This window comes from Bacteriovorax sp. HI3, assembly GCF_059738875.1.
In genome coordinates this window covers 576,218-633,888 of record NZ_AP026946.1, presented here as the reverse complement: position 1 = coordinate 633,888, position 57,671 = coordinate 576,218, and the positions used below count along the sequence as shown (strand labels likewise).

Annotated in this window: 51 protein-coding genes (2 of these 51 running past the window's edge); 26 read left to right on the top strand and 25 right to left on the bottom strand. The window is 41.7% G+C overall.

Translation table 11 applies throughout. The features are described 5' to 3' along the window. Positions 1-310, bottom strand: partial view of an NAD(P)H-dependent oxidoreductase gene (locus AC6JA8_RS02960; protein WP_102242378.1) — the 5' portion only. The gene continues 266 nt to the left of window position 1, outside the view; 310 of the gene's 576 nt are visible here — the first part of the coding sequence; the start codon lies at positions 308-310; its stop codon lies off the left edge, out of view. Then, the gene (gene coaD, locus AC6JA8_RS02955; RefSeq protein ID WP_491634018.1) at positions 307-813 is read right to left on the bottom strand and encodes a pantetheine-phosphate adenylyltransferase; all 507 of its coding nucleotides are present in this window, start codon (positions 811-813) and stop codon (positions 307-309) included. Before coaD ends, AC6JA8_RS02960 begins: the two co-directional genes overlap by 4 nt. A gap of 116 nt (positions 814-929) precedes the next feature. Here coaD and leuS point away from each other — a divergent pair, with 116 nt between their 5' ends. The 4 genes from leuS (at position 930) to AC6JA8_RS02935 (ending at position 5,904) form a co-directional block, all read left to right on the top strand. After that, entirely contained in the window at positions 930-3,362 is a 2,433-nt protein-coding gene (leuS, locus tag AC6JA8_RS02950; RefSeq protein WP_497975693.1) for a leucine--tRNA ligase, read from the top strand. 9 nt (positions 3,363-3,371) lie between these two features. Beyond that, positions 3,372-4,925: a methionine--tRNA ligase gene (gene metG / locus AC6JA8_RS02945; RefSeq protein WP_497975692.1), complete on the top strand. Its 1,554-nt coding sequence runs from the start codon at positions 3,372-3,374 to the stop codon at positions 4,923-4,925. Positions 4,926-5,178: 253 nt separating this feature from the next. After that, positions 5,179-5,433 carry a hypothetical protein gene (locus AC6JA8_RS02940; protein ID WP_102242374.1) on the top strand — a complete coding sequence of 85 codons (255 nt, stop codon included), beginning with the start codon at positions 5,179-5,181 and terminating at the stop codon, positions 5,431-5,433. A gap of 60 nt (positions 5,434-5,493) precedes the next feature. After that, positions 5,494-5,904, top strand: coding sequence for a GatB/YqeY domain-containing protein (locus tag AC6JA8_RS02935; RefSeq protein ID WP_497975691.1), 411 nt, complete (start codon positions 5,494-5,496; stop codon positions 5,902-5,904). Positions 5,905-5,942: 38 nt separating this feature from the next. Here the strand turns inward: AC6JA8_RS02935 and AC6JA8_RS02930 are convergent, their stop codons facing one another. Further along, the gene (locus tag AC6JA8_RS02930; protein ID WP_497975690.1) at positions 5,943-7,667 is read right to left on the bottom strand and encodes an exonuclease/endonuclease/phosphatase family protein; all 1,725 of its coding nucleotides are present in this window, start codon (positions 7,665-7,667) and stop codon (positions 5,943-5,945) included. A 222-nt stretch (positions 7,668-7,889) separates the two neighbouring features. On the opposite strand from AC6JA8_RS02930, the gene AC6JA8_RS02925 reads away from it, so the two are divergent. Continuing rightward, the gene (locus AC6JA8_RS02925; RefSeq protein ID WP_491634012.1) at positions 7,890-8,825 is read left to right on the top strand and encodes a hypothetical protein; all 936 of its coding nucleotides are present in this window, start codon (positions 7,890-7,892) and stop codon (positions 8,823-8,825) included. A gap of 55 nt (positions 8,826-8,880) precedes the next feature. Here AC6JA8_RS02925 and AC6JA8_RS02920 read toward each other — a convergent pair whose 3' ends face one another. From AC6JA8_RS02920 to AC6JA8_RS02905, 4 genes are read right to left on the bottom strand one after another with little or no spacing between them, the layout of a single operon-like run. Continuing rightward, positions 8,881-9,255 (bottom strand): cytochrome c, encoded by a 375-nt coding sequence (locus AC6JA8_RS02920; RefSeq protein ID WP_102242370.1) that lies wholly within the window; start codon positions 9,253-9,255, stop codon positions 8,881-8,883. Between the two features lie 2 nt (positions 9,256-9,257). Then, positions 9,258-9,737 carry a YceI family protein gene (locus tag AC6JA8_RS02915; RefSeq protein WP_497975689.1) on the bottom strand — a complete coding sequence of 160 codons (480 nt, stop codon included), beginning with the start codon at positions 9,735-9,737 and terminating at the stop codon, positions 9,258-9,260. Positions 9,738-9,746: 9 nt separating this feature from the next. Then, positions 9,747-10,802 (bottom strand): hypothetical protein, encoded by a 1,056-nt coding sequence (locus AC6JA8_RS02910; RefSeq protein ID WP_497975688.1) that lies wholly within the window; start codon positions 10,800-10,802, stop codon positions 9,747-9,749. Positions 10,803-10,810: 8 nt separating this feature from the next. Next, positions 10,811-11,974, bottom strand: a complete 1,164-nt coding sequence (locus AC6JA8_RS02905; RefSeq protein WP_497975687.1) for a hypothetical protein — start codon at positions 11,972-11,974, stop codon at positions 10,811-10,813. Between the two features lie 220 nt (positions 11,975-12,194). Between AC6JA8_RS02905 and AC6JA8_RS02900 the strand changes: the two genes are divergently transcribed. The 5 genes from AC6JA8_RS02900 to AC6JA8_RS02880 are packed head-to-tail and all read left to right on the top strand — an operon-like array spanning position 12,195 to position 18,110. Continuing rightward, a complete protein-coding gene (locus tag AC6JA8_RS02900; RefSeq protein WP_497975686.1) occupies positions 12,195-13,310 on the top strand; it encodes a hypothetical protein in 1,116 nt (371 codons plus the stop codon). Between the two features lie 3 nt (positions 13,311-13,313). After that, positions 13,314-14,072 (top strand): hypothetical protein, encoded by a 759-nt coding sequence (locus AC6JA8_RS02895; RefSeq protein WP_497975685.1) that lies wholly within the window; start codon positions 13,314-13,316, stop codon positions 14,070-14,072. A gap of 12 nt (positions 14,073-14,084) precedes the next feature. Then, positions 14,085-15,560 (top strand): hypothetical protein, encoded by a 1,476-nt coding sequence (locus AC6JA8_RS02890; RefSeq protein WP_497975684.1) that lies wholly within the window; start codon positions 14,085-14,087, stop codon positions 15,558-15,560. Positions 15,561-15,570: 10 nt separating this feature from the next. Then, entirely contained in the window at positions 15,571-17,268 is a 1,698-nt protein-coding gene (locus tag AC6JA8_RS02885; RefSeq protein ID WP_497975683.1) for a hypothetical protein, read from the top strand. Next, the gene (locus tag AC6JA8_RS02880; RefSeq protein WP_497975682.1) at positions 17,268-18,110 is read left to right on the top strand and encodes a signal peptidase II; all 843 of its coding nucleotides are present in this window, start codon (positions 17,268-17,270) and stop codon (positions 18,108-18,110) included. Before AC6JA8_RS02885 ends, AC6JA8_RS02880 begins: the two co-directional genes overlap by 1 nt. Here the strand turns inward: AC6JA8_RS02880 and AC6JA8_RS02875 are convergent, their stop codons facing one another. After that, complete coding sequence (locus tag AC6JA8_RS02875; protein ID WP_497975681.1) at positions 18,111-22,478, bottom strand: hypothetical protein; 4,368 nt, start codon at positions 22,476-22,478, stop codon at positions 18,111-18,113. It abuts the gene before it with no gap. Positions 22,479-22,613: 135 nt separating this feature from the next. Between AC6JA8_RS02875 and AC6JA8_RS02870 the strand changes: the two genes are divergently transcribed. Then, on the top strand, positions 22,614-24,011 hold the full coding sequence (locus tag AC6JA8_RS02870) for a hypothetical protein (protein ID WP_497975680.1): 1,398 nt from the start codon (positions 22,614-22,616) through the stop codon (positions 24,009-24,011). A gap of 31 nt (positions 24,012-24,042) precedes the next feature. Here the strand turns inward: AC6JA8_RS02870 and AC6JA8_RS02865 are convergent, their stop codons facing one another. Further along, positions 24,043-25,704 (bottom strand): AMP-binding protein, encoded by a 1,662-nt coding sequence (locus AC6JA8_RS02865; RefSeq protein ID WP_497975679.1) that lies wholly within the window; start codon positions 25,702-25,704, stop codon positions 24,043-24,045. Positions 25,705-25,891: 187 nt separating this feature from the next. On the opposite strand from AC6JA8_RS02865, the gene rbp reads away from it, so the two are divergent. The 3 genes from rbp (at position 25,892) to AC6JA8_RS02850 (ending at position 28,049) form a co-directional block, all read left to right on the top strand. Further along, positions 25,892-26,254 carry an RNA-binding regulator gene (gene rbp / locus AC6JA8_RS02860; RefSeq protein ID WP_497975678.1) on the top strand — a complete coding sequence of 121 codons (363 nt, stop codon included), beginning with the start codon at positions 25,892-25,894 and terminating at the stop codon, positions 26,252-26,254. Positions 26,255-26,316: 62 nt separating this feature from the next. Further along, a complete protein-coding gene (locus tag AC6JA8_RS02855; RefSeq protein WP_491633998.1) occupies positions 26,317-26,541 on the top strand; it encodes a C1orf53 family protein in 225 nt (74 codons plus the stop codon). Positions 26,542-26,600: 59 nt separating this feature from the next. Next, positions 26,601-28,049: a phytoene desaturase family protein gene (locus tag AC6JA8_RS02850; RefSeq protein WP_497975677.1), complete on the top strand. Its 1,449-nt coding sequence runs from the start codon at positions 26,601-26,603 to the stop codon at positions 28,047-28,049. Here AC6JA8_RS02850 and AC6JA8_RS02845 read toward each other — a convergent pair. The 6 genes from AC6JA8_RS02845 to dacB form a co-directional block, all read right to left on the bottom strand. Beyond that, positions 28,046-28,651: a carbonic anhydrase gene (locus tag AC6JA8_RS02845; protein WP_102242355.1), complete on the bottom strand. Its 606-nt coding sequence runs from the start codon at positions 28,649-28,651 to the stop codon at positions 28,046-28,048. The two genes, AC6JA8_RS02850 and AC6JA8_RS02845, sit on opposite strands and share 4 nt — an antisense overlap. 111 nt (positions 28,652-28,762) lie before the next feature. Continuing rightward, complete coding sequence (locus tag AC6JA8_RS02840; RefSeq protein WP_497975676.1) at positions 28,763-30,160, bottom strand: NAD-dependent epimerase/dehydratase family protein; 1,398 nt, start codon at positions 30,158-30,160, stop codon at positions 28,763-28,765. Between the two features lie 45 nt (positions 30,161-30,205). Further along, a complete protein-coding gene (locus AC6JA8_RS02835) occupies positions 30,206-30,838 on the bottom strand; it encodes an HD domain-containing protein (RefSeq protein WP_497975675.1) in 633 nt (210 codons plus the stop codon). After that, the gene (locus tag AC6JA8_RS02830; protein WP_497975674.1) at positions 30,825-31,091 is read right to left on the bottom strand and encodes a GIY-YIG nuclease family protein; all 267 of its coding nucleotides are present in this window, start codon (positions 31,089-31,091) and stop codon (positions 30,825-30,827) included. Before AC6JA8_RS02830 ends, AC6JA8_RS02835 begins: the two co-directional genes overlap by 14 nt. Further along, the gene (adeD, locus tag AC6JA8_RS02825) at positions 31,088-32,854 is read right to left on the bottom strand and encodes an adenine deaminase (protein WP_497975673.1); all 1,767 of its coding nucleotides are present in this window, start codon (positions 32,852-32,854) and stop codon (positions 31,088-31,090) included. The genes AC6JA8_RS02830 and adeD overlap by 4 nt, the downstream gene beginning before the upstream one ends. A gap of 8 nt (positions 32,855-32,862) precedes the next feature. Then, a complete protein-coding gene (gene dacB / locus AC6JA8_RS02820) occupies positions 32,863-34,281 on the bottom strand; it encodes a D-alanyl-D-alanine carboxypeptidase/D-alanyl-D-alanine endopeptidase (protein ID WP_497975672.1) in 1,419 nt (472 codons plus the stop codon). A gap of 75 nt (positions 34,282-34,356) precedes the next feature. Here dacB and AC6JA8_RS02815 point away from each other — a divergent pair, with 75 nt between their 5' ends. Together AC6JA8_RS02815 and AC6JA8_RS02810 are read left to right on the top strand one after the other, a co-directional pair. Next, a complete protein-coding gene (locus tag AC6JA8_RS02815) occupies positions 34,357-35,496 on the top strand; it encodes an esterase-like activity of phytase family protein (RefSeq protein ID WP_497975671.1) in 1,140 nt (379 codons plus the stop codon). Between the two features lie 155 nt (positions 35,497-35,651). Continuing rightward, positions 35,652-35,999, top strand: coding sequence for a hypothetical protein (locus tag AC6JA8_RS02810; protein WP_102242345.1), 348 nt, complete (start codon positions 35,652-35,654; stop codon positions 35,997-35,999). An 83-nt stretch (positions 36,000-36,082) separates the two neighbouring features. Here AC6JA8_RS02810 and AC6JA8_RS02805 read toward each other — a convergent pair whose 3' ends face one another. Continuing rightward, positions 36,083-36,994, bottom strand: coding sequence for a type I phosphomannose isomerase catalytic subunit (locus AC6JA8_RS02805; RefSeq protein WP_497975670.1), 912 nt, complete (start codon positions 36,992-36,994; stop codon positions 36,083-36,085). Positions 36,995-37,096: 102 nt separating this feature from the next. Here AC6JA8_RS02805 and AC6JA8_RS02800 point away from each other — a divergent pair, with 102 nt between their 5' ends. Beyond that, the gene (locus AC6JA8_RS02800) at positions 37,097-37,750 is read left to right on the top strand and encodes an LON peptidase substrate-binding domain-containing protein (RefSeq protein WP_497975669.1); all 654 of its coding nucleotides are present in this window, start codon (positions 37,097-37,099) and stop codon (positions 37,748-37,750) included. A 4-nt stretch (positions 37,751-37,754) separates the two neighbouring features. On the opposite strand, the gene AC6JA8_RS02795 is transcribed toward AC6JA8_RS02800, so the two are convergent. After that, a complete protein-coding gene (locus AC6JA8_RS02795; RefSeq protein ID WP_497975668.1) occupies positions 37,755-38,420 on the bottom strand; it encodes a diacylglycerol/polyprenol kinase family protein in 666 nt (221 codons plus the stop codon). 255 nt (positions 38,421-38,675) lie between these two features. Between AC6JA8_RS02795 and AC6JA8_RS02790 the strand changes: the two genes are divergently transcribed. The 5 genes from AC6JA8_RS02790 to AC6JA8_RS02770 are packed head-to-tail and all read left to right on the top strand — an operon-like array spanning position 38,676 to position 43,192. Continuing rightward, positions 38,676-39,632: a P-loop NTPase gene (locus AC6JA8_RS02790; protein ID WP_158649538.1), complete on the top strand. Its 957-nt coding sequence runs from the start codon at positions 38,676-38,678 to the stop codon at positions 39,630-39,632. A 35-nt stretch (positions 39,633-39,667) separates the two neighbouring features. Then, on the top strand, positions 39,668-40,423 hold the full coding sequence (locus AC6JA8_RS02785; protein ID WP_497975667.1) for a helix-turn-helix domain-containing protein: 756 nt from the start codon (positions 39,668-39,670) through the stop codon (positions 40,421-40,423). Beyond that, complete coding sequence (locus AC6JA8_RS02780; protein ID WP_497975666.1) at positions 40,423-41,463, top strand: RluA family pseudouridine synthase; 1,041 nt, start codon at positions 40,423-40,425, stop codon at positions 41,461-41,463. Before AC6JA8_RS02785 ends, AC6JA8_RS02780 begins: the two co-directional genes overlap by 1 nt. Next, the gene (locus AC6JA8_RS02775; protein WP_497975665.1) at positions 41,460-42,047 is read left to right on the top strand and encodes a purine nucleoside phosphorylase YfiH/LACC1 family protein; all 588 of its coding nucleotides are present in this window, start codon (positions 41,460-41,462) and stop codon (positions 42,045-42,047) included. The genes AC6JA8_RS02780 and AC6JA8_RS02775 overlap by 4 nt, the downstream gene beginning before the upstream one ends. Positions 42,048-42,061: 14 nt before the next feature. Then, positions 42,062-43,192 carry a vitamin K epoxide reductase/DsbA family protein gene (locus tag AC6JA8_RS02770; RefSeq protein ID WP_497975664.1) on the top strand — a complete coding sequence of 377 codons (1,131 nt, stop codon included), beginning with the start codon at positions 42,062-42,064 and terminating at the stop codon, positions 43,190-43,192. Between the two features lie 41 nt (positions 43,193-43,233). Here the strand turns inward: AC6JA8_RS02770 and AC6JA8_RS02765 are convergent, their stop codons facing one another. From AC6JA8_RS02765 to AC6JA8_RS02750, 4 genes are read right to left on the bottom strand one after another with little or no spacing between them, the layout of a single operon-like run. Beyond that, positions 43,234-43,644 (bottom strand): response regulator, encoded by a 411-nt coding sequence (locus AC6JA8_RS02765; RefSeq protein ID WP_497975663.1) that lies wholly within the window; start codon positions 43,642-43,644, stop codon positions 43,234-43,236. Then, the gene (locus AC6JA8_RS02760; RefSeq protein ID WP_497975662.1) at positions 43,637-45,148 is read right to left on the bottom strand and encodes a hybrid sensor histidine kinase/response regulator; all 1,512 of its coding nucleotides are present in this window, start codon (positions 45,146-45,148) and stop codon (positions 43,637-43,639) included. Before AC6JA8_RS02760 ends, AC6JA8_RS02765 begins: the two co-directional genes overlap by 8 nt. 1 nt (position 45,149) lies before the next feature. Further along, complete coding sequence (locus tag AC6JA8_RS02755; RefSeq protein ID WP_102242334.1) at positions 45,150-45,620, bottom strand: hypothetical protein; 471 nt, start codon at positions 45,618-45,620, stop codon at positions 45,150-45,152. Next, positions 45,617-48,169 carry a SpoIIE family protein phosphatase gene (locus AC6JA8_RS02750; RefSeq protein ID WP_497975661.1) on the bottom strand — a complete coding sequence of 851 codons (2,553 nt, stop codon included), beginning with the start codon at positions 48,167-48,169 and terminating at the stop codon, positions 45,617-45,619. The genes AC6JA8_RS02755 and AC6JA8_RS02750 overlap by 4 nt, the downstream gene beginning before the upstream one ends. Before the next feature lie 117 nt (positions 48,170-48,286). Here AC6JA8_RS02750 and AC6JA8_RS02745 point away from each other — a divergent pair, with 117 nt between their 5' ends. Beyond that, positions 48,287-51,250, top strand: a complete 2,964-nt coding sequence (locus AC6JA8_RS02745) for a hypothetical protein (RefSeq protein ID WP_497975660.1) — start codon at positions 48,287-48,289, stop codon at positions 51,248-51,250. Here AC6JA8_RS02745 and AC6JA8_RS02740 read toward each other — a convergent pair. Next, the gene (locus tag AC6JA8_RS02740; RefSeq protein ID WP_497975659.1) at positions 51,220-52,404 is read right to left on the bottom strand and encodes a hypothetical protein; all 1,185 of its coding nucleotides are present in this window, start codon (positions 52,402-52,404) and stop codon (positions 51,220-51,222) included. The genes AC6JA8_RS02745 and AC6JA8_RS02740 overlap by 31 nt on opposite strands. Positions 52,405-52,430: 26 nt before the next feature. Further along, on the bottom strand, positions 52,431-54,488 hold the full coding sequence (locus AC6JA8_RS02735) for a collagen-like domain-containing protein (RefSeq protein ID WP_497975658.1): 2,058 nt from the start codon (positions 54,486-54,488) through the stop codon (positions 52,431-52,433). A 317-nt stretch (positions 54,489-54,805) separates the two neighbouring features. Here AC6JA8_RS02735 and AC6JA8_RS02730 point away from each other — a divergent pair, with 317 nt between their 5' ends. Genes AC6JA8_RS02730 through AC6JA8_RS02720 form a run of 3 tightly spaced genes read left to right on the top strand, consistent with a single transcriptional unit; the run spans position 54,806 to position 56,573 of the window. Then, positions 54,806-55,240, top strand: a complete 435-nt coding sequence (locus AC6JA8_RS02730; RefSeq protein WP_497975657.1) for a response regulator — start codon at positions 54,806-54,808, stop codon at positions 55,238-55,240. A gap of 31 nt (positions 55,241-55,271) precedes the next feature. Beyond that, entirely contained in the window at positions 55,272-56,084 is an 813-nt protein-coding gene (locus AC6JA8_RS02725) for a TatD family hydrolase (protein WP_497975656.1), read from the top strand. A 42-nt stretch (positions 56,085-56,126) separates the two neighbouring features. Continuing rightward, positions 56,127-56,573 carry a hypothetical protein gene (locus AC6JA8_RS02720; RefSeq protein WP_497975655.1) on the top strand — a complete coding sequence of 149 codons (447 nt, stop codon included), beginning with the start codon at positions 56,127-56,129 and terminating at the stop codon, positions 56,571-56,573. On the opposite strand, the gene AC6JA8_RS02715 is transcribed toward AC6JA8_RS02720, so the two are convergent. After that, on the bottom strand, positions 56,570-56,950 hold the full coding sequence (locus AC6JA8_RS02715; protein WP_497975654.1) for a hypothetical protein: 381 nt from the start codon (positions 56,948-56,950) through the stop codon (positions 56,570-56,572). The two genes, AC6JA8_RS02720 and AC6JA8_RS02715, sit on opposite strands and share 4 nt — an antisense overlap. Before the next feature lie 67 nt (positions 56,951-57,017). Then, positions 57,018-57,671, bottom strand: the final stretch of a protein-coding gene (locus tag AC6JA8_RS02710) for a sodium-translocating pyrophosphatase (RefSeq protein ID WP_497975653.1). The gene runs 1,410 nt beyond the window's last position; 654 of the gene's 2,064 nt are visible here — the last part of the coding sequence; the start codon falls outside the window, past its right edge; it ends in the stop codon at positions 57,018-57,020.

Below are 57,671 nucleotides of genomic sequence, written 5' to 3'. Positions count from 1 at the left end.
AAGCAAATCCTGGCAGGAAAGCGCGGTCTAAAAAGCCTTTAAGAAGTGCTGGAACTCCACCCCACCAGACCGGAAAAACGATCACGATGTGTGTGGCCCACTTCACCTTTTTTTGAGCTTCGATAAGATCAGGTTCGAGGTTTTGAACAACTCGGTAACCATTTTTTAAATTGGGATTGAAATTTAAATCGGAGATATTGATTCGTTCGACTTCTCCGCCTTTTTCGCGCGCACCTTTTTCGTAATTATCGGCCAAGGCCGCGCAGAGAGATTTTTTATCAGGGTGACCTAAAATAATCAGCGTTCTCATTTGATCGCTTTGTCTCCGTGAAGTTTATGTAGGATTTTTTTAGCAATTGAAGGCATGACGTATTGGTCGATACGTTCATTTAACTGAGCAAGCTCTCTAATTAAACTTGAAGAGATCGTTGCAAAGTGAGGCTTAGCAAAGAGACAGATTGTTTCAATGTCTTTGCTAATCCCGCGGTTACCAACCGAGAGTTCAAGTTCCATTTGGTAGTCAGAAGAGTTTCTTAGTCCTCTGAGTAAAAACTGGGCCTTTTTGTCTTCTGCAAAACGAGCGATTGTCCCCTCGTGAGAGACGATAGTGACGTTTTTTAGTTTATAGTAATCTACGTAAGCCTGCATCATTTCCAATCGTTCTTCCACTGTGAACATGTAAGCTTTTTTAGGGTTCGTCGCAGCAACCCAGTAAAGGTGGTCGAAATGAGTGGCCGCCCTCATCATGATATCGGCGTGTCCCCATGTTGGCGGGTTAGCGCTAATTGGGTAAACGATAATTTTCTCATTCATAAAAGCTCCAGGGAATGTACAAACTTTCCCCTATTATACACTTTGATAAAAAGCATTCCTAGTGTTAAAATTTTGACTTCCAAAATAATCAGGTTCATTTACCAAGGATTTCATTCATGTCTGAAACTACCAATGCCCAACAAAACCAAAACGACTACGACTTCGCTAGTATCGAAGCCAAGTGGCAAAAGTTTTGGGAAACCAACAAAACATTTAAAGCGGAAAACAATTCGAAGAAGCCAAAATACTACGCTCTCGATATGTTCCCGTTCCCGTCAGGAGATGGACTTCACGTAGGTCACCCTGAAGGATATACAGCGACAGACATCATGTCTCGCTACAAGAGAATGCAAGGCTATAACGTGCTTCACCCAATGGGATGGGACTCTTTCGGGTTACCGGCAGAGAACTACGCGATGAAGACAAACACGCATCCAGACATCACAACCAAAAAGAACATTGCAACTTTCACTCGTCAGCTTAAGGCCCTTGGGTTTTCTTACGACTGGGACAGAGAGATCGCAACGTCTAACGTTGACTACTACAAGTGGACGCAGTGGATTTTCGTTCAGCTTTACAACAAAGGTCTAGCTTACGAATCTGAAATGAACGTTAACTGGTGTCCGGCGCTAGGAACAGTTCTAGCAAACGAAGAAGTTATCGACGGAAAATCTGAAGTTGGAGGCCACCCGGTTATCCAAACGAAGATGAAACAATGGGTACTAAGAATCACTGAGTACGCTGAAAGACTGCTAAACGACATCGAAGATGTTGACTGGCCGGAATCAATTAAAGAAATGCAAAGAAACTGGATTGGGAAGTCTGAAGGGGCGACAATTAAGTTTAAAGTTGAATCAGGTGAAGAGATTGAAGTCTTCACAACAAGACCAGACACTCTTTTTGGTGCGACTTACATGGTTATCGCTCCTGAGCACGCTCTTGTTTCAAAAATCACAACTCCAGCTCAAAAAGCAGCAGTTGAGGCCTACGTTGAAGCTTGTAAGCTAAAAAACGAACTTGAAAGAACTGAACTTAACAAAGATAAGACCGGAGTTCCAACGGGAGCTTTCGCGATTAACCCGGCAACTGGAAAACAAATCCCAGTGTGGATTGCTGACTACGTTCTTGCCACATATGGGACTGGTGCGGTTATGGCCGTTCCTGCTCACGATGAAAGAGACCATGAATTCGCTAAAAAATTCAACCTTCCAATGGTGAGAGTTATTGAAGGCGGAGACATCGACGAGGCAGCCTACACTGCTGACGGTAAACACATGAACTCTGACTTCATCAATGGATTAAACATTGCTGATTCTAAGAAAAAAGTCATTGAATGGCTTGAGTCTAAAAAATTAGGAACTGGAAAAATTAACTACAAACTTCGCGACTGGATTTTCTCTCGTCAAAGATATTGGGGTGAACCATTCCCTATCTTAAAGTTTGAAGATGGAACGATCAGATGCCTAGATGCAGATGAACTTCCACTTGCTCTTCCAGATCTAAAAGAATTCAAACCATCAGGTAATGGTGAGTCTCCACTTGCCAACGCAACTGACTGGCTTTGGATTACTGATCCAAAAACAGGGAAAAAAGCAAAACGCGAAACAAACACAATGCCTAACTGGGCCGGGTCTTGTTGGTACTACCTGCGCTTCTGTGACCCACAAAACGAAAAAGAGCCTTGGAACAAAGACGTAGAAAAATACTGGATGCCAGTTGACCTTTACATCGGTGGAGCTGAGCACGCGGTTCTTCACTTACTCTACGCTCGCTTCTGGCACAAAGTGCTTTTCGACCTTGGATTTGTTTCAACAAAAGAACCATTCCAAAAGTTAGTTAACCAAGGCCTGATCCTTGGAACTGACGGCGAAAAAATGTCGAAGTCTCGCGGTAACGTTGTTAACCCGGACGCAGTTGTAAAAGAATCAGGAGCTGACTCTCTTCGCCTTTATGAAATGTTCATGGGTCCACTTGAAAAAGTTAAGCCGTGGAACGAAAACGGAGTTAAAGGGGTTTTCAACTTCCTTTCTCGCGCTTATCGCTTCTTTGCTGATCCTGCACACATCACAACTGGCGCGGAATCAGATGAGACGTTAAAGGCGCTTCATAAAGCAATTAAAAAAGTGACAGAAGACTACGATCACCTTCGTTTCAATACAGCGATTTCTGCGCTGATGATTTTTGTTAACCACTGCTACAAAGCTGGCAAGGTAACAAATGAAACAGCTAAGACATTCACTCTCCTTCTTGCTCCAATGGCACCACACTTAGGTGAAGAACTTTGGGAAATGCTTGGTGGAAAGACTACGCTTACTTATGAAACATGGCCTAAGTTTGACGAAAACTTAGCTAAAGACGACACGATTACTGTTGCTGTTCAGGTTAACGGAAAGCTTCGTGCAACTCTTGAAGTTGAGCCAGGAATCACTCAGGCAGACGCGATTGCAATGGCAAAAGCGGATGAGAACGTTTCGAAACACCTTGCTGGAACAATTGTTAAAGAAATTTATGTTCCAGGAAAAATTGTTAACTTCGTAGTAAAAGCATAAGGATTATATATGTCGGAAAAATTTTATATCACAACCGCGATTGATTACCCGAACGGTAAACCCCACATGGGTCACGCTCTGGAAAAAATCGTCAGCGACGCCTACTCAAGATGGCACGCGTTTCTTGGTTACGAAACATACTTTCTAACAGGGACAGATGAAAACGGACAAAAACTTATTGAGTCTGCAAAGGCCAATGGACTTGAAACACAAAAATTCGTTGATGAAAACTCAGCGATCTTTAAAAAGCTTTGTGCTGATTTAAATGTTTCAAACAATGACTTCATCAGAACAACTGAAAAACGTCACCACGATGTGTGTGTTGACCTATGGAAGAAGCTTGAAGCTAAAGGCGACGTGTATTTCGGAGTCTACTCTGGAAACTACTGTCTTGCTTGTGAGTCTTTTTACACTGACACTCAGGCGCCGGACAATATCTGTCCAGCCCACAACACTCCTCTGACAAAAAAAGAAGAAGAAGGTTACTTCTTTAAAATGGGCGCTTATCAAGACTGGATTATCGCTTACATCAAGACCAACACAAACTTCATCGTACCAACATCTTCGTACAACGAAATGCTTTCACGCCTTGAAGGTGACAAATTAAGAGATCTTCCAATCTCTCGTCCAAACGAAGGATGGGGAATTCCAGTTCCAGGAAATCCAAAATTTGTAATGTACACTTGGTTTGATGCTTTAATTAACTATTACGCTGCAGTGGCAGGCACTCCGAATGAAAAATTCTGGCCAGCTTCTATGCACGTTATCGGTAAAGACATTACCTGGTTTCACACAGTCATCTGGCCAATCATGCTACATGCTGCTGGAATCGCTCTTCCAAAACAAGTCTACGTTCACGGGATGATCTTGGCCGAAGACGGTAAAAAAATGTCGAAGTCGCTTAACAACGTTATCGATCCAAATGATATGCTGGCAAAGTATCCTCTGGATAGTTTCCGTTATTATCTTCTTCGCGCTATTCCTGCTCAGAGTGACGGACGTTTCTCTGAAAAAGAATTAATTGAAAAGCACAACGCTGAACTAGGAAACTCTTTTGGGAACCTAATCATGCGTGTAATTAAGCTTTACCTAAAAGACAATGCTCCTACTGTTGATGGCGCTGGCATTACCCAAGAAGTTAACTTCGATGAAAACTTCAAGAAGATGAAAGAGTTCATGGAAAAACGCGAACACAACAAAGCGCTTGAAGCTCTTTGGGAAGGTGTCAACAACATGAACCAATACGTAAACACGAAAGAGCCTTGGAAACTTAAAGAAGATAAAGTGGCGCTTAAGCAAGTTGTTTACAACTGCCTATACTCGATCCATGCGATCTCTACACTTCTCTCTCCTTTCCTTCCAGACACTGCTAAAAAGGCGCTAGAGCCTCTTGGAGTCAAGCTAGGCAGTTACGCTGATGTGAAATTCGGAACAACAACGTATGAGCTTTCTGAGCCAATGCCACTGTTTCCGAAAATTGATCTTCCGGTTGAACCAAAACCAGAGCCTAAACCAAAGGCGCCTAAACAACCGAAAGCTCCGAAAGAACCAAAAGAATCTTAGTTCATTAAACAAATCTCAGTCACACAGGAGTCTTAACAAGGACTCCTGCTTTGGCCGCCTCAAAAAAGACACGCTTTTCCCCAGCTAAAAAAGTAAATTTAGTTTGATAACGATAATAACTCCTTTCCCAAAGGAGCTCTTTAAAGCCTTAAAAAGACTGCCATTTATTATTAAGAAATAAAGCTTTTCCTACCAAATCAGTAAAAGGGATTAGAATATTAGGATAGCGATTATTAACGGTAACGGTGAACGTATGGATGAAGAACAATTGGCACTCGTAGAGGAAGGATTAAACCTTCTTTTACAGAAGTACAAAAGAAATCAGCGCGATGGTGATTTGAAGAGAGTCCAGGCCGTCATGGATGCCAAAGTGGCCATCCGCAAAGTTATGTTATCCGTCGCTATTAAAGGCGACATCAAAGACATTACTCCCGTGATTGAAGGAGGAAAAGGTGCTGGCTGGGAAGTGACCGACTTTGACAACAAAGTTGTTCGCTATCACGCATAGCTTTCTCTATTGTATTCCTTCACTACTTAATCAATAATAGCCTCCTATAGGGAGGCTATTATGTTGGAACAAATCACTGAAGATATCAAAAAAGCAATGTTCGCTAAAGATAAAGAGCGTCTAGATGCTCTACGCTACTTTAAGGCGATGCTGATTGAAAATAAAACGTCTAAAGCGCCAATCGCTGAGATGGACGTTCTTATTAAGCACGTAAAAAAACTTAAAGACTCTCTGGAGAATTTCCCACCAGAAAATGAAATCAGAAAGAAAACTGAAGTTGAAATCAGTGTTCTTGCTGAGTACATGCCAAAACAATTAGATGAAGCGACTGTAAAAGGTTACATCAAAGACATTATCGCTGCGAATCCTGGCGTTAATGCTGGTCTGGTAATGAAAGAACTTAGTCCGAAAATTAAAGGGCAGTTTGATAGTAAGCTTGCCAATGAGCTGGTTAAAGCGGCTTTAGGATAAAATAAAAAAAGCAGCTCTAGGGCTGCTTTTTTTTTTGATTAAAATTTACAGCTTAAAACGACCGGAAAATGATCAGATAAAACTTCTTGAATAAACCTAAAATAATACGGATTCGTCAGCTGTCTTAAGAACACTCTTCTCTTCATCCCTTCAAGTCTTTCATTAATCTGGAAATCATCCGCTACAATTTCGTCTTTCTTAACAGTCTCAAGGCCCGTTAAGTACTTTCCGAATTGAGCAACAAACTTATCCATCTTACTTTGTCCTGCCGGTGTCAGCGGGTACTCAAGCTTGATTGTAGCAGGGTCATCCACTGGTGGGATATCGCCATCAAGGATTGGGTTTTCTTCTGTGTTAAGAACATCGATTTGATCTAAACCAAGATAAGCTTCTACGACTGGAGACTCAAAACTCTTGTTTGAAAGTCCTACAACTTCTTTTCTAATAACGTAACGAGACTCAACGTCTTTATAGATTTTCTCGTTGTAATAGTTATAAACCTTTCCTTCATCGCAGCTAGGGAAAGCTTTTTTATCTAAGATGAAATGGTCGTAGTCATTAGCAACACCATTAGTTTCTTCTTTTTTAGCATTGTAACGAGTTGGTGAAACTGTCGTTGCCTCACTAATAAGCAGTTCTCCACCTGGGAAGGCCTTAAGAACTTCCGGCCAGAAAGCGTTGTTAGACACAAGGTTCATATCGGCCATTAACATGATCTTTGTATCTTTATATTTCTTTCTATAACGATCCATAAAATCAAGTGTGTTTTTAACTTCAGCATAACGAGCGAAGTTTGCTGAGTTGATTCCTGTTCCAAGCTCTTTGTGGCTTTCAACACCAAATGTTTTTTTCATCAGGTCTTTTTCAGCGTCCTCATCACCCGAGTAAGTAAATACCATGTGTGAAGTCACTAGTGTAAAAGCCGTGTTCCCCGCTTTGAAGCTCGCCATAAAAGGGCGTCTTGCAAAGTGCTGAACCAGGTCTTTTCCCATGAAGTCTTCTGTTAATGTGATGAAACAAGCAACTGGCGAACCAGCTCCTTCTTGAGCGTATTCTTGACAGTGAGGATTAATCACTGGAGTTGCAGAGTTTGCACGGTAATAAAATCCAACTAATTCCTCAACCGATCCAATCAATGCCGAGTCTCCACGAGGAGAAAGTAACAGTGACCAGCTTGGGTCTAATTTTTTTAATTCTTGAAGAACTCTCAGGTAACCAGGAGCTCTATAAAGATCGTAAGCTCTGTATGTATCGCTTTTAAGCTTGGCGATTTTAGCGTCGAGTTCTTTAATCTTCGCAGCGTCTTTCAGCTTGCTTCTTTGGTCTTGGTATTTCTTTAAAATGTTTGGTGAATCTTGAAGAAAAGAAACAACTGCTTTATTGCTTTGTTCATCACGACCCACTGTCGCTAAAAGCTCCAGCCCTGAAACGATGTCGTATTGATTCATGATTTTTGCCACTAGAGCATAATCTTTAAACAAGGCCTTTGATGTTCCTGGGTGAAGAAGATTGTAGTTGGCAATTTTTAGAGAGCCGGTTGCTCTTTGTGCTTTTGATGATGGTCCGTATTGATTGTAGTTGGTGTAACACCCAACTTTATACTCTTCATTCACAATCAGCATCTTGATCGTTTCACAACGCTCTTGATACTCAGCGATTTTTTGAGCGTCATCTTCTAGTGACTTGGAAACCTTAGGCACAGCATCTTGGGCCTTCAGTGTGAAAGCGAAAAGGACTAGTATAGAAAGTAGTAATTCCTTCAAACAGGTCTCCAACTATAAAGATCAACTAATAGTGGCCATTAGATTACCAACTTAATCAACTGATCTTCAACTTTTGCCGTGGGAAGATTTCTTCCTAAGTAGCTGATACCCTGTTCTTAACAGAAAAAAAATGAAGGTGTGTAAAGATGACACGGCTAAAGTTTTTGACTCACAATGCCGATAATTAGCTCAAGTTGCTAAGACTAAAGCGAGGAAATATCTATGTATAAGTATTTATTGATTTTATGTTTAACAATTAACGTCTCATACGCGTCTGCGGTGAAGCTAGTTGATTACATGGTAAGTGGATCTGGAATTGCTGAAATCCTGGCAAAGCATGGAATTAAAGGAAACGATGCTAAGCAAGTACAAAGTTATGTCGCTTCATCGCTAGCTGCTCTAAGCTCGAAAGGCTCTACTCTTTCTAAGCAAGAACTTCTAGATGTTCTAAGTAAACTTCCAGTAACAGGACAAGACGCTAACGTAAGAAAGGGTCTGCAAATGTTACTAGACACTCCAGCTGATAAAATCCAAAAGAAAGACGTAGTAAACGCAATCAACAACATTATCTATCTGGCCAACCGTCATGGTAAGTCAGTTATCATTACATGTGCTGAGTGTGTAAACGAAAACCTTGCTCGCGACGGTTTCAAGTTTACAGTTGAAGCCATTAAAAACGCTTCTGCTTCAAAACTTCTTAATGACGTTATTCCAAAGAACCCAGCTCAACTTAATACATTCATCTCTGGACGTATGAAGAGACTTGGAATGGGAGACTACTCTAAAGTAACTCCTGACCTAGTTGCACCAGAAGACGAAAAGTCACTTGCTCTATTTCTTGGTCTTGCAGAGTCAGGATCGGCTGAGCAAAAGGCCCTTATTTCTTCAATCAAAAAACTTTCTACAAAGAATGGTAAAACAAACATCATCGATCCAAAGAACCCACACAAATTCTGGAAGGTTCTAGCTGACGATATGTCTGCTCAAGACATGGCAGGATGGACAAGAACTCTTGATGAAGTAGCAACACGTGCTCAAAAAGATAATATCTCTGCTGAAGAAGCTTTCTACCGTACACTAAAAGATAAAGCTTCTGGAAACGAGTACCTTACTAAGCAGTATGAGACTCTTAAAGCTAAGAGATGTTTCTTCAGATAATCATTTAAAAGACAGTTCAAATAAAAAAGGCCCTCGTAAGAGGGCCTTTTTGTTTTTACATATTGTCGATCCAGGTCTTGATAGCATCCAGCTCTTCTTGGGTTAGCTGGGCAATTGGGTCCGGAGGCATGTTTCCTCCGTTATTTTTTAAGATGGTCCACATTTCCGATCCATCAGAGCTTCCTTGCACTACCAACCCAGCACTCACCCACGCTGCCGACGTTTTATAAGACGACCACTGGTGACACTGAAAGCATTTCGTTTGCGCCACTTTGTAAGCGGCCAGAAGTCTTGCTCCATCAGCTGTTGATGAATCAATTCCTTCAATCGGTGAATACTGTCCACCGTCTCCAGAATTGCTGTTGTAATCCTGGCCACAGCCAGAGAGAACAAGCATCGTAAATGTGAGAGTCAGGATCTTTTTCATCATAATTAAACGTCGATAACCGCTACGACTTCTACTTCATCCGTTACACCAATGCCCATGTATTCAGCTGGCTTTAGTTTTAGTTCTGAAGGTTTAACTTTAAAAGTCGCTTCAATTTTATTTGGGTTCACTTGTTTATAAGTGAAATCTACCGGCTTTTTTACATCGTTTACTGTCAATGTACCAGTCCCCTTTCCATCAGCTGCGCTCACTTGAGAGAAAGTGATCTTTGGCGACTTTTCAAAGTTTAAATGCTTATGGAAGTGTTCATCGCGAAGAGAGATCCCTGTCTTTAGTTCTTCAACTTTTACCCAAAGATTCTCTGCTGTGAACTTGTTGCCATCTTTTTTTACGTCACCTTTTACTTTTGCTGATTTGGCTTCGAAACTTCCTGCAGGAGAAAGGGCAACTTTAACTGTTACTTCGTGGGCCATTACTGAACCCATCATTAAAACACCTGAACAAAGAGCGATCATTCTTTTCATATAAAACTCCTAAAAATCGTAAACTGCGCCTACTGACCACAGACTTCCCGGGTTAGGAAACACTTTTCCTAAGCGGGTTCTGAGAGATACATTTTTAATTTTAATTTTCGATTGAATAAAATAACCAGCTTCAAGCGCTGTATCTTTTTCAAAACGGTAAGTCGCTTCATCCGGATTCGTCCAATCCCCTGTGCGGTATTTAACTGGAATTTGAAACCCTAATAAAACGTTATCGGAAATTGTTTTAAAGTACATTCCCGGGCCAACAAAAAGACCTTTTACCGAGACAGATGACTGCTGGTAACTAATGGCCCTGTTTTCTGCACTAATCGTAGCCGATGCCACAGCAAAACATCCTTCCAGGTCAAACTCATACTTAATGTTTTCCCACTTCTTTCCTCCACCGACACAAGAGCCGATAGCAGTGCTTAGAAGATTGTTTTTAACATTCGTACTTTTATTCACCAGGATCACTCTATCCTGCCAACTTAAGATTTCCAGAGTCGCGTACCACCCTGGTTTGTATTCCAGGTTTTCATCGCGAGTGACTTTCTCCTGAAGAAGATCTTCTAAGAGTTTTAAGTCCGATTCTTCCACTTTTACTTTGCGGGCAAGACCGATAAAACCTTCTGCATTCTTTTTATACTTTCCACGCTCATTTTCTGGCGTGTAATCATTTGTATTGCTAAAAAGCTGAGTATTTAAGAAGGCCAGTTTGTAATAATAAAGCGGAAGCTTTGTTCTTTCATAGTAAGAGCTCTCCATCGCCGAAGGAGGAGTTGCCAGGATTTTTTCATGGGCTGCTTTATTGAAGTTAATGATGATCTTGCGATAGACTTCAATCGCTTCTTTAAACTTCTCTCTGCGCTCAAAGCTAATGGCTAAACGCTCAAGGGCCATCCAGCTTTTGACCAGACTGTCTTCCTGGTCATCGTATAAGTCTTCAACTTTTTCTGGCTGATTTTTATCCAAGTAAAGCTGCATCAGCTTTACGTTTTCAACCGTATTGTCAGCTCCCATGGCAAGTGATGAGAGTCCGAAAGCTAAGAATGTTAGTTTTGTCATCTTCATCGTTATAACCACAAGTGAATCTGGGCCATTAAATCCCATCTATCTTTTGTACTGATCTGCTGATTAAAGTTTCTAGTGTTGTATAAGTCAGCACGTAGCTCGACTTTTGACATTGGGAAGTATTGAATACTCGGCCCAAATCTTACGCGATAACTTTTATCTGCATCGTTTTTGTAATACTCAACAGAATTTAAAAGATAAACTCCACGAGTGGCCTTGATATGGTTTTGGAAATTAGCGTAGTATTCAGTCTTATCGCCACTGACTAGTTTTGGTTTCTTATCGACTTTACCGATTTCAAACATCAAGCTGCTTCCATTGCCAATCCCAGAACGGATGTGAGCGGCAAAGGCCGTCAGGTCCACATAGTCATTGCCTTCACTCATTGCCGAGAGACCAATGCGGTTTTTCTCAAGTAGCGTGTACTCAAACGTTCCAGCAAAACCTTTCATGCGAAGATCAGCATCTTGAGTGAGATTTCCAACGAAGACATTCACACCCGCTTCAAAAGCAGGATTGTTGTAGTGAAGAATCACCCCGTGAGATTGGTCATCCATCGTCACTTGTGGAGTCGTGCGGGCATAAGAAGTGTGTTCAACAATTCTTATCCCGTAAGTTTTATCCATTAGTCCCGCATACACTCCCCAACTTGGGCTTGGGCGGTAACCAACATAGTGCTCGCGCGTGCGGTACTCTTTTACACTGTCGGCTGCTTTTGTATTTTGTAGTGATCTTGGAATGGGAGCATAACCAAAACTGAAGCTTCCCATGTATTTGTCGTTTTCACCAAACTTCACCACCATATTCAGGTCGGCCTGCATATGGATGTACTCTGTCTTTTCGCTGTCTTCACCAAAATTTCTTTTTAATAAAAGACCGCGGTAGCTGGCAAAAGGTCTAAAATGTTTGTTCTCTGGTTGCTTAAAAAAGAACCCCGATTCCTGACCAATTAAATCTTCTGGTTTACTATCATTATAAAAGCCTCTGCTCCCAATGGCCGTGGCCGAAACAGCTCGACCGTAATCATTGATGGGTCCATTTCCAAAGGGGTTATAATGACAAGTAATACATGAGTTGTATCCATGTCCGATAAAGTTGGGATAGGCCTCGGCCTTTGAGATCATCAGAGCGCAAAGACCAAAAAATAATGAAATTGTTTTCAGCATGATTTCTCTAAATAAAACTAAAAATATCCCTTAATCCTAAACTAAAATTTCAACAATAACATTAACAATTTAACCCCTTTCTCAGAGCATTCTACTCGGGAATCGGAAGTATTTGCATGCCACAGTAATTGACCATCCTTATGTTACGATAATTTGAGTGAATTTATTTATAAGGGGGAGTTCCATTAAACTACATCATTTTTTAAAAAAAGAATTCATCGTGATTTCTTTCGTCTCCCTGTCATTAAATTCTGCCTTTGGTGCGGCCAGAGACCAGGCCTATCGTCTGCACAACCGCCTGGCCAGTGTGCCTCCTTCTGTAGAAGTTTTAAACCAAATGGAGACCTATATTAAGAACGGCAATGCTAAAGATGCTGCTCTTAAAGCAATGGACGATCAAAACTTCTATAACATCACTCTAAAAAACTGGGTGAAACGCTGGACGAATGTCGATAATTCTCCTCGCGTTCCTCTCAATGACTACGTAGCGACTGTTATCGGAATGGTTCGCGATAATATTCCCTTTGATCAGGTTCTATATGGAGACCACCTTTATATCGCGGCACCGACAACTCCGGTCACCATTCCTGCTTACAATAAAAAAGATAATAACCAGTACATTGAACTGGAAAATAAGTTCGTCTCGTTAAAAGACAACTTAATGAGAGTGAATCAATCCGAAGTGACAGGTGTAAAAGACACGGCGGGAGTTCTGACAACCAGAGCTGCGGCCAGCGCCTTCTTCTCTGCAGGAACAAACAGAAGAATGACTCGTTTTACTTTTATGAACTTTCTTTGCCGCGACTTTGAAGCGGTTCACGATATCAATATCACCGACTACCATGTTAGACGTGACGTTGAGAGAAACCCAGGTGGGGACAGCCGCACTTACCGCAACCAGTGTGTTGGTTGTCATGCTGGACAAGACGGGCTTGGTGGAGCATGGGCCTACTTTGATTTCGTTGATAATGAGATTAAACACACTCCCGGGACAGTTGCTGCCAAAATCAATAAAAACGTTCTTTATAAAGATGGATACGTCACGACAAATGATGAATGGGTCAACCTATGGGCCGATGGACAAAACGCCAGTTTAGGATGGCCGGATAAAACATCAGGAAAAGGGGCACGCGAATTAGGAATGATGATTTCAAGATCGCGCGCTTTTGCTGAGTGTATGTCGACACGAGTGTTTGAACTTGTTTGTGTCAGAAAGCCAAAAGTCGACAGTGAGAAAAAAGAAATTAAACGTCTCGCTGATCTTTTCCAGGCCAACGACAACTTTAGCATGAAAAATCTTTTTGCAGAGACATCGATTCTTTGCATGGGCGAATAACAAATGAATACAGAAAACAACGAAAAACAATCTACTCTACCTAACGGCGTCCGCATTGCCATTGCAATCGGAACTCTGGCTTCGGTGCTTATTGCCTTTAACCAGTGTACTTTTGAGCCGATGAAAGCAAACAAAAGAAGCACAGCTTCGAAATCCACTGCTCCGTCAACAGCAACAGGTGATGCCGGAGATATCGACAGCGATGCAGAACTTCCTGATGGATTAGTCATGCCGCCAATGAATAACCCTACGGCGGAGACAGAACTTGATCAAGTTGATGTTGGGGTTAAGAACTTTGAACAAGTTTTCCAGTCAATGGTTGCAGTGACAGGGGTTCCAGCGACGAATACCAGCGTTCAAAACTTATATAAGGAAATTATTGTCCAGCTTCCAGCAGACAACAATGTAAAGAGTTTCCTTCCAGCTAACCAGGTAGCGATTACAAAACTTGCTGCTGAATTCTGTGAGCAATTAGTTGAAAATGGAACACTCAGAGCAGCGATCTGGCCGACTATTAATTTTGGACAGACGCCAACTCAAGTCTTCTCTGCTGCCAATAAGCAATTAATCATCAACCAGGCCATCGATCGTTTTCTTCCACCACTAGATACACAAACAAGAACATCGACGGTGAATGAACTGACAAAACTTTTTGATGAGTTGTTGACAGGAGAAAACCTCTCTTCAAGTGTAACGACAAGAAAACTAGTTAAGGCGATGTGCATTTCCACTCTGGCAAGTGCGCACTCAACTCTACTTTAAAGGAACGATAAGATGACGAACAAAAACAAAGATCAAAATCCAAACGCTCCTTTAAAACATGAAAACCACACTCTTCAAAGTAGAAGGGATTTTCTTTCACAAGGTTTTCTAACCGGGATGAGTTTCACCATGCTTCCGGGTCTTCTTCCTCTTTTGAAGATGAACTCGGCCCATGCTCTTGAGTGTGGTTTTGGAACTCAAGAGGCCATTACCCGCATTCCAGTTATGATCTTCGATCTCTCTGGTGGAGCGAACTTAGTTGGATCAAACGTTATGGTTGGTAAGGCCGGAGGCCAGATGGACTTCATCACCAACTACGAGTCTCTTGGTCTTCCAACAGCGATGCACCCAAAAAATGCGGGGCAAACAAACAATGAACTGGGACTTGTTTTCCATAACGATTCAGCGATTCTTCGTGGGATCAGAAACACAACAGCAGTGACGACCAGAGCTAAAGTTGAAGGCGGTGTTTTCTGTGCGGCCTCTAACGACGATACACAAAATAACCCGCACAACCCAATGTACTGGCTGACAAAGGCCGGAGTTGTCGGTGAGCTTGCTCCTATTGCAGGAACGATTAACAGTGAATCTGGCGGTAACTCAATGGCGCCACAAAGTTCACTCATCCCTACTCTTAAACCCGTCACCCTAAACTCGCCACAAGATGCACTAAGTTTAGTTAATATCGGTCGACTAGGTTCACTTTATGGAACAGAGAAGGCCCAAAAAGTTTTAAAGACTATTGAAAACCTGAGTGCGCAGAAATTAAAACAATTCAACGCCAAGGCCCTCCCTGATCAAATCAAAGACCTGGTAAATTGTGGATACATTCAATCTCAGGATTTATTAAATCGCTTTTCTGCCACAGCTGTTGATCCAACTCAGGATGCAATGGTCAGACAGGCCTTCCCTAATATTGCTAACAACAATGATCAAAGAAGAACGGCCACCATGGCAAAACTAATCCTTGATGGATATGTAGGAGTGGGAACTGTAGAAAAAGGTGGATACGACTACCACGACAATACACGTTCAAGTGGTGAAACACGCGACTCTGAAATCGGCGAAATGATCGGTCGAGTGATGGAGCTTGCTTCATTAAAACAAAAAGACATTCTTATCTACGTCTTCACAGACGGTGGTGTTTCTGCAAGTGGGGCTACAGATGATTCTCAAAATGGCCGAGGAAAAATCCCTTGGACGGGAGACAGCTCTCAGCGCTCATCAAGTTTTATGCTTCTTTACCGCCACGCTGGTAAAGCAACATTAAGAACAGCTGATAAGAGACAAATTGGTGCCTTTAAAGACAATGGTGCCGTTGATACCAACGCAACGATGGTGAGTAACAGTGTCACCAACCTTTCAAAAGCAGTCGTGGCCAACTATTTATCACTGTCAGGACAAGAGTCAAAACTTGCTGATGTTGTTGGAGACAATCCGTTTGGATCGAATATGAACAGTTATTTATTTTTTAACCCGATTAAATAAGGACTAAACTTTGAAGAGATCAACCAAGTACAAACTGACATCTTTTTTATGCCTGGGTCTAGTCCTTATTGGATACAATCAGTGTATCAATCCGATGCAAGCGACAAATAAATCAGCAATGAAATTCTCTGCTGATGGAAAAAGCTCAGGAACAGGGCAAGCGCCAAACAATTCAAATACGCTCTCTTCTGCTGAAGTAAGAGCGATTTCAATTGAGGCCTTTAAGACGACAGTCTACCCTATCACCCGCGCCCGCTGTGTTTCTTGTCACGGGACAACCCAAACACCATTGCATGCTTCTTCTAATCTAGAAACGGCCCACAATGTTTTGGTTGATAACTTTAAAATCGATTTTAACAATATTCCTAGCTCTCGCATGGTCTTAAAACTTAAAAACGAACGCCACAACTGTTGGGGTGACTGTACGGCCAATGCTAATGAAATGCAGGAAGAGATCACTGAATGGAAGCGCATTATTGATGAGAAGGCGCCAGATGCTACAGATTCATCAAATGTGTCAACTCACACGACTTCTGAAACAAAAACAATCGCTGAAATCCTCAGTCCGGAAAACCTGATTGATCAGGGAACCATCACTCTCATGGCCGAAAGTGGATCGCTGCGCACTCCAATGGTTAAAGCAACAGACAATGGAACAAGTTATATCTGGGCACCAGAAGGAACAGGAACAAAAAACCTGACAAGTGCTGATGCTGGTTTAGCTTACGTGAACTTCAAGCTGACAAACTCAGACTTCTACAAAGTGTATATGCTCGTTAATGCTCCAGATGCCAACTCTGATTCTGTTTATGTCAAAGTGGCCGGCTCAGATACAAAAGAATGGCACATCAGAACGCTGACAAAAGGTTTTGAATGGCGTGAAGTGACTAACACAACTTCATACCAGGACACTCCTTTTTATATCGCCGGAGGATCAAACTTTGGAGTTGAGCTTCGCCAGCGCGATGACGGGTTAAAAATTTCAAAAATCACGATCACTAATGATCCAATGTTTGATCCAAACGCAACGAAGGCCCTGAAATCTACAATCAGCATGCCTATCTCTTCTCTTTCTGGTGTAAGCGGATCAATGCTGGATATTGATATCGAAGAATACGATATGTACAGTTACAAGCTAACCAATCCAAGAATCAGGACCACTCAAGACATTTATGTTAAATCGCTTAAAGTTCTGGTGAATGGCTCATACAATCCACAACACGCGACTTACACGGTTGTGAATAAAAAAGTCTCGGCGGCGGATGGAGTCCTTTCAAATTACTCTATGATTCTTTTAAAAGATAAAGGACTAGACAGCGACAAACTTTCGTTTGCTTTCGATCATATCGGAACATCAGAAGCGCCGACAACGACGACTCCAACAACAGGAACGGGATCAAACCCAACGACACCTGTAACCAAGATCTCGTCAGTCGATGGGTTTAAGCAGACGCTGTGGCCGGTTCTTCGCGCCAGATGCATAAACTGTCACGGTGATAGCCAGCCTCCTCTGCACGCTCACTCTAACGTGACGACAGCTCATACCAACGTCGTTGAAAGTGGGCTGGTGAATTTCACAAACATTGGAAGCTCAAAGATTTCGACGAAACTTAAAACCAATAGACACAACTGCTGGAGCGATTGTAATTCCAACGCCGCAGAAATCGAAGGCCAGATTACAATTTGGAAAAATCTCTCAGGTAAATAATGTTTAAAAAAGGTATTCTGATTTCTCTTTGCTTATTCGCCCTTGTCCTCGTCATCGATTTTGTCTGGAAAGCTCAAATGATGACGGGGGAATCGGCCCATATCAATCGCGGATTTATTTTTGGAACTCTTCAAGACCTGCCGGCGAGTTTAACATTAGTCACACTCTGCTCAATGGGCGGACTCTTAGTTTTCGTTTATGTCATGATGATCATTCTACTTCCCGCAGAGCTTCTGCTTTTAAAAGCGGGGCTGGGACTTCTTTCCGGCGGAGTTTTAGGAAACGTAGTTGACCGTGCCATTCACGGTGGGACGTTGGATTTTCTTCCTATGCAAATCCCCGGGCTCCCTCCTATTGTGTTTAATCCGGCAGATGTTTTCCAATGGATTGGGGCCGCGATTATTGTCATAAAACTTATCACCAAAGAAAAGATCATCTGGTATCCAGAAAACCAAAGAGGTTTTGGACTGGTCAACGTAAGAGAGCAGATGAAATTTGCTTTGAAGTTTGCCACCATTTCACTTTGCACTTGTTTAGTACTGGGGCTTTTTTCGCTTTCTTATTTAACTTTAACTCTTCAATCAATCAATGTTCACAGCAAGTCGACAGTGATTGGTTTTGCCATCAGCTACCTGGCAATCACACTACTTTTTGCAGCTGTTTCATTTATTGCCGGACTACTTCTTTCAGAAAGAACAGCAGGTCCTCTCTACGCCTTTGAGAAGTATGTTGAAGACTTACTTAATGGGGATCAAAGAGAATTGAAATTAAGACAAGGGGACAATTTCAAACATCTTGAAAATGTCGCCCTTAATCTTAAAAACCACTTGAACAAAAAGTAATTACATTACTTCAAGAACTGCGGCATTGCGGTTGATTGTTAAAACTTTCAATGCATTTAAGTAACGCTCGAACGAATCGATGTCCGAATACTTCGCCAGCTCTTGCACGGCCCTGTGAGCGAACTCACCCACTTCTTTCATCCCAAGAAGCTCATCAGCTGGAACAGATTCCCAGATAACTTCTGCCGTGGCTTTATCTTTAAGAGTCGCAGGATTCAGAATCAATTCCTTAAAGGCCTTGTACTCCATCTTCTGACCGCTCTTAGAAAAGCTTACATAAAGTTTTCTTGTCATCGCCTCTTCTACCGAGCGGTATTGAGACATAACTTTAGCTGATTCAGCAGCCGTTTTACGGTTGGCCATTTCAGCAACTGAAAGTTGGAATGACTTGAAGGCATCATAGGCCGTTTCTGATTTTACATAACGTTTTAACTTCAACGTCAATCTTGCCTGAGACTTATAAGTTTCATGCACCAGACGTGCTCTTGCCGTTACTAATCTTCGCAACGTTTGTCCTTCAGACATCATACTTAAAAGTGGAATCTTTCTTCCTTTGATGAAGTTAAACTCCGGCATCCCTTGAACAAAAACGAAATATGGAATTTCGCGTTTTCTCATTGGGATATCGATAAAAATATCTGTCAGGTCTTCAATGTTCTTATTGATATAAGCATTGAGCTGTCCTGGTCTACTTCCCATTGCATTGAGTTCTTTTTCAATACGCAGGATTTTCGCCGCGTTTTTCGCTAACGATTCGTTTCTCATGCGCAGGAACCAGTCCTTCACTCCACTATAAATGGGAATTCGTCTTCCAATTCTATCCGTCGAGTTAATTTCTCCCATGATACGAACTGCTTTATTTAAACGCTCACCAGAATAACCTTGAACTAAACGAAGCATCTCTCTCGGGTTATCCCCAAAATAGTTGGCCATCATCGTCGCTGCTTGACGGTCGATTTGCTCTTTTGATTCTTTAATCGTGACTCTACCAACTTCAGCTTTTACTGTTTTGGCCACAGCAAGTTTAGCACGCTTGATTGGATCAAGGACTGCTCCAATTCGCGACATCATCTGCTCCATGCTGATTTCACCAGATGTATAAAGCTTTCTGATTTTTGAAATCTTAGTCGTTGCATTCTGTAGAGTCTTGGCATCTACACCCGCATTCTTTGCTGTATTAGAGAATCCTAACAAGAAGTGGGCCGCTCTTACTTCTTCTTCCTGTGTCACGGACTTAGCTGCCGCTTTAAAAGAAGCTTTACCGGTCTGTCTCATCATCGACTGAGTTGAGACGTACACGAGTTTAGGTCCAAGGGCCAGGGACCTGGTCGCGACACCAATCAGAGGGAAAATACTGATGGCCTCAAAGGCTGCCCAAGCATATGAGCGGTGAACTTCATCCGCACTACCTGTATTGGCAAAACCTAAATCTTCCATCACTTTGATCTGAGCCTCTGAAACATCGGCTTCAGCTTTTCTCTCCAGCTCGTTTCCTGTTAACTTGATCTGAATTCCCAGAGAAGCTAACCCGGCAACGGCCATCGCACCACCAAGCGGAGCACAGATACCACCGGTTAAAGTTGTACATGCACCACCAACAATAATGGCAGCAACTCCGGCCACACCGGAACCAATCCCCCACCACATATCACGCCATTCACTTGAACTCATTTCATTGATCTTACTTAAAACATCCTCTGGCACGGCCGGAAGACCTGCCATTTGGTTTAAGTCGTTTTGCGCTTTAGTTGTCGAGTAGAAAATATTTTTAAACTGCGTTTCATCGTTGATATCCATTTTACAGAAACGGTCCAGCTCCTGCAGGATCTGCAGTTTTCTCGTTTGCGCCGCTTGCTTTAAGAGATCTTTATAAATTGGTTTCTTATAAGCATCATCCAGCGCCAGGAAGTTTAGTTTTAAGCTAAACGTGTTATCAATACCGTTTACTTTAGAGAACTCCTCAAACAACGCTTGCTGCTTAACCGGATCGCGCAGGTTGTATAACTTCAGGAAGAAATCCCCTAATTGCGCTTCTGTTTTCTTTGAAACGTTTTTAATTTCAGAGACCGCTTTCTGGCTCAGAGTCGTTCCTGTTCCAAGTGCCGCTTGCTCTGAAAGAATAGTCTTATAAGAAATATTTTCAGCTATTGAATAATAGGCCTGATTATTTCTCTTCACACTAAAGAGCTGTGCGTTTCTTTGCTGAATATCATCCAGAATATTTCTCCAGATCTGCTTTTTCTCTCCCGAGTTGAGCAGTCTTCCGGCATGGTTGTAACTAAGTGGCAGATGCAGCCCCAAAATCTTTCCGGCCTTTTGAAGAGTGTTGTACTGCACACTCACGTTATTGATCTTACACATCACCTGATCATTGGCCTTCGAGAAATAATTTTTTGTATCGTACTGAGGAAGGATACCTTCCTGTTGATACTCCAGCTGATCCAAGGCCACCATGTAACTAAACTTCAATCTCGCCCATGGGTTTCCAGCAGCCATCTGATCTAAAAGGAAGTTGAGCTCAAATGGTTTTGCGTCCGGAAGAAGCGCAAGCTGATCCCTCATATTTGTCCAGATGAATCCCAGGAATGGATAAAGTTCTTTGTATTTTGTTTCTTCCAGTCTTCTGGTTGGAACGTATTTTTCTCCCGTGCGAAACTCAGACATAAAGTCTGCCAGGTTTTCCAGGATGTTATTTCCTTCGAAACAAATCTTATTCAAATCAGGAGACCTGCGGCTTCCCATCATACAGGCATTTTGCACAACTTTATAAAGAGCAGAGTTTTTCGGTGCATTTCTTTGTTGGTAGAGAGTGTCCGACAGGTATCTTAAACTCCAGTCTCTCCAGACAGGTGAAGAATACATCGATGGAAAATCGACGCTCACTTTTCTACCAACAAATTTTTTCTTCATTCGTTCAGTGATTAGGTCACTATAATCCACAAAACCATTTTGTTGCATTAACTCCAACAGGTATGGAGATAAGTTTTGTTTCCCCGGATAAAGTTGTTTTACTTCACCACTTTTTAATGTCACTTCGGCAATATCATCAGCAGGGAAATCCCCTAACATTTTTTGGAAGATATCAAATCCCGCATATGTAACGTTCTGACCTCTTACTTTTCCTCTGAATGCACTTTGTGCTTCACCTAACTTGTAAGACATGACTGTCTGGAAGTGGGCCACATCATCAAAGTGTGGTTCAAGGGCCTGAGGTCCAGAACCTTCCGCACTTCTTAGAGCATTCTTATAGTTTTCGAATGGAACAAGACCGCTATACCCTTCTTTCGTCGGGTCTTTGTTAACGTTATCAATGTAGTAATCAAGATAAGAGCTATCGTCTTCTTTGTATGTCAGACCATGGCTGGCAAGAATGTTTTCTAAGAACTGATCACCAACACCTTCTTCGTAAGTGAATTTGAATTTAGGAGGAAGGTTTCCGTTAAAGTGCGTTTGACATGAGTTAGGGATCGCCAGATCAGCACGGCTTCCTAAAATGGTGTCGTATAAATACACCTGAGAAAGCATCATATGCAGAGTCATCCACTTTAAGGCCATAACGTAGTTTTTCGACGATGGCGCTTTTAATAAAGTGATTACGTCACGTCTGATAATATCAGTTGCTGAAAAACTTAAACGGTAAATCCCATTTTCAGCTGGCTGAATTTCTAAATAGAATGGACTTGAAGCCGGGTTTGGTCCCTGAGTGATAAGCCCAAGCTCACTTTGATCAAGACCTTTAACAAAGGCCGGAGTCATATAAGGTTGAAGACCAAGATAAAAAATCTTTCCATCATCTTCTTTTGGAAGATATGAACGCATGATCACGACAACATCTCTTACCGGAAGAAGAACGTTTTCAACGTAAGTTGCCAGTAGCTCTGCACGGTCAGCATGGCTGTAATTTTCGTTGTGAAGAATTGGTCCAAGTGTTTTTAAATAACCCTGAGCTTCTGTTGTAAAGGCCACAAATGTCGGGTCAATTTTATTTTGAAAATAAGTCAGTTGTTTCTTTTTTGATTTCTCTTCTTGAATCGTCGCTTTAACAACTTTATCAAAATATCCTTCTTTTTTTACTTTCGGGCAGGCCTTTTGATTAAACTCTTCGCGGTCGAGACTATAATTATCTACTGAACACGAATCGCGCTTAACAGAGGCCATGAGCTTTTTAAAGTCAGCATCCATCTGCTCTTTAGAACAATTCGCATCCTGTTCTGTACCAATCAGACGAATCTTAAAACCTTTCATCTTATTGACGAAATCATCAAAGTTCGCAGCTGATGCCGGCTTCCTTCCCCATTCACTGAAATTCAGCGAACACGACTGAAGAATAAGACATAAAATAAGGACACTAGAATTTAACCACTTCATAGTTACTCCAGAACATTAAAGATCAATCTCGTATCGGTCTTGTCGGGTATTACTTTAGTTGAATTTCAGATTTCAAAGACTTAGGTTTAAAAATAAAGATTAAACTTATTTAAAGAAATAGCCGACAAGATCGGTATGATTTGGAAAAAGTCACTCCTTATTTCTGCTTTCACTCTACTTGCTTCCTGCTCACATCTGCCGGAAGAAAGAGTGTCTCTGCGTGAGCCCGCAGAAGCGACAGGCTCATGTCAGGAACTGGCCCAAAGTCTATTCTTAAAAGAGAATTATGAACCTGATTTACAGAAGGCTTTAGTTGATAAGAAACTCATCACCTTCTCTAATAAGTTCGTTACAGTTGAGCATCCAAAACTTAACTGGATCAACAAAGCACGCATCTCTTTAAACAAGTCGATTAAAAACTGGAACAACAATAAGTACCCGGCTTTTTATATTTTTAGTGATGAAGATGTTGTCACTGAAGCTAAAAGATATTTTCAAACTATTGATAGTATCGTGAGCCCTGACGTTGCCGTTGATCCGGCCGCAACAAAAAACATGGCATTAGTTGAAGGATGGATGAAGTCTTTTGAGTCTTATCAAAAAGACGTCGATAATTTATTAGAAGAGCGCATCTCACTTCAATACAATCTTTCACTGCTTAAGAAATTAAAGCTTAAAAAAGATGAAGTCCGCGATATCAAAGTGACTGTTAAGCGCAATGGTGTCATGGTCGAGGAAATCCTGACGTTAAGAAAAGCTGAAAAAGACCTGGATTACCAGGTGAAAAGATTTAAAGAAGAAATCAAAGCCCTTGATGGAACCCTACTTAAAAACGGGAAAATCAAAGACCGCATCATCAGACAGGCCATGCTGACTGATATGCTAACTATTGTTCAAAGAGAATTTGAATACGGGATTAAAAATGCCAAGGCACCTAACCCTGAATTACAAAAAGAACTTGAACGTATCAGTGCCATGATTAAAAAATCAGAGTTCCAACCGACGACTTACGGAGTTTACCGCATCACGAATAAGGTTTTTATCAGAGAGCTTGCTGCTCTTACTAAGGCGGATGTGGCCTACAAAAAGTTCGTTGAAACTCCACTTCTAAAAGTAAAAGAAGTGCTAAACGCTTATATTCAAAACCGTGCGATTAAAAACCAAACGGATGAAGAAAAAGTTGGAATTTTAAAACGTATTTATGCCAAAATCACCAGCATCACACCAAAGCAGGCCGCAATCACCGGCGGAACTGTCGCTATTGCCGGTATTGGTATTGAAAGATATTTCTGGATACAGAATAATCCTAGTCACACTAATGCAGGATCTACTCGCGTAGAAGAAGTTACTGACCAGTCAGAAAGTGTCGATGTCAATGGCGCGAGAGTCGTTGAGACCAACGATGCTCAAGGGGTTCAGACGAACGGTGCCCACGAGCAACAACTTGACCGCACGAAAAAAGAAGAAGAAAAAATCTCTGATTCTCACTCAAGTGTTGTTGAAGTTCATATTGATGAATTAACAGGACAATAAAAAAAGGCCCCAAATTGGGGCCTTTTTTATTTTAGTTTCTTAAGTCTTTTCTTAAAATCTTCCCAACATTACTCTTAGGAAGTTCAGTTCTAAACTCGACCAGTTTTGGAACTTTATATCCAGTCAATTCTTTGCGGCAGAATGCAATCACTTCTTCCGCTGTTAAACTCTCATCTTTTTTCACGATGAAAAGCTTAATGGCTTCCGTCGATTTCTCATCAGGAACACCGATGGCCGCTACTTCAAAAACTTTCGGGTGAGTGGCCACAACATCTTCAATCTCATTTGGATAAACGTTAAATCCTGAGACCAGGATCATATCTTTTTTGCGATCGACGATTTTCACATATCCTTGGTCATTCATCATTCCGATGTCACCTGTTTTAAAGTATCCATCAGACGTCATAACCTTAGCTGTCTCATCATCGCGGTTCCAGTATCCAGGCATGACTTGAGGCCCTTTAATACAGATCTCACCTACTTCATTGAGACCTAGCGTTTTATCATTGTCATCTTTGATCACCACATCAGTTGAAGGGATCGGAAGACCGATAAATCCATTATAGTCTTTTAGAGAGATCGGATTGATACAAGCAGCTGGTGATGTTTCCGTTAGTCCGTAAGCTTCAAGAAGCACTTTTCCAGTGACACTCTTCCACTTATCAGCAACAGCTTTTTGAACGGCCATTCCTCCACCAAGAGCAATTTTCATTGTAGAGAAATCCAAAGTTTTAAAATCTGGCTGGTTTAAAAGACCATTAAAAAGAGTGTTTACACCTGGAAGAACTGTAAACTTCCATTTTCTTAATTCAGCAATGAAGGCCTTCATGTCTCTTGGATTTGTAATGAGAACGTTTGTCGCTCCAATCGAAACAAACACCATAGAAACAGTCAGTGAGAAAATGTGGTAAAGCGGAAGTGGTGAAATTAAAATTTCAGTCTGCCCTCCAATCGCCGGAGAGAGCCATGCGCGCGCCTGGCACATATTCGCCACCATATTTTGATGAGTAAGGATGGCCCCTTTTGCTACACCTGTTGTTCCACCTGTGTATTGAAGGAAAGCAATGTCTGATTGACTCATACTCGGCTTTCTAAATTTCTTTTCATCGGCCATGCGCAGTTCTGTCATGAAATTTTTTGCGCTTGGAATACTCCATGCTGGAACCATTTTTTTAATTTTCTTGATCACAAAATTAACAATCATTGATTTTGGAAAACCAAGCATATCGCCAATATTTGTCGTCAAAACATGTTTACAGTCAGTCTTATCCAGGATCCCCTGAAGGGTGTGGCAGGCGTTTTCGAAGATAACGATGGCACGGGCCCCCGAATCCTTGAGCTGATGCTGAAGTTCACGTGCCGTGTAAAGTGGGTTGACGTTTACTGCGACGAATCCACCCCTTAGGATACCAAATAAGGCCACTGGATACTGAAGAATATTGGGCATCATCAGGGCCACGCGGTCCCCTTTTTGTAGCTTTAATTCATTTTGAAGATAGCTGGCAAACTGACGGCTTAGGCGATCAACCTCTTGATAAGTAAGGCCTTTGCCCATGCAATTGAAGGCCTCTACTTGAGAGAATTTACCAAAACTCTCATCCATCAAGTCACCTAATGAATGGTACTTTTGCATCTGATCTTCGATAGTCGCAGGTACGCCAGACTGATAGTTTTTAAGCCAAATTTTCTCCATAAAATCCCCTCAAAAAAGTGTTCCCTAAAAGTTTAATAGACAATGTAAGATTACGCAAAGTGCTGTGAAGCAAATTTCTTTAATTTTATGTTTGAACAGAATATGAATCGTGTTATACCTGAGGTCTAATAGTTACTTTGGTCCTAAGAAATTACCTGTCTTTGACCATTTTTTTGGAGTTTTTTGTATGGCTACTAAATTGTATGTTGGAAACCTTCCTTACTCAGCTAAAGAAGAATCGCTAAAAGAGCACTTCTCTTCAGCTGGATCAGTTGCATCTGTGAAAATCATCATCGATCGCGAAACTGGTAGATCAAAAGGTTTCGGATTCGTAGAAATGGATTCAGAAGATGGAGCGCAAAACGCTGTATCTCAACTTGATGGTCAAGAGTTCGAAGGACGTTCACTAAGAGTTTCTGAAGCTAAACCTCAACCAGAAAGAACTGGTGGCGGATTTGGTGGAGGCGGTTCACGTGGTGGATTCGGCGGCGGAAACCGTGATGGCGGTGGACGTGGTGGATTCGGCGGTGGACGCGGAAGAAGAGAATAATCTTTTTTTAAAGACTATCCATATACGGCGGCTCCTTCGGGAGCCGTTTTTATTTGAGCTGAATGAACACTCCTACTCTCATTGAAAACATCGACTATACAATCAACGAAGACGGCAATCTGGTCTTCACTGCTCACTATCTCTTAAAACGCGGTCATTGCTGCCAGAGCGGTTGTCTTAACTGCCCTTACGGATACAAGGATAAGGCCGATCCAAACGTTCCAGCGGAGTTTAATGACTCCTGGGAAGACGATTACTCGTACGACAACGAAGAAGACGACGATTAATATCTAACCATTCCTTAGACACCATTCCATTCACCCCCATTGAGATATAAAATCAACTTATGGAATTCGACTATATTGTCATTGGTGCCGGCAGTTCAGGACTTACCTTTGCTGCACTAATGGAAAAAAAAGGATTTAAAGTTGCCCTGCTTGAGGCCCACTCCTTGCCGGGTGGTTGCTCATCTTATTTTGAACGCGAAGGTTACACCTTTGATGCTGGGGCCACAACTCTTTCTGGTCTAAAAGAAAACAGACCACTATTTAACTTGATTAAAGAACTAGACCTCCCATTAAATCTCACGGCAATTGATCCTGGAATTGTCTCCATCTTGCCGGATAAAACAATCTTTCGTTTTAAAGACCAAAAGAAATGGAGAGACGAATTAGAAAAAAAATTCCCAGGCATTGATCATGAAAAATTCTGGGGCCGCTTGAGTGATATTGAAGAAAAAGGCTGGCACTTATCCAGTGCCTTTAAAAATATCCCTCTTCGTTCAATTGGGGCCGTAAGCGGCTTTTTAAAAATAGATACATTAAAAGCTCTCTCCTCACTGCCGGCCCTTTTTACCAGCGTTGCAAGTGAGCTTCGTTCTTTAAAAATAAATGACTCCGGATACCTTTCGATGCTTGATGAACTCCTTTTCATTACAGCTCAAAATCATATGAGTGAGACTCCGCTTTTAATGGGGGCCATGGGGCTCTCTTACCCGGATGACACTTATTACGCCACTGGTGGAATGAAGGCTTTCTCAGAAGCCCTGGCCGCCAAATGCTCTCACATTTTCTATCGTCATACGGTAAAAAAAATTACGCCTCTTGATGATGGACAAAGCGGCTTTGAAGTCGCGACTAGCAAACAAACGATAAGAGGGAAAAAAGTTGTCTCCACGATTCCAATCTGGAATCACTCTGAGCTCTTTGATGAAAAAGAAGTTAAAGCTTTTTTTCAACGCTACCCTGCACCCGATCCTTCATCGTGCTGGTCTGCTTTTATGATCTACTTAACCATTCCGCTCAATGAAAAACGCGAAGGCCTTTACTACCAGATTCACACTGACCCAATTCCTCATTGTGAGACACGCTCTTTTTTTGTCTCACTGTCTCATCCCCATGACCAGGAAAGATCGATTAATGGCAGACAGGTTGTGACTATTTCAACACATACAAAATCTAAAGAGTGGATGAATTTAACTAAAGAAGACTATCAAAAGAAAAAAGAAGAGTGCGCTCAATTTATTTTGAATGTCCTAAAAGAGAAATTTGAGTTGAAAGATGAAGACTTAAAAAATGTAATGACCGGAACACCTAAAACATTCATCAAGTACACTCACCGCTTTCATGGCCTGGTGGGTGGCATTCCTCATTCGCTCAAAAGAAACCCGATTGATTTTTTAGTAGCGAGATCCCCTCTGCAAAATTTCTACATGCTGGGAGACACGCAGTACCCGGGACAAGGAATTGCTGCCGTTGTCCTGGGTGCACAAAACTTATGTGAGTTTCTCGATTAGTTAATCGGTTCGAAGAACGTCACTTTACCAGTTGTCAGCGAGTGATAAGCTGGAATGATTTTTAGTTTTCCAGACTTGATCCCCGGGCTTAGAACCGGACCAACTGTTTGTAGCTGTTGAGCAACCTTTCTAGCGTTGGCGATGATTGAATAATATAAATGGTCTGTTGGATTGTGTCCGTGAACCGGGCGAAGCTCTTCAATGATTGGAATAAGCTGCCAAGAAATCCCTTTGATGTTTGGGTGTTTCTCCGGGTTCATACAAGCGCGGAAGGCCCCACAGTTTTCATGTCCCATAACGACGATAAGAGTGACACCAAGAACTTCTACGGCCATCTCGATACTGCCAATAACGGCATCAGATAAAACGGTTCCCGCAATTCTGCAGGTAAAAAGATCTCCGATACCTACGTCAAAGACCAGCTCGGGTACAACGCGAGAATCGGCGCAACTTAAAATAGCGGCGAATGGCTGCTGACCAAGATACTGAGAGAACATAACCTCTCTCCCTCTTTCCGGGTGAGTTGTTTGCCCTTCGTAAAAAGCGCGGTTACCTTCAACTAAAAGTTTAAATGCATCTTGCCAGTTATCTGCTTTTCTCATTCTCTCAAACCTCTTTAAGTTAATGCTAATATAAAACTCGCATGAGAAGTCATAGTCAAGAGGCTTCAAGATAGACCAGGCCTTTACAAGCAGCGCAATGCTAAATTTTAGTTATAAACTGCGCATTTGTGACTTTCTTTCAAGGTGCCTTCCAAAGGCGCGCATTACTTCGAGGTGCACTACGGCCTGGGTGATGATGTAGATAAGCCAGGGAAGTGCTGGCTCAAAGTCATGGATGGCCGTGATGATGTAGCGTTTATTTTTAACCGGCATGGTCTCTCTGAACTCAAGCCGGCTCTTTTCATTGAAACGAACTAAATTCCCACCAACGATATAAAATAGAGCTCGATTCATTGTGCTTCTTTCTTTTGAGTATTTTAGTTTCAAGAGAACCACTCGATGATGGAAAAGTGAGAAATCGACCATATCATCTTCGACTTGAACTTTGATAAGAGGAGAAAAGATTTTAGGAAGCCATTGCATATACTCCAAAGCCGCATCTTTAGCATTCATAAAAGAAGGGATAGGCAGTCGCTGGACTGAACGGACAAAGCGGTGATTCTTTTTCACAAAAGGCTTTCTATCATTAACCCCAGTGGCGACTAGGGCCTCTTCCAGGCACTCTTCGAAATTTTTAAAACGATGGTTCTCTAGCTTGAACTTGCGTTCTGGATTGCAGATCATCGGATGCCGGATAGAATCAAGCAAAGGGTAAACCAGTTCTTTATTCTCTTGAGTGATTAACCTCACCCAGAGTTTTGAGAAACCTACAAAATGGACTGGAACTTTAAGGTAATATCTTTTTAATTTTAATCTCTCACCTATTATGCGCATCAAATCCAGGTATGTGTACTGCCCACTTCCTGAAAGATCAAAAGTCTTATTATAGTAGCGATCATCATCAATCACACTCGCCAGGCATGTTGTCACGTCATCCACTCCAATTGGAGTCATAGGGTTATTGACCCATTGAGGGCAAATCATTACCGGTAATCGCTTCACCAGTTTATACATAATTTTAAATGAGGAGCCATTGGGCCCGATAATTAATCCCGCACGAAAGGCGGTCAGTACGAAGTCTTTTTCTCTAAAAACTTGTTCGACCTCCAGACGACTCTCTAAATGCTTGGAAAGGTTTTCCAAATTAGAAGGGAGTAACCCTCCTAGATAAATGACTTGCTTCACCTGATTTAAGTTAGCAGAGCGGGCAAAGTTATCAGCAAGTAAAAGGTCATAGTCTGCAAAACTTCCCTGATCGAGATTCGCAGAGGGCAGCATTGAATGAACAAGATAAAAGGCGACATCGACATCTTTTAAGGCCCGCTCAATTTCAAGCAACGAAAATAAATCGCACTCTCTCCATTCAAGACGGGGGTTATCACTTTTTCTGCTGAAACGGCTGAAACCAACCAGGTCATAATCGGTGGTTTTTAAAAGATGCTCTATCAGTCGTTGACCGATAAAACCAGAGGCACCAGCAATTGCAATTTTTAGCTTTTGCTTTTTCATGATCAAACTTTACTGCGGAGTAAACACAAAGAAAACGCCAAAGAGTTAAAAATAAACTTCAGACTTCAATTGAGTTAAAAACCCATCAATATAGTCCATTCTCCTTCTACCTTCAGCTTTGGCCGATTCTGTATTCATCGTATTGGCAATTGACTTCAATTTAATATGTATATGATCAATTCCGTATGACTTATCATCCAGAGAGCGTTTTTCAGCAAAAGGATCAACGACATCATAAAAGGGTCTTTGGAGTTGAGTGATGACAGAAAAAAGTCTCCCAAGCCCGATAGCACCTAAAGCATCCAGGCGGTCTGCATCTTGGACAATCTGAGCTTCAATTGTTTCAGGCCTGATGGCCGCAGAAAAACTGTGAGCACAAATGGCATGGTGAATGCCTTGGAAATATTTTTCGGGATAACCCATATTTCTTAAAAAAGCGATGGCCTCATCAGCTGCTAAAACAGAAGCTCTCTTTCTGTCAGGGTGATTTTTAGGAAGATTCACTAAGTCATGAAGCCAGGCCGCAGGAATAACAATATTTTCATCAGCGCTTTCTTCTTTGGCCAGGCGTTTGGCCACAGTGACAACTCTCTTCACGTGAGCGAGGTCGTGGGCCGGGTCCTTTGTTCCAAGAACAGCTTCAATTTTTTCCTGAAAAAGCTCTTCAAACTTCTGCATGAAAATCCTTAGGGATTAAGGCGCGCTTTTTTTGTGCCGGCCATTTTTTAATATGAATTTCTCTTTTTAGAGCTTCTGACATCGTTTCAAACTCTTCCAGGTGAACAATCATCACCGGAGAATCTGTCCTGAAATACTTGGCGCCTTTTTTCACATCACAGAGGTGTTCGACAAAGCGCCTTTCAGGATCAGTGGAAATTCCCGTGTAGAGTTTTCCCTTCGTTGTTAAGATGACGTAGACGTACCAGTTCATTTCGCCTCAAGTGAAATGTACGAGAATGTCGTCACATCAAATAAACCGCGGTCAGTAAGTTTTAATTTTGGAATAACTGGTAGAGCAAGGAAGGCCATCTGAATAAATGGTTCATCAAGGATGACTCCACATTCTTTGTAAGCACTCTTTAATTTTTTAATATCGTGGAAGAGCTCTCCCCCTGTTTTTAAACTTAAAAGACCAGCGAGAGGAAGCTCTAAAATGCCCGTGACTTTTTTATCCAAGGCCACACACAATCCTCCACCTGAAGCGATAAGAGCGTTAACTGCTGTCACCATATCTTCAAGAGAAGCGCCAATGACCATTAGGTTGTGCGAGTCGTGAGCGACAGAAGCCGCAATAGCTCCTCTCTTTAATCCCGTTCCTTTCACCAGTCCCAGGGCCGGTTTTAATTCAGAACCGTAGCGTTCGATGTTGGCCATGAAAAGAATGTCGTCCTGGTCAAATTTATTTCCATCGTAGTTGACGACTAAGTGGTTAGTGATAATTTCATCTTTAACGATTTCAATCACGTTGTATTTACCAGCTTTTAAGTTGTAAGCAAAATCACTTTCTTTAAGTGGCTTTCTTTTAATTGTATTTTCTAACGGTGGAAGAGACTTTGTTAACTTCTCATTGATTGAATCATCGAGTTTTAACTCCGCCACTCTTTTTCCAGCGATTAGTACGTCTTTGATATCAACGGAACGAACGTCATTGAGTAAAACGATGTCAGCTTGTTTACCTGGAGCAATTAATCCCAGTCTCTTTAACCCAAAATGTTTTGCTGCTGAATATGAAGACAGGCGATAAGCAATATGCGGCTCCATCTTCATTTCGTTGATCATTTTTTTAATCAGGTAGTTGATGTGTCCTTCTTCCAGGATTTCGTATGGGTTTCTATCGTCTGTGCACAGAAGACACTGAGTTGAATTGAATTCACTCACCAGTGGAGCAAGAGTTTTAATATTTTTGGCTACAGATCCTTCGCGGATAATAAGCGCCATTCCCTTTTGCAGTTTTTCAAAACCTTCTTCTTTCGTCACTGTCTCATGACAGTTTTGAATGCCGGCAGCGATGTAAGCGTTCAGTGCTTTTCCGCGAACAAGTGGCGAGTGCCCATCGAGGTTGTAATCTGAATAAGCTTCGATCTTATCTAAAACGGCATCGTTTGCGTTGATGACTCCCGGGAAGTTCATCATTTCCGCCAATCCTAAAACGTTAGGGTGTTGCTTATACTTAAGCATCTCTTCTAACTTAAACTCTCCCCCGTTGCTCTCGAATCCCGGAAGGGCCGGAACACATGAAGAGGTTTGTACGAAAAGATTCTGGTGCATTAATTCAGATGAACGCAGAAACCATGAATACCCTTTGTCGCCCATAACGTTGGTGATTTCGTGTGGGTCACAGATCGCTGTCGTCGTTCCAATCGGAAGAGTCATGCGCTCAAACTCAAAAGGGTTCATCATTGAGGATTCAATATGCAAGTGACCATCGATAAAACCAGGAACGGCCACTGCTCCTTCTGCATCCAGGTAGCGTTTAGCTTTTGGGATATCATTTTCCAAATACTCTAAACCGATACCCGCAATCGTTTTTCCTACGATCGCAATCGCTGAATCAAAAGTTGATCCGTTGATCAGGTCGAGGATTTTTACATTTTTAATAATGAGATCCGCGGCTTGCTCTCCGCGGGCAACAGCTAAAACATTTTTTAATTCTTCACGCGAGAGTGTCTGCGTTCTTTTTTGCGCTAATGACATATATTTACCTACAATTTAAAAAGCTCTGAAATAAGGGCATCAAAAAGTGGTCTGGCCGCTAGGCCCTGATCGAAACCACCGTTAAACATAAAGACAAAAATCAGAGGGGAATTATCTTTTCTTCCTACATATCCTGCAAGTCCCACCACTCCGTCAAGATAACCGGTCTTTGCACGCACTAAACTAAAGTCCTGAGTCTTAAGACGATTTTTCATCGTGCCATCAACTCCGGCAATAGGAAGCCCTGAAAGGAATTCTGGGAAGATCAGGAAGTCGTTTTTAATACTCGTTAAAACTAAGGCCAGTTGTTTGGCCGTGAAACGATTGTCGCGAGTTAGACCTGAAACGTTTTCTAAAACATAATCTTTTCTATTAAGACCCAACTTGTCTAAATAAGTCTTGATGCTTTCAATGCCATCTTTCATTGAAGCGCCTTTTCCTTTCGTGATTTCTTCGGCCGCCAGGTTCTTAACCAGCATCTCCGCGACAAAATTATTTGAAAACTTAAGCATGTCACTGGTCATTTCATTAAGGTATTTTGAGTCGACTTTTGCCAGAACTTTTGAATCGCTCTCGCACTCGCTTTCTTTGATGTTTCCTTTAACTGTAATTCCACGTTGTAACAGGAACTGCTTTAAGTGATGCCCTGTCCACAGAGATGGATTTGAAATGCTCTTGTAAACAACGGCTTCGTTTGCATTTTGAGAAATGCTTCCAGTGATAATGATCTTGTCTCTTAAACCCAGCTTCACACGTGAGACATCAATAGTCTTCACACCACTTTTAGCAACGGTCTTCGTTTTATTTTCTAATTCAAGATAGTCATTAATCGGGTCAAGGAAAACTCTGGCCGGATCGTTTTCTTTTAGTCCCGGGCGAATATAGACGTTGACGCTGTTCCAGTTAAAAGAAACCGGAGACACAGGTGCATCGTAAGCGCGGTCTACGCGCACAGAATCTCTTCCAGAATCAAAAAGCTCTGAATCAAAGCGGCTGGCATCAATCAGGATATCACCTTCAATTGTTTTCACTCCACTGCGAGTGAATTCATTAACCAGGTACCACATTTTTTCTGAAACAAAAGACGGGTCTCCTCCACCTTTTAAACACAGGGCCCCTTTCAGGCTCTCTCCTTCAATAGGTGCTTTGCTCCATAGCTCAGTGACAAATTTAATATTGAGTGGAAGCTTGGTAAGAATCGCTCCGCCCGTTACCACTTTTGTCAGTGAAGCTGGAACCATCAACTTTCCCGCGTTGATATCGACAATTTTCTTCCCGTCATCTTCAACATATAAACCAAGAGTTGACTCAGCGAAGTGATGTTTCTTAATGATTTTCTGAAACTCTTCCTGAGGGCCGGCATAAGTGTTTTTACCAATAAATAAAAAACACAAAAGTAATGAAGATTTGAGAGTGATTTTTCGCATATAAACTCTTTGTCGTAGGAGGTATTTGTGGTTAATATTTTACCGCTATATTAGGGCTTACCACAAGGACATAATGTGACTAAAACAGTTAGAACTCTCCTGGCGTTTTCTCTTATTACAACTCTCAACTACTCTTATGCTGCCGATAAACTTCGCTTTATCGGAGATGTGACTTTTCCCACAGGAGAGATGTTTGCAAAAACTGAAATAGGTGGTCTTTCAGGGATCGCTTATGACAAAAATAAAAAGCGCATGCTCGCTGTGAGCGATGATAAATCACTGGTGAATGAAACGCGCTTTTATGAATTTGATATCGCTTTAACAGAAAAATCTTTTTCAGTTAAACCTGCTGTCGTAGTGAGATTAAAAAATAAGGCCGGCAATTTCTTTAAGAAAGGCGAAGCCGATTTTGAAGGGATCGCCCTTTACGGAAACGATGTTCTTATTAGCTCAGAAGGCGCTATTAATCGCACGAAACCAACTCCTCCAGAGCTTTACCGCTTTAACCGCATGGGCGATTTTGTCGGCATGATTTCTATTCCAGAAAAATTCCTGCTTCCAAGAAAAGAGCACACTGATAAACTTTACGGTTCACGCGACAACCACTCTTTTGAAGCTCTTTCTACAAGCCTTGATGGAAAGACAACTTATATGGGAAGCGAAGAGGCCTTATTTCAAGATGGCCCCATCACAACGATCTCTTATAGCTCTCACACGCGCATTATTCTTTATAAAGACCTAAAACCAACAACTGAAATCGCTTACCAATTAGATAAGGTAGAGGCCATCAAGGCCGCTCCAGGAGCTGAGAAGTCTGAAGAAAAAGCAGATTTAACAACTGGAGAAAATGGTCTGGTTGATATCGCTGCTGTTGATGATAAGACTTTCTATACAATGGAGCGCAGCTGGATTCCTTTCATCAATAAAAACGTTATCCGCATCTTTAAATGCACAATCACTGATAAGACCACAGACATCTCTAAGATGGAGTCTCTAAAAGATCAGAGTTTCGTAGCCGTTGAAAAAGAGCTGGTTGCCGACCTGGATGACTTCATCCCACAAATGACTATAAAGGAGCTGGATAATATCGAAGGAATCGCCTTTGGACCAGTTCTGGCCAATGGGAATAGGTCATTAGTCGTCGTTAGCGATAACAACTTCGGAAAGACCCAAAGAACGCTTTTTATGGCCTTTGAGCTTATTCCTTCTAAGTAGTAATCTTTACCTGGCCGTCTAAAAAATTGTCACTTTTTTAGACGGCCGTAAATCTTTAGACACCCTCCCCTCTCTAACCCCTAAAATACACAGTCTCAAAATTGGCATTCCCCTTGCTCTATGTATAAGTAACAAACCTCAAAAGAGAGTACGTTATGAAAGCATTAGTTTTTACATTTTTAGCCTTACTAACATTCAACACTGAAGTAGAAGCAAGCATCCTTTGCCACACTCCACGTATGAATAAAATCTTTGAAGTAAGTGATAAAAAAGTAACTTTCTTCAATGAATTTGATTCTCATGCAAAAAGAGAATTAGCTTCTGTGGTAGGAAGAACAAAATCTAATGAAATGGGATTGACTAAAATTGTGGATTTCGAAAACCAGAAACACACAATCCATATTGCAGATACGAACAGCTTCTCTGATGTTAATGACTACATCATTATCAAATCGAGAACTGGGCACGAAGTGACATACCCATTAACTTGCGAGAAAAAATAGTTAACACCGCTTATCCCCCCCCCATCGAAAAGCGGTATCAAGGCCTTGTCTTTTCCCCCAATGAGGCAAGGCTTTTTTAATTTTTACTGAATGAAAAGAAACGACGTCTCATCCACTCCGATAACATTCAACTCCGTCTCACCTTTTAGTAAAACAGAATTGTAAGCTTCGACCAGATGATTATTCACTGACAATTTCCCCTGCAGATTTAAAATCGAAGGAAGCCTTTTGGATTGAGATAACGGAAGCGACATTTTTTGTCCCTTCTTCAAATTCACCAGTGTTAATTTAAAATCCGGATGCTCAGCTAAAAGCTTAGCGCCATTATGATTAAAAATATTTTCAGTGAATTTAAAAAATTCTTTTGTGTTGGCCTCTGGAGCAAAATTGATAACGTCTAGTGATTTTTCCACGTGAAGTTGTCTCGGTTTCCCTGCGGAATCCAGGCGGTCCCAGTCCCAGACGCGGTAAGTGATTCCCGAGCTCTGTTGAACTTCGGCCATGGTAATACCAGCGCCGATAGCGTGAATTGATCCAGGAGGAGTAAAGAAAAAGTCTCCAGGTTTAACCTCGAAAGCATTCATATACTCGCTCATATTTTTCTTATTTTCTAAACCTTGGAGGAAAGATTCTTTGGTCACTCCGGGCTTCATTCCCAGGTATAAAATCGCCTTTCTTTCACAAGCGATAATGACATAACATTCAGCTTTACCGCTGCTGTTTTCATGCATGCGAGCGTATTCATCATCAGGGTGAACCTGAACAGAAAGATTTTTTGATGTATCGAGAATTTTAACCAGGTAAGGCAGTTCAGCATGAGTTGAAACTTCTAGTTTTTTTCCCTGACAAAAACTTGGCCCTTGAGGATGAACTGAAATCTCCCACGTCTCACCATAGGGATCCGCTCCTCTTAAAACTGGAAGGTTTTTTAAACTTTCTAAATGTTGTCCACCCCAAATTGTTCTGTGGGCCGAAGGAGTTAAATAATAAATCATAAATCCTCTAAGAATTGGCGATATTCTCTCAGGGGGGGCATGAGATTTCAAGGGAGTAAGCATGAATTACAGTGTTTTTAGCCCCTCTGATAAAATAGTGTCATGAAGCACTCTTTCCCAACCCTCTATTTATTCAACAACGTCTTTTTTCCGCAGACGGTGATTCCGCTGACGGTGAACGATGGGATTTCAAAGGATGTTCTCCTGGAGTGCTATGAGCAAGGTCAACACCTGGCCTTTTATCACCCAAGCCTGCGAGCTAATAAGATTGGAACAGTTGGACGCATTTTGCTTTTAGAACACAATGACGACAAAAGCATGACCGTTTTGGTGCAAGGGCTCGCACGAGTAAAGCTTCTCATTCAAGAACAGCATCTTCCCTTTCCTATTTTTCAAGTCGAAGACTACTTCGATGTTCAAGACCAGGCCGTCATTCTCGACGACTCAGTCGGACGCCTGCATGTGATTTTAGAAAACTGGCTCAACCGCCACATCACCAGCACCAAAGAGCGCGAGCGTTTTTTAAAAGAAATGAACTCGCCCACAAGACTCATCAACAACCTTTGTCTCTTGGTTTTAAAAGATGTGGAGCTTAAAGAAATCTTCCTAACGAGTGTTTCACTCTCTGAGCGCATTCGCATGATGGATGCTCTTCTTCGTGGAAAGGCCCCGGAGATAGAAGACATGGCCATGAGCGAGGCGATCAAAAATTTTGAACGCCTCGAACCTGATACCGATATTAAAAATGCTATTTAGTTTTTTAGAACAGGGGAACGATGAAGTTCACCAGGTAAAGACCTAGTCCAGACACAACTGGGATACATAGGTTGTCGTCGACAAATTGAGAGCACATCTCAGAAATCGCACCGATAATTCCGGCCATGATAGCAAACACTAAAAGGTGTGTGCTTGGCCCAACATAAATCAATCCGTACACGATAGTTGCTAAGTAACAAACTGAGAAAGCTGCAATCGTTCCTTGAAGTGACTTATTTGGAAGGATCTTGTCTCTTCCGTAAAGGATTCCAAAGAATGAAGCGATAGGATCAGCAAAGATTAAGAATAAAATAGCGAGAATAGCGATGCGCTCAGGGAAGAAGAAAAGCGCAAGAGAGACACCTAGAGCATAAAAAGGTAACCCGCTTACTGAGTTCCTCTCCGACTCCCTCATTACTGGCTTCATAAGAAGCATGGCAACTTGGTTCACCTTTGGATTTCTTAAACGCAAGAATTCGAATAAGAAAGCAGCAACGGCAAAGGCCAAGAGAATGTAAGCAACATTATCTACAGAAATGCCTGATTTCTTATACGCAACAAGACCTGCAAGACCAGTAGAGATGTGCCAAATTTTGCGAGTTAAGTGCAGATCAGTTCTTAAGCGCAGTGGCGATGTGATTCTAAATTGTGACATATTCACTTGACCCATTTAAGGCTCCTAAGTCAGAGGCCGCTTACAAAAACCTAGTATGCAAGTCGCCTATTCCTTTCAAGTATCTAATTTATCGTTTTTAAGACTAACTTAAGACGTGACAAGAGTAAATCTCCCTGCATTAATTACAACAATAATGTAATCAACCACTTTGCTATTTTTTCGCTTACCAATCCGATATTTTTATCCCTATAATATCTATTGCAAATACAATTGAATGTTATTGCCGTAGATAATTTAGGATGGAATCTAGTGTTTAATAATAACGACCAAAGTAGTCTAAGTAGCGAATTTCAAACACATTTGTCGCCCCAAGGGCAACAAAAAATCTGGGCCATCGGTGGTGGTAAAGGTGGGGTTGGAAAGAGCCTTGTGACGGCCAATTTAGCGATCTGCTTAGCCCTGATGGGACATAAGGTAGCGGCTATCGATTTGGACTTAGGGGGAGCGAATCTCCACACTTGCTTGGGCGTTCCTATCCCAGAAAAGACCCTATCTGACTATCTTTCTAAAAAAGTCAGGACTTTAACTGAACTTTTAACCCCTACAGCGATCAATAACCTCTTCATCATTTCTGGTGCTCAGGATGATTTAGGAATCGCCAACCTAAAACAAATGCATAAAGCGAAACTTCTAGCTCAGTTCAGCGAACTGCCAGTGGATTACGTTTTATTAGATCTTGGTGCGGGGACAACTTTTAACACAATCGACTTCTTTATCTCGGCCGATCAGGGAATCATTACGACTCTTCCTGAGCCGACATCAATTGAGAACTCATACCGTTTCATCAAAACGGTTTACCATAGAAAGTTAAAGATGGCCGAAGAGCTTCTGGAAATCGGGCCACTGATTGACCAGGCAATGAACGCTAAACTTTCTCAAAACTCTACACCTGCAGACTTAATCAACCGTGTGATTGAAATCAACCCAGTTGTCGGTCAGAAGCTTCGCTCGGAGATCAATCGTCTTCAGCCAAAGCTGATTATTAACCAGGTAAGAACTCAGTCTGATATTGATATCGGTTTCTCGATGAAGCTGATTAGTAAAAAATATTTCGGTATCAACTTAGATTATGTTGGTTACCTTGATTACGATGCGACAGTTTGGCAGAGTGTGAAGAAGAGAAAGCCTCTTCTGATGGAGTTCCCTAACTCTACTCTGGTCAATAACTTTGACCGCATCATTCATCGTTTATTAAACATTAATTAATCTAATTATTTATTTTTTTAGCCCAAAAGAGTTTTATGAATAATCCGACGTCTGATTTAAAAAATTATTATGAAGTTTTAGAAATCCCGGCCAATGCTCGTTCGGAAGAAATCTACCACAGCTACCAGAGAGCAAAAGCAGCTTATTCTTCGGACTCAATCGCTCTTTACTCGCTTATGAGCCCGGAAGAATGCAGAAACGTCCTGGAAATGGTGGAAGAGGCCTATTCAATTCTTTCTGACCCTACAAAAAGAAAGCGCTACGATGAAGCCCGTGGACTTAACCGCGACTTCAGCTCACTAAGCTACAACTCTCTTTCTGACCGCGTGGCCCCTTTGAGAATTGAACGTGAAGTGATGCCGACTCATCAGGTGAGCAGTGCCTCGTCAGTGCTTCCAAGTGCAGATTTTACTCTCAACTCACAATCGACTGGCTCAGACAGTGCTTCATCTACAGCAACAAATGTAAATAAACTTGTCACTCAAAAGAGATTTGCTCTTGATTACGTGATCAATGCTGACTTTGAAAAAGAAATTGAAGAAGCAACTGAGTTCACGGGAGATTTCCTGCGCAAGATCCGCGAATATAAAAATCTTGACCTTGACCGCTTAAGCGATATGACTAAAGTTTCTCGTCTCTACCTTCAAGGTATTGAACTAGAAGACTTTGGAAAACTTCCGGCGCCAGTATATGTCCGAGGGTTTGTTTTCCAGTACGCGAAATGCTTAAAGCTAAAACCAGAAGTCGTTGCTAACTCTTATGTAGCAAGGATGAAAAAACTGAAACCATAATGAATGACTTAGAAAAAGATCAAATCGATTCATCAGCAGAAGACTCAGAACAATTTTTAACTTTCACGATTACGAATGAAGATAGGGAAACCTATAAGCGATTTGATCAGTACTTAGCTGAGAAAGTCACAGGCTATTCCCGTACTTTTCTAAAAAATCTTTTTTTAAAAGACCAAATCACACTAAGCGAAGATTCTCCGGTTCAGGCGAAAATCGAATTAAAGAAAATGCCTCCGGCCGGTGCTATTGTTCAGGTTGAAGTTCCGCCTCTACTGCCTTCAACGGCACTTCCAGAAAACATTCCTCTGGAAATCCTTTATGAAGATGAACACCTGGTGTTTGTTAATAAACCAGCGGGACTTGTCACTCACCCTGCTCCAGGAAATTATACTGGAACATTAGTCAACGCCATTCTTTATCACTGCAAAGACATTCAAGGTGTCGGCGATCAAAAGCGCCCGGGAATTGTCCACCGCCTGGATAAAGGAACAAGCGGAGTCATGGTTATTGCTAAAACACAGGCCTGCCATGAAGGTCTGGTTCTACTTTTCTCTACTCATGACATTGAACGATACTATGAAGCATTGGTTATGAGATACAAGTGCCAATCTTACGGCACTATTGAAAGCAATATCGGCCGCGATCCAAACAATCGCTTAAAAATGAAAACCGGAACCACTCGTGGAAAACCGGCAATCACGAACTATAAAGTCCTGGAGCTCTTTGATAAACATGTTCACATGGAATTCAAACTTGAGACCGGACGCACGCATCAGATCCGCGTACACACTTCTGAAATTCTGCGCATGCCAATCATCGGCGATTCTACTTACGGATCACCAAACGAGCAGATGATGAAACTGGGAGCAGACTATAAGGAAATCATTGATGGTTACCCTTATCCATTCCTGCACGCCAAAGTTCTGGGACTGATTCATCCAATCACTAAAGAAAAACTTCGTTTTGAAGTTCCACCTCCTCCACTTTTCCAAAAAGTGCTGGAGTACTCGAAAAAGAAAAGCGAGGACGCCGCTCAATGAACGAAGCCATCACTTATGAAACTCCCCTCTTAAGAGGACGCTTCATTGTGTTTAACGAAAGACCTGACCTGGACTTCTTGAAAGTTAAGCAGACTCATTCGGATATCGTTCTTTCTGAAGGGCAATGTGGCCCGGAACAAATTGGCGACGGAATCATCGGCGACAGTACAACCCCTAAAGCAATTTTAACTGCTGACTGTGTGCCACTTGTTTTAATTGGCAAAGACCAACACGTTGTCATCCATGCCGGCTGGAGAGGACTGGCACAAAATATTTTAACCAATAAACTGGTTAAAGAAATCAACCCTATTTTTGCTTTTATCGGTCCTCATATCCGCCAGGGTCATTATGAGGTTCAAAAGGATTTCCTGGCCAATTTTCCACTTCACCAGGAAGCTTTTAAGACAATCAATGGAAAGATTTACTTTGATCTTTCTTTTGTCTCAGAGGCGCAACTAAAAAGCGCTTACCCCGGTATAGTAGTAGAAGATTGCGGTCTTTGCACATTTGCCGACCCGAAATTTCACAGTTACAGAAGAAATCAAACAGCAAGTCGAAACTGGAATATTTATTTTCCTGAATAAAAACGGAGTACCTTATGACAAAAAGATCTGTGTACAATAGCTCGATGAATACAACCATCGCTCTATTTGTACTGAGCGCTCTCATGATCGGTTTTTCAATCTACTTAACCGGCCACTACTTTGAACTTAAATTCCCAACAGGGCTTGAATCAGGCTCTCTTTGTAACCTGAACAGTTACTTTAACTGCGACAAGACGACTCTTTCACCAATGTCTAACATCGCAGGCGTTCCGATCTCTGTTTTCGGGATTGTCGTTGGTGCCCTGGTTATGCTGGGCCTTTTCATCAAAAATGAAGCTTATGAAAAAACAATGTACTTCGCCCTGATGATCAACATGCTTGGGTGTGTGGTGCTCTTTTTCTACTCACTTTTCGCCCTTGGCGGTCTTTGTCCTTTCTGTTCTCTTTATTACGTCGTTTCAGGTATTACACTTTGGATGTTTTATAAAGACAGTGAAGACTACAAACCAAACTTTGCCATTCTTGGCGGGTTTGCAGCCGTTATCCTTGTTGCTGCTTTTATCACAAAATCAAGTGTTGATAAAAAGACTGAGAACATTTCTGCAGTTGCCAACGACCTGATCAGACAGTACTACGCTCTTCCAAAACTAGGTGAGCCTAACCCTCCATCTGAATACAAGATCGCGACAGCTGAAAATGCTCCGATCCAAATGCAGATTTTCTCTGACTTCGAATGTCCTGCTTGTAAGGCCCTTTCTGAAATCATGCCTCAACTGCTTCTTCGTTACGGTGGAAAAATCAATATCCAGTATTTCTTCTACCCACTAGATCACAACTGTAACCCGTCAATGGAGAGACCACTTCACCAACAAGCTTGTCGTGCAGCTTATTACGCAACTTGTATGCCGGCAGAAAAATTTGGCACTCTTCACGATGAAATCTTCCACAACCAGGAAAGACTTCCAGACTTCCTGGACGACGCTATCAAGAAAAATAATGTCGCAAAATGTGTTGCCGATCCAGCGACAAAAGCAAAAGTTGTCAGCATTATCAATGCAGCTACTCCATTCAACATCAGATCAACTCCGACGTTTCTTCTAAACGGAGTTAAAATTGAAGGTGTTCTTCCTCCTGATCAGCTTTTTGCAATCATGGATGAGATTATCAAACGTGGTGGAAAATAAGACTTAACACTCAAAGCGGCAGTCATACTGCCGCTTTTTTTTTACCCAGGATCGCTCGTTAGAGCTTTTTTAATATAGGGTGTGATCTTCTCGCTCAACTGTTTTAGAGTAAATGGCTTCACCAGAATATCTTTAATCCCGCCTTCAATCGCCTTAAAAACATCTTCTTGAGACAAGGCCCCGGACATCAAAACTATTGGCGTGCGTGCATACTTGATCGAACGGCGAAGAAAAAGAGCGTAATCAATCCCTGTTTTCACTGGCATGATATTGTCGATCAAAATCATATCAAAGTCTTGATTGGAAAGCTTTAACCCCGCCTGCTGAACATCAGCGGCCGTCACACAGGTCACCTCTTCACTTCGCAAAGAAAAGAAGGCCTGAACCAGCTCCCTGATTTTCGGGTCGTCATCGACCACTAAAATAGCATATTTTCTTTTTGCATTACTCATCTACAACTGCACCAATGGCCCCAACCAATTCTTCTCTGGTAAATGGTTTCAAGATGATCCCTTTTAAATCCAGCTCATCTTTCATTTTCTTGTATTTTTCAACAAAGTCTTTCGATGTCATAAACAGAACAGGAACTTCGATATTGCGTTTTCGGAGCTCCCTGATAAAACTCTCTCCATCCATTTCCGGCATTTTAAAATCAGTGATAATAATATGCACAGGTGTACGCTCTACTTCCCTTAAAGCTTCAGTTGCACTTGAGGCCCCCAAAAAAGCATAACGACTATCGGAGAGAAAATTCATACACAGGTTCAGAATATTAATTTCGTTATCAACAACTAAAACGCGGACAACTTTATCCCCTTCGTTGATCAGCTTTTCCCAGTTTCCATTCACTAAACCGGCAATTCCAATGGCCGGAAGAGTGATCCTAAAATGGGCCCCTTTATCAGAATTAACCAGGTCTAATTTTCCTTGATGAGACTGAATGATCTGCTGGGAAATAGACAGCCCAAGTCCTGTCCCTTTTCCAATATCTTTAGTCGTAAAAAAAGCATTAAAGATCTTTTCGCGGTTTTCGTCCGTGATGCCAGTTCCATTATCTTTCACATCAATGCGAATAAAGTTTCCACTCTTCTCTGTTGTCAACTCAATGAATACGACCGGGTCCTTAACATTGGATTCTTTTAAAGAATCAATGGCATTTTGAATCAAATTAACAAAAACTTGTTCAACCTTAATTTTGTTAACTAAAAGAATTGGTGCTGGACCCTGAATATTTAAATTGACCTTGATTGCCGTGTCTTTTAACGAAGGCGCTGTAAAGGCAATTGATTTTTCAATAATCTCTTTAGCATCACTGTATTCTTTTTTGTCTTCACTCTTGTGCAAGAACTCTTTCATGTTAGAGATGATCTTGTTGATTCTCTCCAATGAGTGATTGACATTATTGTTGTATTTTTCAATATTGTCTTTTTGATTATTCAAGTCAGCTGTTTCCAGGCAAAAAGAAATAAGTTCAGCGTTACCTACTGCTACTGTAAGAGGGTTATTAATTTCATGAGAAATATTCGCTGTCATTTCCCCAATAACCTTAAGCTTATCAAACTGAAGCACCTGAGCGTATGTATTCTTTAACTCTTCCATCTGAGCGCGGTACTTATCATTAAGCTGCTTTTCAACTGTTACATCTTTAAAAACAAATAAGACATAATCGAGTTCCTTTTTTGCTCCTTTGACAATCAGGGTATTCATCTGACCTTCAAAAAAGAAATTTAACTCCGGTGTGATCGCCTGCCCCTCTGAAGTCACTCTGGCAAAAAACTCTTTGAAGTCCGGAATAATAATTCCCAGATATTCCACCAGGTTTTTTTGCTTTTGCATAAGCCTTGGCGTCGTCTTGAAAAAAGACAAAAAACTGGCGTTGTAATAAGCAATAGAGCCATCAAGCTCTGTTACCACTACCGGCTCAAATAAATCGTCTAGGTACTCAAAAGCATCCATCTTATTTCCCTTGGCTTAAAAAACTAAAATACTGTTTTTCAATCGCATCAAATTCCAGTTCCGTTTTACAAGTGTTGCAATGTTTTAGAGGTGGCTTACTGCCTGAGACTTCCGAACTCTTTAAAAGAATCTTTTTTCCCGTGTCACAATTGGTACAAAAATAAGGAGCATAAAAAGATTCCACAGCTACACCTTTACGGATAAAGCCATGAACCATATTTACTTGTTCAATAATAATCTGTGGGCAATTAATATAAGTGATACTTGCTGATCCCAGCTCATCTAAGTATTTGATCCACTCCCTAATCCCACATGAATTAATCATGCTGACGTTGTTAAAATCAAAAACAAACTGATTCATTCCCAGAGACTTAATCTTATCGAAGTTTGCATCCTCATCAATCACTCCTTCCAATGCCACATTCGCTGTGACATCTGTAATTCGAGTTGTGATAGTTAGTTTTTCGCTCATGATCGGATCTCCTTGGCCATATAGTGAAACGATGTCACTCTTTCTTTGGCCTTTTTATAACGATTAAATTTTTCAAAAACACAGATAATTTGCCCGGCATTTGGCCCACCGTTAATCACCCAAAACTGGTTGCTCTTTTCGTAGACCATATAAAGCCCAAGCCCTGCACCTCCGTTACCATCCAGTGGAGCTTTTTCTTTATAGGCGCGGCAAATACTATTGATTAATTTTTCTCTCGAAGAAAAGCCAGTTGGCCCCTTCACTGAAACAATGACGTTTTCATTACTAACAGCAAACAAAAATTCCACTTCTCTATCTGGTGTCAGAAGAATTTCTTTTCCTCTTTCGGCCTGGTCGCCGTTTGAATGATAAAAAGCATTTGATAAAAGCTCTTCGGCCACGAGTTTTAAAACATCACCCTTAATGGCTTCAGTAAAGTCGTCATTAAACTTCTGTCCCATTTCTTTTAAAACGGACGGGATTTTAAAATTGCTCACCAGATTCCAGCTCTGCTTTTTATAACCATCATCTATATAGTCTGGAAGATAGAATTCTTTTTTGGACTCCAGCACTTCCACCAAACGAATCTCACGCTTCAAGTCCAGCGTGTTATGTCCAATAAGATGGTTAATCTTATTGCCAGTTAAAAACTCCAGGTTTTCCTGATTCGTTAATTTAGAAATGACATATAAAGAGTCATCAGTCTTTGCATTCTTGTCTTCAACAATCACGCGCTGACCTTCAAAACTCACCGTGATAAGAGTGATGTCGTCTTGTAATGGAGCATTCTTTCTATGCTCTCCAAAATCTTCCAAAATAGCATTGAGAAGACCACTGGCCTCTCGATGGCATCCCTTAAGAACACTTTTTAAGAAATTTCTCTGCCCCCAGGCCTTCCCTTCAACTTCCATCTCCGTTAAGCCGTCTGAGAACATCACTATGCGGTCACCTTTAGCAATCGCCATTGATGTTTCTTCATAAGACGATGTGATCTTCTCGCCAACTCTCGCCCCATTATTTCCAATGAGTGGATCAACCCCTTCTTTTGTGTACTCATCGTTGATTTTATGAATTAAGAAAGGATTCATGTGAGAGGCATTTGAATACTTAATTTCGCCTTTCTCTTCATTGATTTCCAGGACAAAAGCTGTCATCAGGATTTCTGAATTCATTGAACAAACAACTTTATTAAGTTTCTCCAAAACAACTTTTGGAGAAATATAAGTTTTTTCTGAATCAATTTTAAGTGTAGAAATGCAACTGTGAGCTGCCGCGGTAATCAAGGCCGCAGGAACTCCATGCCCAGTGGCATCACAGACGATCATTGTCACAATCGGCCCTTGCTCAAAATACCCCCACCAGTCACCACTACACTCTGAAGCTGGCATATACCTTCCATCAAAACTGAAAGTCGACTTCACCATAGCGTGCTTCGGGAAAAAAGAATTCTGAACCAGTTGAGCAACTTTGAGCTCGCTTTCAATTCTCGCCTTCTCTTTCATCTCATCCATGAACATAAGAATCTTGTCTTTCATGTCGATAAATGAATCTGTCAGGGCGCCGATCTCGTCATTTCCTTCTGCTGAAGGATTAACATCGAAATTCCCCTGCGACATTTGAGTGGTCGCTTCAAAAAGAGTCTGCACATTTTTAGTCATTCTCTTGGTAAAAAGAATACCGACAATCACCGCAACAGATAGAATCAGGATTCCAAAGAAGAGGGATTTTTGAATTAATAAACTCGAAGCAAGGAAAGCTTTACTCTCTTCAATCTCAGTAATTGAAATAAGCTCCAGCCCCGGGACCTTCGAGAAGGCCCTGATAACGGCAACGCCATTGTCATCAAATTTCTTTACCCCTTGCTCGATATCAACCACTGCCTGGTCAGTCACAATCTTTTTTAAATCTTTTGGAACATTAATATTGTTGAGTTTAAAGAAAACCTTTCCACTTCCTGTCAGGATATAAGTCCCGTAGTTAAGTGTTTCATTCATGAGAGGCATCAACTTTTCATAGGAAATATGTAGAGCACACTTTAAGTTTTGCTCCAGTGCTTTAATGATAGTGAAGTGTGAAGGAAAACCCGGAACTCCGGCCATCTCCACTCTTGTCGCCCCTGTTGGAATGGACTTCATCCACTCAAAAGAACCATGGGCCTGATCAAGAATCTTTTCCTCATCATTGCCCGTAAGTTCTGCCAGTTTTTTATTATTTTTAGCGCTTAGGTAGTTTTCATTATTTACCAGGCACTCGACCCCCAGGATTTCGTCGTGGGTTGAGGCCATGGTCTGCATCTTTTGTCCAATATCATCACCGCTCTCACTGTCTTTAAGTGAGTTTAAAAGATTGGTGTCTTCGTTGATTAAAAGTTTTGTTCTTTCTGCGACGGAAATGGAATTAGTCAGTGCGATTGAATAAACATCAGCGGCCTTGTCTTCTTTAAAAATATTTAAAGCATAGGAAAGATAAAATCCCATCGTTAAAAGAAGCAATACCGAGATCGCCACAACGAATTTGTATTTCAAAGAAAATTTGACTTTTCTAATCAAGATTATTCTTCCTAGCTAAAAAGTTTTTGTAGCTTAATGTTACAATAACTTAGAAGAAACCCAATATGCGGCAAATTTTTGAGACTTAAGACTTTTGACAATTTTTTACTCGTCTTTATGAGTGCGCTGGCGCTTATGAGTCTCTATGTGCTTTACGCTCCTAAATCTCAGGGAAATGGCGATGAAATGAAAGTCGCCTCAATCGTAGAACAACTAAAAACGGTAAAACGAAAACGCGATTTCTATCAGGGGTGGATTGATGTAAAACCCGGCGATTCCCTCTCTCAAAATGATGAAATTTATACTCACGGGCAATCTTCGGCGAAGATTAATTTTATCAATGGCCCGGAAATCAGTCTCTTTGAAAACTCACTTCTTAGAATAAAAACCGTAAATAAGACTAACACCTTCAGTTTGGACAAGGGAAACCTGATTGCCAAACTTAACAAGGATGCCCCTAATCTGGATATTGAATTAGGCGGGAAAAAGTATTCATTTAAGTCGGATAATGCCAACATTCAAATCGAACAAGGCCCAGGCGAAAATAAGTTCCTTCTGCTCGATGGAAAGGCCCGCCTGAAAGATCAGGAAATTTTACCCAACCAGGTAGTTATTCTGGATCTTAAAACGGGAAATATCAAAGTCAAAACGATCCCTTTTATCCCTGAATCTCCCGCGCATAATTTGCGCCGATACTTCGTTAAAGACACCGCACTTGAATTCTCCTGGAAATCTGTCGTCGACGATACGCCGGCCACTTTAATTATTGCCAAAGATGCCAACTTCAAAAAAATTTTTTACTCTGAAGAAATAACTGAAAACCAAAAGACTCTGACTCTTTCTGAAGCAGGCACTTACTTCTGGAGACTCACTGGGAAAGATCAGGTTTCCGGCCCGATCAAGACATTTACATTAATTGAAGAAATGCCAGTCGTCGTTAATGCTCGCGAAAACATTCTCTACAAAGGGCCAAAACTTACAGATAAAGCTTTTATTAGCTGGCCAAAAAATAATGTTGCGAACTTTCTTCTAAAACTTGAATCACCTGATAAAAAGACTGAAGAAATTAAGCTTTCTAAAAGCAATTATGAATTCACTCCTTCTGAAATTGGAACTTATCAAGTTTCAGTCAGAATCGACTCCCCTGAAAGACCGCTTGCTCTTTGGAGCTCTCCTCTTTCACTAAGTGTGATGGAAGCGCATCCCGTGAGCATTACTGCAATCACGCCGCCGCTTTTAGAAAAAGTAAATTACAACGACCAACAGACCTCTCAGGTTCTTTCATGGACTGGCCCTTCATCTGTTCGCTATAAAGTCCGCTTGATTAAAGACGACATTGTTCAAGAATTTGAAACTGAACAAACATCACTACCTGTTAACTTAAAAGACAAAGGTGAATACAACTGGGAAGTTCAAGGAGAAACACTCTCTGGAGTGACTTCAAATAAGATTGCCGGAAAAATTGTGATTAAATCTCCCCTTCGTTTAGCTCAAATGCCAAGTGAAGGAGCAGTCATTGAGCTTGAAAAACCAGACCAGCTTGTGTCTTTTAAGTGGGATAAAGTTGAAGCCTCTTCTCTTTATCAGTTTGAGCTCTCTGACGATCCCGCCTTTAAGAAAATTATTGTCGCCAAAGATGTAGACACGAACAATGCCTCAACCAGCCTGGCCAATACCGGAAGATACTTCTGGCGAGTGAAAGTGAAAAAAGGTGAAAATGTTGAGTACTCAAGCCCGGTGAGTGTTGAGATTAAGCCATCTCCTCCACTGTCTCGTCCTGAAATCACTCCAAACTTAAAAATCAAGCTGAAGTATTTAGAAGAGTCTTCATCATTTAATATTTTTGATCTTTTTATCGGCAGAGCTCATGCTGAAGGTCCTGTCGCTGTCGCAGAATGGGATCTGCCAGCAAACTCTCGTGCAAAAAGTTATATCGTCGAAGTTTATAAAGACAGTGACCTAAAAACTCTGATCACCAGAATTGAAACAGAGGTTCCGCATGTGATCTGGAAAAACGCCACTCCAGGTGTTTTCTACTGGCGCGTTTCTTATGTGGATTTCTGGGGAAGAAAAACTGAATTCTCGCGCGTTTCAACATTAGAAGCTGAAGTGAATCCTGAACTCTTAAAACCTGAGCCTATTGAGATTCTGCTTCTTTTACCAAAACATCGCGCCGCTGTTATGCCGGAAGAAGAGGACTCTGCTCTTTTAAGCTGGGAAGCTATTCCCGAAATTAAAACGTATCAAATTTCAGTTTCCCGTGACCTGGATTTCTCTCAAATCGTCTTTACAAAAAAAGTGAATGCAGTCGAGTTAAAGATTAACTGTAAAATGTTTGATAACCGCGAAGGCGAATACTACTGGAAAGTCGAAGCACAAGAAAATGCTTCAAAACGCCGCATGTTTCAAATCGGATGCGCTCCTAAAAAAGTAGAAGTTCCAGTGGTTGTTGAAGAAAAACCTCCTGTAGCTGAAGTGAAGACGGAAGCAGCTCCGATTGTAAAAAAAGAAAATGAGCATTACTTAAGATTAGGGTTTAAGCCTCACAAACTGAGCTATGAGAATAAGGCCGATCAGTATTCAGCTGAAGTAGATGGAACTGTTTTAAACAGCTGGTCAGTTCTTTATCAAAGACCAATTGAAATGAAGTATTTTCAGCTGATCTCCCCTGCTTTTTCTTTTTCTCGAGGAAAAGTTTTTAAAGAGATCACTTTTATGGACATGGACCTGAATCTTAAAATGATCAGAAAAGCTGATAGCTTTTCATGGGGACCGATGATTGCCTTTGTTAAGAAGACAATCTATGTGGAATCTAATCTAAAGATTGCCGATGAAGGTTTTTCTTCTCCGATGGCCGGAGCGTTCATCAGAACGAAGTTAGGTGCTATCGATTTAAATGCCGAGGCCGGTTTTGGGAAATTACTTTCTCTTCATGCTGATGCCATGGTGAAAATCAAAACTCATTATGGTGCCGGGGTATTCGTAGACAATGTCTCGTTCACAAAAGAAGATAACAAACACTCATTCATGAGTTTTGGTTTAATGTTTAATTACACTTTTGATTTTCTAGATAAAGAATAATGAAGAAGTGCCGCTGCTAAAAAACCAACCATCATATTAATGACAAAAGAAGGTTGAGATTCATCCAGTGCAACTTTCGCACAAGAAACAGAACTACTGTATTGTCTTGAGACTCCCGATGTTCCTGATGAAATCGGAGTTGGAGTAAATGAAGTGCTATAAGGAGTTGGCGATACAGAAGCTGGATTGGCAATAGTAATGACACCATCGGCATCATCGAGACGAATTCGTCCATCTCCACCATCTCCACCAAACCCATCAGAGAAAAGGGAATCGTTAGTTCCACCCGTTCCTCCAGTAGCATTGATTGATCCAGAAGCACTGACAGTCAGAGTTCCTCCGGCCTGAAGCCAAACAGCTCCACCTGAGCCAGCTCCACCGCCTCCACTACTTGTAGTTGTGCCATCTCCACCGCCGTTTCCACCATTAGAGACAATGGCCCCATCAACTGTAATATCACCGCCAGCAATAATACGAATCGCTCCGCCGCCACCGCCACCAGAACTTCCAAACCAAGTTATTGAACTTGATGCCAGACCCGCTCCACCAGCTGCTCCTCCAGAGCCTCCAACAAAGCTTGAATCAAAAGCACTTTCTGGTCCGTATGTCGTTCCATTTGTTCCTGCTGTAATCGTTGTACTGTTGTCGTTGTCATTACCTGCAGAAGGTTGAGTTGCTGAAGTGGTTTTATAACTTCCACCACCACCACCGCCTCCGTACGAGTCAGTGATCCCCGAGCCCGTTCCATAGTGTCCACCGGTTCCGGCCCCGCTGCCATTTCCATTGCTGCCAATAGTGTTCGTTGAATTTCCACCAGCAAATCCACCAGCGCCCGCGCGTCCGCCAGCTGATACAGATCCTGTTGAGCCGTTACTGCCATTAGCACCACTCAGATCGACGGTTACACCCGCCTGAATAGTCACATCTTCCTGAACCTTGATAATTAATGGGTCACCATTAAAAGCGGTCCCACTGCCTTTAAAAGCAGTTAAATTGGCATCGATGTTTAATGATTTACATTGATAAGTTCTTCTTGCAGATGTGATCTGAGTGTCAACTCCACCAGAGATATTGCAAACACCATCAGAGCCATCACCTGAGTCGATCGCAAAAGCTGAGGGTGACAAAAGAAAAAGGATTAACATGCATTTCATACATACATGTTAACCCAATTTAGAATCTATTTCGCTTTAGTAATTTTTACCTGAGTATAAACTTCATCTACTCCGAAACTCACCGGGCTACCAAAACCTACAGTGGCCATCGTGCTAGCGCATCTGTGTTTAATAGCATAAGTCGTCGCTTCAGTAATCGTCACTGATCCCAGGATTTTTGAAGGCTCCATACCACCGGCCACATTATGGCTTCTGGCATTTGACCCTAAGATCACCATCTCACCAGTTCCTGCATTAACCAAGACAGCTTTGTGGAAACCATCTAAATAAGCTGGAGCTTCGGCTTCAATGACATACGTACCTGCTTGAAGCGTAAATTGATTTGAAGCCAGAGAAACAAATGATGTGTCTCCGCTGATATTATTTAAATCGCGAACCTGCTCCCACCCTTTTGATGAGTCACACGATCCACCGTTAGTACCATTTGCTTTAACATCTTTAAGGAAAGCAACTTTTGAAACTGCATCAGGTACAATTGAAGCTGGAAGTCTTCCATTTGAACCAATCACTGGGATTTGCCCGGCAGCTGTACCGACATTCACAGCAATCGTTCCACCGTTACCAGAAATTGTTCCACCTAAAATACCAGCACCAGCAGTTAAGCTGACAAGACCTGGGTCACCTTTTTCACCCTTGTCTCCTTTGTCTCCCTTTTCCCCTTGAGCTCCGGCCACTCCTGCTGGTCCTTGCAGACCTTGGAGTCCTTGCTCGCCTCTTTCTCCTTTATCTCCTTTTTCACCTTTTTCCCCAGCGATCCCTTGAAGACCCTGCGGCCCTTGGGGTCCTTGAGGACCAACAGCTCCGTCAGCACCATTGTTACCTTGTGGACCTTGAGGCCCAGTCGCACCAACAGCACCAGCTTCACCACGCTCACCGGCCGGACCAACAGGACCCTGTGGTCCTTGTGGACCTACTGCTCCTGTTTCACCTTTATCTCCTTTCGGACCTTGAGCACCAACGGCACCGGCATCACCAATTGCACCAGAAGGACCTACTGGACCTTGAGGACCAGTTGCACCTGTATCTCCCTTATCTCCTTTTGGACCTTGTGGACCTACGGCCCCGGCCGCTCCAGTGTCACCTTTTGGACCTTGCGGACCAACTGCACCTACTGGACCTTGAGCTCCTGTTGCCCCTGCTGGCCCAACGGCACCAGCAGGACCTTGTGGCCCTTGTGGACCAACTGCACCTGTCGCACCTGTTGCTCCTTTTGGACCAACAGCACCCGTCTCACCTTTATCTCCCTTGTCTCCTTTATCTCCCTTATCACCTTTAGCCCCAGCAATACCTGCGGCACCAGCAGCTCCTGCTGGACCTTGAGGACCGGCCGGACCAACCATACCAGTTAGACCTCTTTCTCCCTGGTCTCCTTTATCACCTTTGTCTCCTTTATCTCCCTTATCACCTTTTGATCCTGCTCCACCTGAGGTTAACTTCGAAGCTGTCCAACCTGTCCCATCCCAAACCAGGACATCACCTGCGGCCTGTCCATCTGGAATGTAATCAGTCGGCACCCAAAGCTCTCCATCAAAGCGAAGGATTTGTCCTTTTTCAGAATCTAATTGAGGAAGAGTGATACCTTTGACGTATTTTTCTAAAACTTTCACTGAAGCGTACGCTGTCGCTGGAAAACCTTTTGTCTCTTTTAGGTATAAAGAGATTTTTGAATTTACACGAATGTCTTCCTTTGCACGAGATCCATCAGAACAAGCGACAAAAGGATAAGTGAAGTTGAAAAAGAATCTTGTGACTTTCGTTTCGTACTTACACTGAACATTATCAAATACTAAATAAACCGTTGAGGGTCCTTCTCTTAATAAACCAGCATTCACCTTGATTGAATCCGGAATTTGAACCGATCCATTAAAGGTTACGTTGCTCACTTCACCTGACTTACTCGTCATGCGAAGCCACGATTCATCCTTCTTATTGTTCCAGCTCTTTGGGCTAACGATATAATAAGCGTAATCATTATTATCGTTATTATTGTGAGCAAAAACAGGAAGCGAAGTCATCGCCAGGGTTACTAACATAGCCGCTGTTTTAAAAGTATTTGTTGTCATGTCAGCATTATAAGGCCTCTTGAACAAATACTGATCAGTACACCTTTTTATATAAAGAATGAACGCGTATCTAAGGAGTTAAAGCGTCTAAACAAAAGCTCATTTAAAAGGCAGGCCTTCTTTTTTTACTTAAATTTTCAGCTCAAAAAGTTGGCAGATTAACCGTGTCTAGAGGGAAAATGCACATTTTAAATTCTCTTATAATCTCCACCATTTGCTTTGGATATCACACAGTTTTTTACACTTAACTTTCTCCGATTTAACAGATGCTTTCACATAGAGTTATAATAAAACCTAAAGATGGAATGAGTATGGATATGGATAGAATAGATAGTAAAGCCAACCTTATATATGAACTTGTTGAAAAGTTCTTAAATAACAAGGCGATTCTTTTAATCGATGATGAAGAAGAGATTAAGCAGTTAATGTCTAATTATCTTATTAAATCTCGAATTGAAGAAGACCGCATCGTCACCGCCTCTGATGGTAAGGAAGCTCTATCTAAAATCCAGAACCAGGAGTTTGGTCTTATTATTGTCGACATAGTGATGCCGAGAATGAGCGGGTTGCAGCTTATTAAAGAACTCAAGGCACGAAAGAAATATAAGGACATTCCTATTTTGATTATCTCAGGAACTATCGACGCAGATAATGTGAAGTCCGCCATCTCAATGGGAATTAGCAACATTATTGTCAAACCTTTTACCTACAATATATTCCTCGATAAAATCGGCCGAACCCTGGGGGTTTAAAGCCCACGTCAACTGTGCTAGTATAACTTCCATGAGTAAAAGTCGCCCTGAAATTCCTATTCCAGCATTCCCCATTATTGAAACCCATTTCCATTTGGATATGCTCAAAGCAGCTTCGCGTGAAGATGTTGTAGCGAAAACGGAAACTCATAAAATTGAAAAGATGATCACCATCTCCACTTCTCCCAACAACCTGGACGAAGTGATTTCCATCTCTAAAACCTTTCCGCAAATTTACTGCACGCAAGGCCTTCACCCGCATGAAGGAAAAGAATGGAATGATGAAGTGAGAGCTCACGTCATTAGAAATTTAAAAAATCCTGAGAATAAAAAAATCGTTGCTGTTGGAGAAATCGGTCTTGATTACTACTATTCAAAATCTCCTCGCGACGAACAGATCAAGGCCTTCGAAGAGCAAATGCAGATTGCTGTGGATTTCAACCTTCCTGTTGTTATTCACACCAGAGACGCTGACGATGACACAATTGCTGTCTTAAAAAATTTCTCAACCACTCTTAAAAGAAAAGGCGTTATCCATAGTTTTACTTCCGGCCTAGGATTGGCACAGTTCTGTCTGGATGAAGGATTTTATATCGGCTTTAACGGCATCATCACTTTTAAAAATGCCGAAAACGTCAGAGACGCCCTAAGAATCACTCCCCTTGAAAGAGTGCTCCTGGAAACAGACTCCCCTTTCCTGACTCCCGATCCTTACCGTGGAGTGGAAAATGCTCCTTATTACCTGCCTTTTATTGCAAAGAAGATTGCCGAAGTAAAAGGTATCACTCTGGATGACGTTTTAACTAAAGCTTATACAAATTCTGTCGATCTGTTTCACTTCTAGATTCATATCCAAGGAGTTCTTATTAAAACATCACTGATTTTAATGTCGTTGACCCTTTTTGCCGGCTGTTCACTCTTTACTCCAACTCCAGAGCCGACAGCAAAACCAATGACCTTTCATGATAAGAAGAACTGCTCTCCTAAGGCCTATGAATATATCAACAAAAGAGATGAAGCTCGCGAAAAGAAAATCACTCTCTACGAACACAATCAATTACAAACTCACACCGTCGATTTCTTTCTGGAAAAAGAGAAAGATCTTCTAAAATGCTCACAGGGGCTAAAAGACAACTATGCCTGCCTGGCAGTTGGAATCAATTCAAAATCAAAACTGGAATTTGTCGATGTTGCTGATGAAGTCAACAAGCTGGATGAAAGCGTAAAAAACTGCCTGGTGAAAAAACTTCAATCCTACGACTACCGTTCTTTGAAGGCTAAATTTGGAAACAAATTTATCATGCCTTTAAAAATGACTGTGAAGAAAGACTAGTCGACTTCGTAATACTCTTTAATTACCTTGGAGTTGTTAATGACATTGGGATCAGTCGTATCCCCTTTGATTTCTCGCTTAACTTCTTTCAGGGTTTTTAAAGCACTGTCAAACTCGGCCATTTCATCTTCGCGAAACTCATATGTTTCTTTAGTGTCAGAGTTTTCAAACTTGAAGATGGCCTCATTGTTAATACGCTGTCGCTGAAGCTCAAAGGGCTGAAGCTCTCGCTCTTGTCTTTGGCCAATTATTTTAGATTTTGAAATAGGTTGAAGCTTGCGAGGTTTACTCTCCCCCATAAACTCTCTTTCATGCAGCAGAAGATAAATAGCGAGTGCCATAAAAGCGACAAATGCTGTAATGGAAATGACCTTCATCAAGCCTCCAATAAAAAAGGCCCTCTTGCGAGGGCCCTTTTATTAAAAACTAGTTTTTGTAGAAAGACTATCCAATCGTTGCAATTAAAGAAGCGATTAGAAGCGATACTACTGACATAACTTTAATTAGGATCGCTACACCTGGTCCAGATGTATCTTTGAACGGGTCACCAACTGTGTCACCAACAACTGCAGCTTTGTGCGTGTCAGATCCTTTTGGGTGACCTGGAATTCCACCTTTTTCGATGAACTTCTTAGCGTTATCCCATGCTCCACCAGCGTTAGCCATGAATAGAGACATTGTAGCACCTACAGCTAGAGATCCTGCAAGCATACCTGTTAGAGCTTGAGGTCCCATTGCGAAACCAACAACAACTGGAGCTAGAACAGCGATGATACCTGGAAGGATCATTTCTTTTAGAGCTGCAAGAGTTGCGATGTCTACGATTTTTGCTGGTTGTGGTTCAGCTTTACCTTCACGAAGACCTGGGATGTCTTTGAACTGACGAGCGATTTCTACTACGATCGCCTGAGCTGCTTTACCTACTGCAGTCATTGTTGTTGCTCCAACAAGGAATGGTAGGATTGATCCGATAAGAATCCCTAGAAGAACTCCAGAAGAAGTTAACTCAAGAGACATCTTAGCTAGACCAGCAGTTTCTCTTACGTGGTTTACTTCCATTGTGAAAGCAGAGAAAAGTGCAAGTACTGTAAGGATAGC

Bases quoted from the DNA above. Each gene is read 5' to 3' on its own strand.
- AC6JA8_RS02715 (WP_497975654.1), bottom strand. From the start codon at position 56,950: ATGAAGGTCATTTCCATTACAGCATTTGTCGCTTTTATGGCACTCGCT.
- AC6JA8_RS02805 (WP_497975670.1), bottom strand. From the start codon at position 36,994: ATGATTTATTATTTAACTCCTTCGGCCCACAGAACAATTTGGGGTGGA.
- AC6JA8_RS02775 (WP_497975665.1), top strand. From the start codon at position 41,460: ATGAACGAAGCCATCACTTATGAAACTCCCCTCTTAAGAGGACGCTTC.
- AC6JA8_RS02870 (WP_497975680.1), top strand. From the start codon at position 22,614: ATGATTTGGAAAAAGTCACTCCTTATTTCTGCTTTCACTCTACTTGCT.
- AC6JA8_RS02770 (WP_497975664.1), top strand. From the start codon at position 42,062: ATGACAAAAAGATCTGTGTACAATAGCTCGATGAATACAACCATCGCT.
- coaD (WP_491634018.1), bottom strand. From the start codon at position 813: ATGAATGAGAAAATTATCGTTTACCCAATTAGCGCTAACCCGCCAACA.
- AC6JA8_RS02865 (WP_497975679.1), bottom strand. From the start codon at position 25,704: ATGGAGAAAATTTGGCTTAAAAACTATCAGTCTGGCGTACCTGCGACT.
- AC6JA8_RS02840 (WP_497975676.1), bottom strand. From the start codon at position 30,160: ATGAAAAAGCAAAAGCTAAAAATTGCAATTGCTGGTGCCTCTGGTTTT.
- adeD (WP_497975673.1), bottom strand. From the start codon at position 32,854: ATGTCATTAGCGCAAAAAAGAACGCAGACACTCTCGCGTGAAGAATTA.
- AC6JA8_RS02890 (WP_497975684.1), top strand. From the start codon at position 14,085: ATGACGAACAAAAACAAAGATCAAAATCCAAACGCTCCTTTAAAACAT.
- AC6JA8_RS02720 (WP_497975655.1), top strand. From the start codon at position 56,127: ATGTCGTTGACCCTTTTTGCCGGCTGTTCACTCTTTACTCCAACTCCA.
- AC6JA8_RS02755 (WP_102242334.1), bottom strand. From the start codon at position 45,620: ATGAGCGAAAAACTAACTATCACAACTCGAATTACAGATGTCACAGCG.
- AC6JA8_RS02905 (WP_497975687.1), bottom strand. From the start codon at position 11,974: ATGCTGAAAACAATTTCATTATTTTTTGGTCTTTGCGCTCTGATGATC.
- AC6JA8_RS02745 (WP_497975660.1), top strand. From the start codon at position 48,287: ATGAGTGCGCTGGCGCTTATGAGTCTCTATGTGCTTTACGCTCCTAAA.
- AC6JA8_RS02725 (WP_497975656.1), top strand. From the start codon at position 55,272: ATGAGTAAAAGTCGCCCTGAAATTCCTATTCCAGCATTCCCCATTATT.
- AC6JA8_RS02795 (WP_497975668.1), bottom strand. From the start codon at position 38,420: ATGGGTCAAGTGAATATGTCACAATTTAGAATCACATCGCCACTGCGC.
- AC6JA8_RS02875 (WP_497975681.1), bottom strand. From the start codon at position 22,478: ATGAAGTGGTTAAATTCTAGTGTCCTTATTTTATGTCTTATTCTTCAG.
- AC6JA8_RS02935 (WP_497975691.1), top strand. From the start codon at position 5,494: ATGTTGGAACAAATCACTGAAGATATCAAAAAAGCAATGTTCGCTAAA.
- AC6JA8_RS02810 (WP_102242345.1), top strand. From the start codon at position 35,652: ATGAAAGCATTAGTTTTTACATTTTTAGCCTTACTAACATTCAACACT.
- AC6JA8_RS02940 (WP_102242374.1), top strand. From the start codon at position 5,179: ATGGATGAAGAACAATTGGCACTCGTAGAGGAAGGATTAAACCTTCTT.
- AC6JA8_RS02850 (WP_497975677.1), top strand. From the start codon at position 26,601: ATGGAATTCGACTATATTGTCATTGGTGCCGGCAGTTCAGGACTTACC.
- AC6JA8_RS02740 (WP_497975659.1), bottom strand. From the start codon at position 52,404: ATGAAATGCATGTTAATCCTTTTTCTTTTGTCACCCTCAGCTTTTGCG.
- AC6JA8_RS02910 (WP_497975688.1), bottom strand. From the start codon at position 10,802: ATGACAAAACTAACATTCTTAGCTTTCGGACTCTCATCACTTGCCATG.
- metG (WP_497975692.1), top strand. From the start codon at position 3,372: ATGTCGGAAAAATTTTATATCACAACCGCGATTGATTACCCGAACGGT.
- AC6JA8_RS02835 (WP_497975675.1), bottom strand. From the start codon at position 30,838: ATGCAGAAGTTTGAAGAGCTTTTTCAGGAAAAAATTGAAGCTGTTCTT.
- AC6JA8_RS02730 (WP_497975657.1), top strand. From the start codon at position 54,806: ATGGATAGAATAGATAGTAAAGCCAACCTTATATATGAACTTGTTGAA.
- AC6JA8_RS02735 (WP_497975658.1), bottom strand. From the start codon at position 54,488: ATGACAACAAATACTTTTAAAACAGCGGCTATGTTAGTAACCCTGGCG.
- leuS (WP_497975693.1), top strand. From the start codon at position 930: ATGTCTGAAACTACCAATGCCCAACAAAACCAAAACGACTACGACTTC.
- AC6JA8_RS02800 (WP_497975669.1), top strand. From the start codon at position 37,097: ATGAAGCACTCTTTCCCAACCCTCTATTTATTCAACAACGTCTTTTTT.
- AC6JA8_RS02845 (WP_102242355.1), bottom strand. From the start codon at position 28,651: ATGAGAAAAGCAGATAACTGGCAAGATGCATTTAAACTTTTAGTTGAA.
- AC6JA8_RS02880 (WP_497975682.1), top strand. From the start codon at position 17,268: ATGTTTAAAAAAGGTATTCTGATTTCTCTTTGCTTATTCGCCCTTGTC.
- AC6JA8_RS02925 (WP_491634012.1), top strand. From the start codon at position 7,890: ATGTATAAGTATTTATTGATTTTATGTTTAACAATTAACGTCTCATAC.
- AC6JA8_RS02780 (WP_497975666.1), top strand. From the start codon at position 40,423: ATGAATGACTTAGAAAAAGATCAAATCGATTCATCAGCAGAAGACTCA.
- AC6JA8_RS02855 (WP_491633998.1), top strand. From the start codon at position 26,317: ATGAACACTCCTACTCTCATTGAAAACATCGACTATACAATCAACGAA.
- rbp (WP_497975678.1), top strand. From the start codon at position 25,892: ATGGCTACTAAATTGTATGTTGGAAACCTTCCTTACTCAGCTAAAGAA.
- dacB (WP_497975672.1), bottom strand. From the start codon at position 34,281: ATGCGAAAAATCACTCTCAAATCTTCATTACTTTTGTGTTTTTTATTT.
- AC6JA8_RS02920 (WP_102242370.1), bottom strand. From the start codon at position 9,255: ATGATGAAAAAGATCCTGACTCTCACATTTACGATGCTTGTTCTCTCT.
- AC6JA8_RS02785 (WP_497975667.1), top strand. From the start codon at position 39,668: ATGAATAATCCGACGTCTGATTTAAAAAATTATTATGAAGTTTTAGAA.
- AC6JA8_RS02830 (WP_497975674.1), bottom strand. From the start codon at position 31,091: ATGAACTGGTACGTCTACGTCATCTTAACAACGAAGGGAAAACTCTAC.
- AC6JA8_RS02915 (WP_497975689.1), bottom strand. From the start codon at position 9,737: ATGAAAAGAATGATCGCTCTTTGTTCAGGTGTTTTAATGATGGGTTCA.
- AC6JA8_RS02765 (WP_497975663.1), bottom strand. From the start codon at position 43,644: ATGAGTAATGCAAAAAGAAAATATGCTATTTTAGTGGTCGATGACGAC.
- AC6JA8_RS02895 (WP_497975685.1), top strand. From the start codon at position 13,314: ATGAATACAGAAAACAACGAAAAACAATCTACTCTACCTAACGGCGTC.
- AC6JA8_RS02760 (WP_497975662.1), bottom strand. From the start codon at position 45,148: ATGGATGCTTTTGAGTACCTAGACGATTTATTTGAGCCGGTAGTGGTA.